Origin of the sequence: Micromonospora sp. CA-248260, assembly GCF_050942205.1 — a bacterium.
Classification (GTDB): Bacteria; Actinomycetota; Actinomycetes; order Mycobacteriales; family Micromonosporaceae; genus Micromonospora; species Micromonospora antibiotica.
Genome location: NZ_CP192021.1, coordinates 1,763,918 through 1,820,328 on the forward strand (window position 1 = coordinate 1,763,918; position 56,411 = coordinate 1,820,328).

The 56,411-nt window shown below is 74.0% G+C and carries 53 protein-coding genes (2 of these 53 running past the window's edge); 29 read left to right on the forward strand and 24 right to left on the reverse strand.

What is annotated here, in order from left to right; translation table 11 throughout:
- From dut to ACQP2H_RS08130, 4 genes are all read left to right on the forward strand, one after another.
- Positions 1-290, forward strand: partial view of a dUTP diphosphatase gene (dut, locus tag ACQP2H_RS08115; RefSeq protein WP_255599141.1) — the 3' portion only. Its footprint begins 283 nt before the window's first position; the window shows 290 of its 573 coding nt (coding positions 284-573); its start codon lies off the left edge, out of view; the stop codon is at positions 288-290.
- 25 nt (positions 291-315) lie between these two features.
- Complete coding sequence (locus ACQP2H_RS08120) at positions 316-951, forward strand: DUF3710 domain-containing protein (RefSeq protein ID WP_208569536.1); 636 nt, start codon at positions 316-318, stop codon at positions 949-951.
- A gap of 286 nt (positions 952-1,237) precedes the next feature.
- Positions 1,238-1,618, forward strand: a complete 381-nt coding sequence (locus ACQP2H_RS08125) for an OB-fold nucleic acid binding domain-containing protein (protein WP_208569535.1) — start codon at positions 1,238-1,240, stop codon at positions 1,616-1,618.
- A complete protein-coding gene (locus tag ACQP2H_RS08130) occupies positions 1,615-2,298 on the forward strand; it encodes a DUF3159 domain-containing protein (protein ID WP_219468678.1) in 684 nt (227 codons plus the stop codon). The genes ACQP2H_RS08125 and ACQP2H_RS08130 overlap by 4 nt, the downstream gene beginning before the upstream one ends.
- A 10-nt stretch (positions 2,299-2,308) precedes the next feature.
- Here ACQP2H_RS08130 and ACQP2H_RS08135 read toward each other — a convergent pair whose 3' ends face one another.
- Positions 2,309-2,998, reverse strand: a complete 690-nt coding sequence (locus ACQP2H_RS08135) for a potassium channel family protein (protein ID WP_208569533.1) — start codon at positions 2,996-2,998, stop codon at positions 2,309-2,311.
- A 3-nt stretch (positions 2,999-3,001) separates the two neighbouring features.
- On the reverse strand, positions 3,002-3,667 hold the full coding sequence (locus ACQP2H_RS08140) for a potassium channel family protein (protein ID WP_208569532.1): 666 nt from the start codon (positions 3,665-3,667) through the stop codon (positions 3,002-3,004).
- 160 nt (positions 3,668-3,827) lie between these two features.
- Here ACQP2H_RS08140 and ACQP2H_RS08145 point away from each other — a divergent pair, with 160 nt between their 5' ends.
- From ACQP2H_RS08145 to dxs, 4 genes are all read left to right on the forward strand, one after another.
- Positions 3,828-5,900: an APC family permease gene (locus tag ACQP2H_RS08145; protein WP_357537755.1), complete on the forward strand. Its 2,073-nt coding sequence runs from the start codon at positions 3,828-3,830 to the stop codon at positions 5,898-5,900.
- 137 nt (positions 5,901-6,037) lie between these two features.
- Positions 6,038-7,390, forward strand: a complete 1,353-nt coding sequence (locus ACQP2H_RS08150; RefSeq protein WP_433231893.1) for a class I SAM-dependent RNA methyltransferase — start codon at positions 6,038-6,040, stop codon at positions 7,388-7,390.
- A 9-nt stretch (positions 7,391-7,399) separates the two neighbouring features.
- Positions 7,400-8,602 carry an anhydro-N-acetylmuramic acid kinase gene (locus ACQP2H_RS08155; protein ID WP_363823256.1) on the forward strand — a complete coding sequence of 401 codons (1,203 nt, stop codon included), beginning with the start codon at positions 7,400-7,402 and terminating at the stop codon, positions 8,600-8,602.
- Positions 8,603-8,672: 70 nt separating this feature from the next.
- Positions 8,673-10,628 (forward strand): 1-deoxy-D-xylulose-5-phosphate synthase, encoded by a 1,956-nt coding sequence (gene dxs, locus ACQP2H_RS08160; RefSeq protein WP_433231896.1) that lies wholly within the window; start codon positions 8,673-8,675, stop codon positions 10,626-10,628.
- Positions 10,629-10,866: 238 nt separating this feature from the next.
- Here the strand turns inward: dxs and ACQP2H_RS08165 are convergent, their stop codons facing one another.
- A complete protein-coding gene (locus ACQP2H_RS08165; protein ID WP_357537749.1) occupies positions 10,867-12,063 on the reverse strand; it encodes a hypothetical protein in 1,197 nt (398 codons plus the stop codon).
- A 249-nt stretch (positions 12,064-12,312) separates the two neighbouring features.
- Between ACQP2H_RS08165 and ACQP2H_RS08170 the strand changes: the two genes are divergently transcribed.
- A complete protein-coding gene (locus ACQP2H_RS08170; RefSeq protein WP_308291062.1) occupies positions 12,313-14,283 on the forward strand; it encodes a hypothetical protein in 1,971 nt (656 codons plus the stop codon).
- A 45-nt stretch (positions 14,284-14,328) separates the two neighbouring features.
- Here the strand turns inward: ACQP2H_RS08170 and ACQP2H_RS08175 are convergent, their stop codons facing one another.
- Positions 14,329-16,200, reverse strand: a complete 1,872-nt coding sequence (locus ACQP2H_RS08175) for a hypothetical protein (RefSeq protein ID WP_433233487.1) — start codon at positions 16,198-16,200, stop codon at positions 14,329-14,331.
- 141 nt (positions 16,201-16,341) lie between these two features.
- Between ACQP2H_RS08175 and ACQP2H_RS08180 the strand changes: the two genes are divergently transcribed.
- From ACQP2H_RS08180 to ACQP2H_RS08200, 5 genes are all read left to right on the forward strand, one after another.
- Positions 16,342-17,616 carry a hypothetical protein gene (locus ACQP2H_RS08180; protein ID WP_433231899.1) on the forward strand — a complete coding sequence of 425 codons (1,275 nt, stop codon included), beginning with the start codon at positions 16,342-16,344 and terminating at the stop codon, positions 17,614-17,616.
- Positions 17,613-18,902 (forward strand): PQQ-binding-like beta-propeller repeat protein, encoded by a 1,290-nt coding sequence (locus tag ACQP2H_RS08185; RefSeq protein WP_219468697.1) that lies wholly within the window; start codon positions 17,613-17,615, stop codon positions 18,900-18,902. The genes ACQP2H_RS08180 and ACQP2H_RS08185 overlap by 4 nt, the downstream gene beginning before the upstream one ends.
- Before the next feature lie 65 nt (positions 18,903-18,967).
- Complete coding sequence (locus ACQP2H_RS08190) at positions 18,968-19,630, forward strand: response regulator transcription factor (protein ID WP_208569525.1); 663 nt, start codon at positions 18,968-18,970, stop codon at positions 19,628-19,630.
- Between the two features lie 100 nt (positions 19,631-19,730).
- A complete protein-coding gene (locus ACQP2H_RS08195) occupies positions 19,731-20,909 on the forward strand; it encodes a sensor histidine kinase (RefSeq protein WP_208569524.1) in 1,179 nt (392 codons plus the stop codon).
- A gap of 188 nt (positions 20,910-21,097) precedes the next feature.
- The gene (locus tag ACQP2H_RS08200) at positions 21,098-21,484 is read left to right on the forward strand and encodes a VOC family protein (RefSeq protein WP_219468699.1); all 387 of its coding nucleotides are present in this window, start codon (positions 21,098-21,100) and stop codon (positions 21,482-21,484) included.
- A gap of 77 nt (positions 21,485-21,561) precedes the next feature.
- Here the strand turns inward: ACQP2H_RS08200 and ACQP2H_RS08205 are convergent, their stop codons facing one another.
- The 6 genes from ACQP2H_RS08205 to ACQP2H_RS08230 form a co-directional block, all read right to left on the reverse strand.
- Positions 21,562-22,275 (reverse strand): hypothetical protein, encoded by a 714-nt coding sequence (locus ACQP2H_RS08205; protein WP_219468702.1) that lies wholly within the window; start codon positions 22,273-22,275, stop codon positions 21,562-21,564.
- A 235-nt stretch (positions 22,276-22,510) separates the two neighbouring features.
- Positions 22,511-23,830 (reverse strand): hypothetical protein, encoded by a 1,320-nt coding sequence (locus tag ACQP2H_RS08210; protein ID WP_433231904.1) that lies wholly within the window; start codon positions 23,828-23,830, stop codon positions 22,511-22,513.
- Positions 23,831-23,997: 167 nt separating this feature from the next.
- Entirely contained in the window at positions 23,998-26,064 is a 2,067-nt protein-coding gene (locus ACQP2H_RS08215; RefSeq protein WP_433231907.1) for a 3-hydroxyacyl-CoA dehydrogenase NAD-binding domain-containing protein, read from the reverse strand.
- On the reverse strand, positions 26,061-27,257 hold the full coding sequence (locus ACQP2H_RS08220) for a thiolase family protein (RefSeq protein WP_219468710.1): 1,197 nt from the start codon (positions 27,255-27,257) through the stop codon (positions 26,061-26,063). The genes ACQP2H_RS08215 and ACQP2H_RS08220 overlap by 4 nt, the downstream gene beginning before the upstream one ends.
- Before the next feature lie 162 nt (positions 27,258-27,419).
- On the reverse strand, positions 27,420-28,730 hold the full coding sequence (locus ACQP2H_RS08225; RefSeq protein WP_219468713.1) for a ribonuclease D: 1,311 nt from the start codon (positions 28,728-28,730) through the stop codon (positions 27,420-27,422).
- A 189-nt stretch (positions 28,731-28,919) separates the two neighbouring features.
- Positions 28,920-29,492, reverse strand: coding sequence for a DUF3000 domain-containing protein (locus tag ACQP2H_RS08230; RefSeq protein ID WP_208569517.1), 573 nt, complete (start codon positions 29,490-29,492; stop codon positions 28,920-28,922).
- A gap of 226 nt (positions 29,493-29,718) precedes the next feature.
- On the opposite strand from ACQP2H_RS08230, the gene hemE reads away from it, so the two are divergent.
- From hemE to hemQ, 3 genes are read left to right on the forward strand one after another with little or no spacing between them, the layout of a single operon-like run.
- Positions 29,719-30,816, forward strand: a complete 1,098-nt coding sequence (hemE, locus tag ACQP2H_RS08235) for a uroporphyrinogen decarboxylase (RefSeq protein ID WP_433231911.1) — start codon at positions 29,719-29,721, stop codon at positions 30,814-30,816.
- 3 nt (positions 30,817-30,819) lie between these two features.
- Positions 30,820-32,232 carry a protoporphyrinogen oxidase gene (hemG, locus tag ACQP2H_RS08240; protein WP_433231914.1) on the forward strand — a complete coding sequence of 471 codons (1,413 nt, stop codon included), beginning with the start codon at positions 30,820-30,822 and terminating at the stop codon, positions 32,230-32,232.
- The gene (hemQ, locus tag ACQP2H_RS08245; protein WP_208569514.1) at positions 32,229-32,942 is read left to right on the forward strand and encodes a hydrogen peroxide-dependent heme synthase; all 714 of its coding nucleotides are present in this window, start codon (positions 32,229-32,231) and stop codon (positions 32,940-32,942) included. The genes hemG and hemQ overlap by 4 nt, the downstream gene beginning before the upstream one ends.
- A gap of 151 nt (positions 32,943-33,093) precedes the next feature.
- Here the strand turns inward: hemQ and ACQP2H_RS08250 are convergent, their stop codons facing one another.
- The 4 genes from ACQP2H_RS08250 to msrB form a co-directional block, all read right to left on the reverse strand.
- Positions 33,094-34,209, reverse strand: coding sequence for a lytic polysaccharide monooxygenase auxiliary activity family 9 protein (locus ACQP2H_RS08250; protein ID WP_357537732.1), 1,116 nt, complete (start codon positions 34,207-34,209; stop codon positions 33,094-33,096).
- A 172-nt stretch (positions 34,210-34,381) separates the two neighbouring features.
- The gene (locus ACQP2H_RS08255; protein ID WP_357537730.1) at positions 34,382-34,828 is read right to left on the reverse strand and encodes a GNAT family N-acetyltransferase; all 447 of its coding nucleotides are present in this window, start codon (positions 34,826-34,828) and stop codon (positions 34,382-34,384) included.
- A gap of 60 nt (positions 34,829-34,888) precedes the next feature.
- Positions 34,889-35,146, reverse strand: coding sequence for a Prokaryotic metallothionein (locus ACQP2H_RS08260; protein ID WP_088645482.1), 258 nt, complete (start codon positions 35,144-35,146; stop codon positions 34,889-34,891).
- A 104-nt stretch (positions 35,147-35,250) separates the two neighbouring features.
- Positions 35,251-35,661 (reverse strand): peptide-methionine (R)-S-oxide reductase MsrB, encoded by a 411-nt coding sequence (gene msrB / locus ACQP2H_RS08265; RefSeq protein WP_219468733.1) that lies wholly within the window; start codon positions 35,659-35,661, stop codon positions 35,251-35,253.
- Positions 35,662-35,708: 47 nt separating this feature from the next.
- Between msrB and ligD the strand changes: the two genes are divergently transcribed.
- Together ligD and ACQP2H_RS08275 are read left to right on the forward strand one after the other, a co-directional pair.
- Positions 35,709-36,743 carry a non-homologous end-joining DNA ligase gene (gene ligD / locus ACQP2H_RS08270; protein WP_433231920.1) on the forward strand — a complete coding sequence of 345 codons (1,035 nt, stop codon included), beginning with the start codon at positions 35,709-35,711 and terminating at the stop codon, positions 36,741-36,743.
- 345 nt (positions 36,744-37,088) lie between these two features.
- Entirely contained in the window at positions 37,089-37,244 is a 156-nt protein-coding gene (locus ACQP2H_RS08275) for a hypothetical protein (protein WP_219468737.1), read from the forward strand.
- Here the strand turns inward: ACQP2H_RS08275 and ACQP2H_RS08280 are convergent.
- On the reverse strand, positions 37,237-37,476 hold the full coding sequence (locus ACQP2H_RS08280) for a hypothetical protein (protein WP_433231923.1): 240 nt from the start codon (positions 37,474-37,476) through the stop codon (positions 37,237-37,239). The genes ACQP2H_RS08275 and ACQP2H_RS08280 overlap by 8 nt on opposite strands.
- A gap of 247 nt (positions 37,477-37,723) precedes the next feature.
- On the opposite strand from ACQP2H_RS08280, the gene ACQP2H_RS08285 reads away from it, so the two are divergent.
- Positions 37,724-37,912 carry a hypothetical protein gene (locus tag ACQP2H_RS08285; protein ID WP_208569508.1) on the forward strand — a complete coding sequence of 63 codons (189 nt, stop codon included), beginning with the start codon at positions 37,724-37,726 and terminating at the stop codon, positions 37,910-37,912.
- A gap of 14 nt (positions 37,913-37,926) precedes the next feature.
- On the forward strand, positions 37,927-38,514 hold the full coding sequence (locus ACQP2H_RS08290; RefSeq protein WP_219468741.1) for a GNAT family N-acetyltransferase: 588 nt from the start codon (positions 37,927-37,929) through the stop codon (positions 38,512-38,514).
- A gap of 42 nt (positions 38,515-38,556) precedes the next feature.
- Here ACQP2H_RS08290 and ACQP2H_RS08295 read toward each other — a convergent pair whose 3' ends face one another.
- Positions 38,557-38,850 (reverse strand): hypothetical protein, encoded by a 294-nt coding sequence (locus ACQP2H_RS08295; RefSeq protein ID WP_433231926.1) that lies wholly within the window; start codon positions 38,848-38,850, stop codon positions 38,557-38,559.
- A gap of 155 nt (positions 38,851-39,005) precedes the next feature.
- On the opposite strand from ACQP2H_RS08295, the gene ACQP2H_RS08300 reads away from it, so the two are divergent.
- The 4 genes from ACQP2H_RS08300 to ACQP2H_RS08315 are packed head-to-tail and all read left to right on the forward strand — an operon-like array spanning position 39,006 to position 46,662.
- Positions 39,006-42,191 carry an FtsX-like permease family protein gene (locus tag ACQP2H_RS08300; RefSeq protein WP_433231929.1) on the forward strand — a complete coding sequence of 1,062 codons (3,186 nt, stop codon included), beginning with the start codon at positions 39,006-39,008 and terminating at the stop codon, positions 42,189-42,191.
- Between the two features lie 43 nt (positions 42,192-42,234).
- Positions 42,235-44,925: an FtsX-like permease family protein gene (locus tag ACQP2H_RS08305; RefSeq protein WP_219468747.1), complete on the forward strand. Its 2,691-nt coding sequence runs from the start codon at positions 42,235-42,237 to the stop codon at positions 44,923-44,925.
- Position 44,926: 1 nt separating this feature from the next.
- Positions 44,927-45,925 (forward strand): ABC transporter ATP-binding protein, encoded by a 999-nt coding sequence (locus ACQP2H_RS08310; protein WP_208569503.1) that lies wholly within the window; start codon positions 44,927-44,929, stop codon positions 45,923-45,925.
- Positions 45,922-46,662 carry an ABC transporter ATP-binding protein gene (locus tag ACQP2H_RS08315; protein WP_357537723.1) on the forward strand — a complete coding sequence of 247 codons (741 nt, stop codon included), beginning with the start codon at positions 45,922-45,924 and terminating at the stop codon, positions 46,660-46,662. The genes ACQP2H_RS08310 and ACQP2H_RS08315 overlap by 4 nt, the downstream gene beginning before the upstream one ends.
- A gap of 52 nt (positions 46,663-46,714) precedes the next feature.
- On the opposite strand, the gene ACQP2H_RS08320 is transcribed toward ACQP2H_RS08315, so the two are convergent.
- Positions 46,715-47,167 (reverse strand): GNAT family N-acetyltransferase, encoded by a 453-nt coding sequence (locus ACQP2H_RS08320; RefSeq protein ID WP_219468750.1) that lies wholly within the window; start codon positions 47,165-47,167, stop codon positions 46,715-46,717.
- A gap of 121 nt (positions 47,168-47,288) precedes the next feature.
- Between ACQP2H_RS08320 and ACQP2H_RS08325 the strand changes: the two genes are divergently transcribed.
- A complete protein-coding gene (locus tag ACQP2H_RS08325) occupies positions 47,289-47,783 on the forward strand; it encodes a potassium channel family protein (RefSeq protein ID WP_219468753.1) in 495 nt (164 codons plus the stop codon).
- 129 nt (positions 47,784-47,912) lie between these two features.
- Here the strand turns inward: ACQP2H_RS08325 and ACQP2H_RS08330 are convergent, their stop codons facing one another.
- A complete protein-coding gene (locus tag ACQP2H_RS08330; RefSeq protein WP_433231934.1) occupies positions 47,913-49,493 on the reverse strand; it encodes an alpha/beta hydrolase in 1,581 nt (526 codons plus the stop codon).
- 32 nt (positions 49,494-49,525) lie between these two features.
- Positions 49,526-50,608 carry an ATP-dependent DNA ligase gene (locus ACQP2H_RS08335; RefSeq protein WP_433233488.1) on the reverse strand — a complete coding sequence of 361 codons (1,083 nt, stop codon included), beginning with the start codon at positions 50,606-50,608 and terminating at the stop codon, positions 49,526-49,528.
- Positions 50,609-50,774: 166 nt separating this feature from the next.
- Between ACQP2H_RS08335 and ACQP2H_RS08340 the strand changes: the two genes are divergently transcribed.
- From ACQP2H_RS08340 to ACQP2H_RS08350, 3 genes are all read left to right on the forward strand, one after another.
- Complete coding sequence (locus tag ACQP2H_RS08340; RefSeq protein ID WP_208569499.1) at positions 50,775-50,984, forward strand: hypothetical protein; 210 nt, start codon at positions 50,775-50,777, stop codon at positions 50,982-50,984.
- 218 nt (positions 50,985-51,202) lie between these two features.
- A complete protein-coding gene (locus ACQP2H_RS08345; protein WP_219468759.1) occupies positions 51,203-51,625 on the forward strand; it encodes an SRPBCC family protein in 423 nt (140 codons plus the stop codon).
- 79 nt (positions 51,626-51,704) lie between these two features.
- Positions 51,705-52,214, forward strand: a complete 510-nt coding sequence (locus ACQP2H_RS08350) for a DUF1990 family protein (protein ID WP_219468761.1) — start codon at positions 51,705-51,707, stop codon at positions 52,212-52,214.
- Between the two features lie 114 nt (positions 52,215-52,328).
- Here ACQP2H_RS08350 and ACQP2H_RS08355 read toward each other — a convergent pair whose 3' ends face one another.
- The 5 genes from ACQP2H_RS08355 to ACQP2H_RS08375 form a co-directional block, all read right to left on the reverse strand.
- Positions 52,329-53,249, reverse strand: a complete 921-nt coding sequence (locus tag ACQP2H_RS08355) for a DNA-3-methyladenine glycosylase family protein (protein ID WP_219468764.1) — start codon at positions 53,247-53,249, stop codon at positions 52,329-52,331.
- A gap of 412 nt (positions 53,250-53,661) precedes the next feature.
- Entirely contained in the window at positions 53,662-54,339 is a 678-nt protein-coding gene (locus ACQP2H_RS08360) for a COG4315 family predicted lipoprotein (RefSeq protein WP_219468766.1), read from the reverse strand.
- A gap of 204 nt (positions 54,340-54,543) precedes the next feature.
- Entirely contained in the window at positions 54,544-55,326 is a 783-nt protein-coding gene (locus ACQP2H_RS08365; protein WP_208570735.1) for an anti-sigma factor family protein, read from the reverse strand.
- Positions 55,323-56,027, reverse strand: a complete 705-nt coding sequence (locus ACQP2H_RS08370; RefSeq protein WP_219468769.1) for a sigma-70 family RNA polymerase sigma factor — start codon at positions 56,025-56,027, stop codon at positions 55,323-55,325. Before ACQP2H_RS08370 ends, ACQP2H_RS08365 begins: the two co-directional genes overlap by 4 nt.
- Positions 56,028-56,109: 82 nt before the next feature.
- A protein-coding gene (locus ACQP2H_RS08375; protein WP_208570737.1) for a spermidine synthase crosses the window boundary here: on the reverse strand, positions 56,110-56,411 show its end. 556 nt of this gene lie beyond the right edge of the window; the window shows 302 of its 858 coding nt (coding positions 557-858); its start codon lies off the right edge, out of view; it ends in the stop codon at positions 56,110-56,112.

The window sequence follows — 56,411 nt, forward strand, 5'->3', positions numbered from 1 at the left end:
CCGGTACGGTCGACGCCGGCTACCGGGGTGAGATCCTGGTCAACCTGATCAACCACGATCGGGACGCACCGGCGAAGATCTCCCGTGGCGATCGCATCGCGCAACTCGTTGTCCAGCGGGTGGAGCGGGCCGATTTCCAGCCGGTGGCGGTGCTGCCCGGGTCCCGACGGGGGACCGGCGGGCACGGGTCGACCGGCGGCCATGCCGGGCTCGTGCCCCCGCCCGGTGGCCCGGCCGGGCCCGAGGGTGCCGACCGGGCGGGCGAACGGACGGAAGAGGTGGCAGGGTGAGTGCGAACAGCGGAGGGTGGGCGCAGTGATCTTCTCCCGAAAGCGGGCCGACGGTGGGCGGCACGCCCGTGACCAGCGGGCCGACGTCCTCGACTCGTACGAGGCGGCGGGCCCGGCCCGTGGCCCGTACGACCTCGCCGAGGCACCGGACGACGTGCAGCGGCTCGACCTGGGCAGCCTGCACATCCCGGCGGTGCCCGGAGTCGAGGTGCGGGTGCAGGCCGACCCGCAGGGCGTCGTCCAGCAGGTCGTGCTGGTGAACGGCGACAACGCCCTCCAGCTCGGTGTCTTCGCCGCGCCCCGCTCCGAGGGCATCTGGGACGAGGTGCGCGAGGAGATCCGGCAGTCGCTGGTCGGCGACGGCGCCACCGTCCAGGAGACCCGGGGCGAGTACGGCGTCGAGTTGCACGCCCGGGTGCGTACCCCGGACGGGCCGACCGACCTGCGTTTCGTCGGCATCGACGGGCCGCGCTGGATGGTCCGGGGTGTCTACCAGGGCGCGGTCGCCACCGACCCGGCCGCGGCCGGCCCGCTCGCCACCTGCCTGGACGGCCTGGTGGTGGACCGGGGGCAGGAGGCGAAGCCGGTCCGTGAGCCGCTGCCGCTTCGGTTGCCCCGGGAGATGGCCGACCAGGCCGCCGAGGCCCCGAGCGAGAGCTGAGCGACCCCGTCCGGGCCGGAGGCCGTCACCCGAGGGTGGCCGCACCCGGCCCGGACCGCTGTCCGGCGTCGGACCGGGCCGTCGTCGACTGGGTGGTCGTCGGTCGGTCGGGTGGGCCTCGGTCGGGTGGTCGTCGGTCGGGTGGGCCCCGGGCTTCGGGCCGGGACCGGCACACCGCACCGACGCCGTCGGGGCCCGATCGGCGTACGCTGGCGGCACGGTCCCGCCCGGGGTCGGGGCAGCGCCGGTGCCGACCGGTCCACCTGGAGAGGGTGACGCGGAGGTCATGTCGACCGACGAGAGCAGGAAGTCACTGCGGGACATCCTGCGCCGGTTCACCGCCAGCGAGGCCGAGATCGAGGCGCAGGAGCTGCGCCGGGAGAGCGCCGAATCCGGTGGCGTGCTGGCCCGGCAGTGCATGCGGGGGCAGGTGGTCTCGGTCGCCGGGCGGCTCCGCACGGTGGTCTACACGCCGCGTACCAACCTGCCCACCCTGGAGGCGGACCTCTACGACGGCAGTGACGTGGTCACCCTGGTCTGGCTGGGTCGGCGGCACATCGCCGGCATCGAGCCGGGCCGGCACCTCACCGCCCGGGGCCGGGTGGCCGTCCGGGACGACCGCAAGGTCATCTACAACCCGTACTACGAGCTGGAGTCGCCGAAGTGACGACAGGACAGCCCCCGGCCACCGAGCCGCAGACCACCCCGACGGACGACGAACGGCTGCCCAGCCTCGCCGAGCAGATGGCCGACCAGTTGGGCGGCTGGCGCGGGCTGGTCGAGTCCAGCATCCCGGTGGTGGTCTTCGTGCTGGCCAACGTGGTCGGGGAGCTGCGGCCGGCGGTGATCGCCTCGGTCGGGGTGGCGCTGCTGATCGCGGTGGTCCGGCTGGTCCAACGCCGTCCGGTCCGGCACGCCGTCAACGGGCTCTTCGGCGTGGGCATCGGGGCGGCCATCGCCTGGCGTACCGGGGACGAACGGGACTTCTACCTCCCGGGCATCCTCTACGGCATCGGCTACGGCATCGCCCTGCTGCTCTCCGCGGTGATCCGGCAACCCCTGGTGGGGTGGATCTGGTCGGTGCTGGTCGCCAAGGGGCGCTCCGAGTGGCGCGACGACCCCCGGCTGGTGCGCACCTTCACCCAGCTCACCGTGCTCTGGGGAGTGGTGTGGCTGGCCAAGGTCGGGGTGCAGGCCGGGCTCTACCTGGCCCACCAGGACACCGCGCTGGGGGTGGCCCGGCTCGCCCTGGGCTACCCGCCGTACGCGCTGCTGCTGCTGATCACGGTCTGGACGGTGCGCCGGGTGACCCGGGAGAACGCCCCGACGCCGCTGCCGGGCGGCTGACTGGCAGCGCTCAGGTCGCGCCCCGGGTCCGTTCCACGCTGTCCGGGCCGAGGATCACCCCGCGCACGTCGTCCTCCACCTGGGCGGTGCACACGAAGATCAGCTCGTCGCCGGCCTCGATCGGGTCGTCGGGGCTGGGCACCAGCACCCGCTTGCCGCGCAGGATCGCCACCAGCGCGGCGTCCCGGGGGAGCGGCACGGCGTGGATCGGCTGGCCGACGTAGGGCGCGGTCGGCGGCAGGGTGATCTCCACCAGGTTCGCCTCGCCCTGCCGGAACGTCATCAACCGGACCAGGTCGCCGACGGTGACCGCCTCCTCGACCAGCGCGGCCATCACCCGGGGCTTGCTGACCGCCACGTCGACGCCCCACTGCTCGGTGAACAACCACTCGTTCTCGGCCCGGTTGACCCGGGCCACCACCCGGGGCACCGCGAACTCGGTCTTGGCCAGCAGGGACACCACCAGGTTGACCTTGTCGTCACCGGTGGCGGCGACCACCACGTCGCAGCCCGCGACGTTCGCCTCCTCCAGGCTGGCCAGCTCGCAGGCGTCAGCCAGCACCCAGTCGGCGGTGGGCACCCGGTCCGGGCGCAGCATCCGCGGCTGCCGTTCGATCAGCATCACCTGGTGGCCGTTGTCGATCAGCTCCTGGGCGATCGACCGGCCCACGTTGCCGGCGCCCGCGATGGCGATCCGCATGGCTCAGTGCCCTCCTTCGGGCGGCGTCGCGGCCACCGCGGTGACCGAGGCGGCGATGTCGTCGGTGACCAGCACGTAGAGCTGGTCACCCTCCTGTACGACGCTGGAGGCGGTGGGCAGCATGCCGATGCCGAACCGGGTCAGGTACGCCACCCTGGTCCCCGCCGTCTGCTCCAGTTGGCTCAGCGGTCGACCGATCCAGTCCTTGTGCACCGGCACCTCGATGATCGACACGGTGCTGGTCGGGTCCCGGAAGATCTCCACGTTGCCCTCGGGGACCAGGTGGCGCAGCATCCGGTCGGCCGTCCAGCGGACGGTGGCGACGGTGGGGATGCCGAGCCGCTCGTAGACCTGGGCCCGGCGCTGGTCGTAGATCCGGGCCGCGACCCGGGAGACGCCGAACGTCTCGCGGGCCAGCCGGGCCGAGATGATGTTGGAGTTGTCGCCGCTGGAGACGGCGGCGAAGGCGTCCGCCCGCTCGATGCCGGCCTGACGCAGCACCTCGCCGTCGAAGCCGGCACCGGTGACGGTGATCCCGGCGAAGTCGGGGCCGAGGCGGCGGAACGCGTCGGCGTCGTGGTCGATCACCGCCACCGAGTGCCCCCGGGACTCCAGGCTCTGGGCCAGCGTCGAGCCGACCCGCCCACAGCCCATGATCACGACGTGCACGGTGTCCCTCCCAAGGTGCGCCTGCGTCCGGCGACTGTCGTCTGCGAGCCTGCCACGTCCACCCCGCCGACGGGGGACCGAACCGTACCGCGCCGGGGCGTGGGAGCGGGATCAGGCACCCCCCGGCGACCACCATCCGGTGGTCGTACCCTTAGCGCTTGTGGCCAGTCCCACCTCGCTGCTGAAGCGACTCCTCGTCGGTCGACCGTTCCGGTCCGACCGGCTCCAGCACACACTCCTGCCCAAGCGCATCGCCCTGCCGGTCTTCGCCTCCGACGCGCTGTCCAGCGTCGCGTACGCCCCCGACGAGATCCTGCTGACCCTCTCCATCGCCGGGGCGTCGGCGTTCCTGTTCTCCCCGTGGATCGCCCTCGCGGTGGTCGTGGTCATGCTGACCGTGGTGGCCAGCTACCGGCAGAACGTGCACGCCTACCCCTCCGGCGGCGGCGACTACGAGGTGGCCACGGTCAACCTGGGTCCCCGGGCCGGGCTGGCGGTGGGCAGCGCGCTGCTTGTCGACTACGTGCTGACCGTCGCCGTGTCGGTCTCCTCCGGGGTGGCCAACCTCGGTTCGGTGGTGCCCTTCGTGGCCACCCACAAGGTGCTGATCGCGGTGACCGCGGTGGTGCTGTTGACCGCGATGAACCTGCGCGGGCTGCGTGAGTCCGGCACCGCGTTCGCCATCCCGACGTACGGCTTCGTGATCGTCATCGGCGGCATGATCCTCACCGGGCTGGTCCGGTACTTCATCCTCGGCGACGACCTGCGCGCCCCCAGCGCCGGGCTGGAGATCCAGGCCGAGCACAGCGTGACCGGCTTCGCGCTGATCTTCCTGCTGCTGCGGACCTTCTCCTCCGGCTGCGCCGCGCTGACCGGGGTCGAGGCGATCTCCAACGGGGTGCCGGCGTTCAAGGCCCCGAAGAGCCGCAACGCGGCCACCACCCTGCTGCTGCTCGGCACGATCTCGGTGTCCATGCTGGTCGGCATCATCTGGCTGGCCCGGCTGACCGGCCTGCAGTTCGTCGAGGACCCGAACACGCAGATCCTCTCCGGCCCCGACGGGTACGTGCAGAAGACCGTCACCACCCAGCTCGGCGAGACCGTCTTCGGCGGCGGGTCGGTGCTGCTCTACGTGGTCGCCGGGATGACCGCGCTGATCCTGTTCCTGGCCGCGAACACCGCGTTCAACGGCTTCCCGGTGCTCGGTTCGATCCTCGCCCAGGACCGCTACCTGCCCCGGCAACTGCACACCCGGGGCGACCGGCTGGCGTTCTCCAACGGCATCGTCTTCCTCGCCGTCTTCGCGATCGTGCTGATCGTCGGTTTCCAGGCCGAGGTGACCCGGCTGATCCAGCTCTACATCGTCGGCGTCTTCGTCTCGTTCACGCTCTCCCAGGCCGGCATGATCCGGCACTGGAACCGGCACCTGCGCACCGAGCGTGACCCGCAGGCCCGCCGCCGGATGTTCCGCTCCCGGGCGATCAACGCGTTCGGCATGGCGATGACCGGCACCGTCCTGGTCATCGTGCTGATCACCAAGTTCCTGCTCGGCGCGTGGATCGCCATCGCCGCGATGGCGGTGATCTACGTGCTGATGCTGGCCATCCGCCGGCACTACGACCGGATCGCCGCCGAGCTGGAGCCGACCGAGGTGCGCGGGGTGCTGCCCGCCCGCAACCACGCCATCGTGCTGGTCAGCAAGCTGCACCAGCCGACCCTGCGGGCCATCGCGTACGCCCGCGCCACCCGGCCGGACACGCTGACCGCGGTCACCGTCAACGTGGACGAGAAGGACACCCGGCAGCTCCAGCAGGAGTGGGAGCGGCGGGAAGTGCCGGTGCCGCTGACCGTGGTCGACTCGCCGTACCGGGAGATCACCAGGCCGATCCTGAACTTCGTGGCGAACACCCGCCGGGAGTCGCCCCGCGACGTGGTCACCGTCTTCATCCCCGAGTACGTCGTGGGCCACTGGTGGGAGAACCTGCTGCACAACCAGAGCGCGCTGCGGCTCAAGGGCCGGCTGCTCTTCGAGCCGGGCGTGATGGTGACCAGTGTGCCCTGGCAGTTGGCGTCCACCGCGACCAAGAACCTCGACCGGCTGGACGAGACGTTGAGCCGTACCCCCGCCCGGGGTCCCCGGGTCGCGCCGCGCAGCACCCTGCCGCCGCCCGCCCCGCCGGTGACCGCCGTCCCGTCGGGCGAGCCCGACCCGTCGACCGGAGACCGCCCGTGACCGCCCGATCCCGCCCCACCCGTTCCGCGACCACCGCCCGTTCCGGCCCGGCCGGATCCGAGGCAGCCGGGTCCGAGGCGGGACGGTCCGAGGCAGCCGGGTCCGAGGCGGGACGGTCCGAGGGGGCCGGGTCCGAGGTGGGACGGTCGGCGGTCGGGGCCGGTGGGTCCGGGGCGGAGCGGCGGCCCGGGCTGGAGGAGGCCGAGCGGGTCGAGTTGACAGTCGACGCGGTCGCCCCCGGTGGGCACTGCGTGGCCCGGGTCGACGGCCAGGTGGTCTTCGTCCGGCACGCGTTGCCCGGTGAGCGGGTGATCGCCGAGGTGACCGAGCTGCACCGGGGCTTCGCCCGGGCCGACGCCGTCGAGATCGTCGCGGCGGCACCGGAGCGGGTCACCCCGCCCTGCCCGTACGCCCGGCCGGGCGGTTGTGGTGGTTGCGACCTGCAACACGTGGCCCCGGCCGCCCAGCTCGGCTGGAAGGCGGCAGTGGTCCGTGAGCAGCTCACCCGGCTGGGCGGGCTCACCGACGCCGAGATCGACGGGCTGCGGGTCACCGTGGAGCCGCTGCCCGGTGGGCAACTGGGCTGGCGCTCCCGGGTCCGCTACGCGGTCGACGCCGCCGGCCGGGCCGGGCTGCTCAAGCACCGCTCGCACGAGGTGGTGCCGATCGACCGCTGCCTGATCGCCCACCCGGCGATCCAGGAACTGCCGCTGCTCGGTCGGCCCTGGCCGACGGCCGAGTCGGTGGAGGTCGTCGCCTCGACCGGCGGCGACGTCGTGGTCACCGCCCTGACCGACGGGGTGCCCACCCTGGTCGACCTGCCCGGCCCGCCGGCTACGACCGTCGACGTCCCGGATGGGCCGGCGGCCGAGGTCGACGGACCGGCGACGGTACTGGAGGTCGACGGGCCGGCGACGGTACGGGAGGTCGCCGCCGGTCGGAACTGGACGCTGCCGGCCGGCGGGTTCTGGCAGGTGCACCCGGCCGCCGCCGACACCCTGGTCGACGCGGTCCTCGACCTGCTCGCCCCGCAGCCCGGCGAGTCCGTCTGGGACCTGTACGGCGGGGCGGGCCTGTTCGCCGGCGCGCTCGCCGCCCGGGTCGGCCCGGACGCCCGGGTCACCGTGGTCGAGTCCGCCGCCGAGGGGGTCGCCGCCGCCCGGCGCAACCTGGCCGACCTGTCCCGGGTCGAGGTGGTCGCCGCCCGGGTGGAGACCGCGTTGGCCCGCCGCCGGATCACCGGCCCGGTCGACCTGGTGGTGCTCGATCCGCCGCGTACCGGTGCGGGTGCGGCGGTGGTCCGGGACATGATCGCCGCCGACCCCCGGGCGATCGCCTACGTGGCCTGCGACCCGGCCGCCTTCGCCCGGGACGTGCGCACCTTCACCCGGGCCGGCTGGCGGCTCGCCGCCCTGCGCGGCTACGACCTGTTCCCGATGACCCAGCACGTCGAACTGGTCGGCCTGTTCCTGCCGCCGCCCGCTGACTAACCTGGCCCGATGAGGATCGTCGGGCTGATGTCGGGCACCTCCTACGACGGGGTGGACGTGGTCGCCGCCGAGTTCACCGCCGTCGGGCAGACCCTGCGGATGCGGGCGTTGGGGCACCGGGAGTTGGGCTACGACGCGGAGTTGCGGGAGCGGATCGGGGCGGTGCTGCCGCCGAACCCGACCACGGTCGAGGCGGTCTGCCGGCTCGACAACGCCCTCGGTGCGGTGTTCGCCGACGCCGCCGCACTCGGCGTCGCGCTGGCCGGCGGGCGGGCCGACGCCGTCGTCTCCCCCGGGCAGACGGTCTTCCACTGGGTCGCCGGCGGCACCGTGCACGGCACCCTCCAGCTCGGTGCGCCGGCCCGGGTCGCCGCCCGGGTGGGCGTACCCGTGCTGTCGGACCTGCGGTCGGCGGACGTCGCCGCCGGTGGCCAGGGCGCCCCGCTGGTCCCCGCCTTCGACGCCCTGCTGCTCGCCCCCGACGACCCGGCCGGGGCGCGCGGTGACCTGGGCGGGCGACCCGGCGGCGGGGTACGGGCGGCGCTCAACCTGGGCGGCATCGCCAACCTCACCGTGGTCGCCCCGGACGCACCCGTGCTCGGGTACGACGTGGGCCCGGCCAACGCCCTGCTCGACGCGGCGGCCCGCCGGTTCCTCGACCGGCCCTGCGACGTCGACGGGGTACGGGCGGCGGCCGGCCGGGTACACCCCGGGTTGCTGGCGCTGCTGCTCGCCGAGCCCTACTACGCGGCACCACCGCCCAAGTCCACCGGCAAGGAGCTGTTCCACCCCGGCTACCTCGACGAACGGCTGGCGGCGCTGGGGGAGCCGGTCGTCCCGGACGACGTGTTCGCCACGCTGACCGAGTTGACCGCCCGGACGGTCGCCGCCGCCTGCGCGCGGCACCGGGTGACCGAGGTGGTGGGGGCCGGTGGTGGGGTACGCAATCCGACCCTGTGGGGTCGGCTGGCCGCCCTCGGTATCGGCCGCTGGGCGCTGCGGACCACCGACGAGCTGGGGGTGCCCGCCCAGGCCCGGGAGGCGTACGCGTTCGCTCTGCTGGGCTGGCTGTCCTGGCACGGCCTGCCGGGGGCGCTGCCCTCGGTGACCGGGGCCCGCCGGGCGGCCGTGCTGGGGTCCTGGACCCCGTCCGGGCCGCCGGCCGGGGTGACCGGGACGCTCCCGCCGCGTCGACTGGTCGTGCTGCGCTGATCGGGGCCCCCACCAGCGATGATCCACGGCCGCACTGCGGAGTGTGCGGCGGCCGATAGACTCTCTCGTCATGAGTGTTGACGAGGACACGGCCCACCACGGCCGGCTGCTGGGCACCGTGCGTGGTCCGCAGGACGTGAAGCGGATGACCGGCGAACAGCTGGACATCCTCGCCGCCGAGATCCGTGACTTCCTGATCGCCAAGGTCTCCCGCACGGGTGGGCACGTCGGCCCCAACCTGGGGGTGGTGGAGCTGACCCTGGCCATGCACCGGGTCTTCGACTCCCCGCGCGACCGGCTCCTGTTCGACACCGGCCACCAGTCGTACGTGCACAAGATCCTCACCGGCCGGCAGGACGGCTTCGACAAGCTCCGCCAGCGCGGTGGCCTGTCCGGCTACCCCAGCCAGGCCGAGAGCGAGCACGACCTGATCGAGAATTCGCACGCCTCCACCGCCCTGTCCTACGCCGACGGGCTGGCCAAGGCGTACGCCCTGCGTGGCGAGCAGCGCAGCGTGGTGGCCGTGGTCGGCGACGGCGCGCTCACCGGCGGCATGTGCTGGGAGGCGCTGAACAACATCGCCACCTCCGGCAACCGGCTGGTGATCGTGGTCAACGACAACGGCCGGTCCTACTCGCCGACCATCGGCGGCCTCGCCGACCACCTGTCGTCGCTGCGGCTCAACCCCGGCTACGAGAAGGTCCTCGACACGGTCAAGGACGCGCTGGGCAACACCCCGTTCGTCGGCAAACCGATGTACGAGGTGCTGCACGCGGTCAAGAAGGGCATCAAGGACGCGGTCGCCCCGCAGGCGATGTTCGAGGACCTCGGCATCAAGTACGTCGGCCCGGTCGACGGGCACGACATCACCGCCGTCGAGGGTGCGCTGCGGGCGGCGAAGAACTTCGGCGGCCCGGTGATCGTGCACGCGGTGACCCGCAAGGGCTACGGCTACCGCCCGGCCGAGGAGGACGAGGCGGACTGCCTGCACGGTCCGGGCGCGTTCGACGCCGAGACCGGCAAGCTGCTCGCCGCCCCGTCGGTGAAGTGGACCCAGGTCTTCGCCGACGAGCTGGTCGCCATCGCCGACGAACGGCCCGACGTGGTGGGCATCACCGCCGCGATGGCCGAGCCCACCGGCATCGCCACCCTGGCCCGCAAGCACCCCCACCGGGTGTACGACGTGGGCATCGCCGAGCAGCACGCGGCCACCTCCGCCGCCGGCCTGGCGATGGGCGGCCTGCACCCGGTGGTGGCGGTCTACGCGACCTTCCTCAACCGCGCCTTCGACCAGGTCCTGCTGGACGTGGCGATGCACAAGCTGCCGGTGACGTTCGTGCTGGACCGCGCCGGCATCACCGGGCCGGACGGACCGAGCCACTACGGCATCTGGGACATGTCGGTCTTCGGGGTGGTGCCGGGCCTGCGGATCGCCGCCCCCCGCGACTCCGCCAGCCTCCGCGAGGAGCTGCGCGAGGCGATCGCCGTCGACGACGGTCCCACCATCGTCCGGTTCCCCACCGGCACCGTCGCCGCCGACCTGCCGGCCGTCCGCCGGGTCGGCCCGGTCGACGTGCTGGCCGAGTCGGCCCGTACCGACGTGCTGCTGGTGGCGGTCGGCTCGTTCGGGCTGCTCGGGATGGAGGTGGCGTCCCGGCTGGCCGAGCAGGGCTACGGCGTCACCGTGGTCGACCCGCGCTGGGTGCGTCCGGTGCCGGCCGAGCTGGTCGAGCTGGCCGCCGGACACCGCCTCGTGGTCAGTGTCGAGGACGGCGTACGCATCGGTGGTGTCGGTGACGCGCTGGGCCAGGCGCTGCGCGACGCCGACGTCCGGGTGCCGCTGCGCGACCTCGGCGTACCGGCCGACTGGCACCCGCACGGCACCCGCGCGCAGATCCTGGCCGACCTGCGGCTGACCGCGCAGGACGTGGCCCGCGACGTCACCGGCTGGATCTCCGGCCTGGACGGCGACGCCCCCACTGTGGAAACCGTCCGCCTCCCCGCCCGCGACACCACCCCCAACTGACCCACCGGCGACCCCGCAGGGGCGGTCACGGCACTGCCGTGACCGCCCCTACCCCGTCTCCCGTCTCCCGCCCCGCCGTCCGTCGCCCGTCGCCGCCGTCGCTGACCCCGGTGATCAAGAAGTTTGCGTCAATCCCTCCCGTGATCAAGAGGTTTGCGTCAATCCAGTGATCAACTTTGACGCAAACCTCTTGATCACCGGGGCGGGGACGGGGGCGAGCCGGGGCGGGGAGGGGGGGTCAGCGGCCGCCGGCGGAGCGGTAGTAGGTTTTTTCGGCGGTGGCCAGGCTGAAGGTCTGGCGGGCGGCGGGCAGCGGGACGACCACCAGGCCGGGGCGGTCCACCAGGCGGGGGGTGCCGGGCGGCACCGACAGGGACGCGTCCCGGTTGCCCCGCCAGGTCAGCACCACCAGCGGCTGCCCCGGCACCGGCAGGACGTACGTCTGGAGCGGGTTGGACCGGTCGGCGGGGGAGACCACCGGCGTGCCGTCGCCGGCCGGGCGGTAGACCACCGCGGTCATCGTCCCCGCGTCGGTCTCCCAGGTCAGCTGCTCCAGGTCACCGGGGTCGGCTCCGCCGCCCAGCATCATCTCGCCGATCGCCCGGACGGCAACCTTCTCCATCGGCCACGACTCCGGCACCGAGCGGGGGGCGTCCCGGTCGCCGATGCGGCGCGGGATGCTCCCGAACGGCCCCTGCTCGTCGGCGAGCATGCAGGTGTCCAACCCGTCGAGGGCCCGCCGGCCGGAGCCGGTGTCGTCGCGGACCAGGGGGTACCTCGGGTCGGCGGTGGCGACGCCCAGGTCGAGCAGGCGGTCGGCGGCCCGCCCCCGGGGCAGCGACTCGGTGGCCCGCAGGGTGGCCGTCACCGGCACCGCCCGGCACTCGGGCACCTTGACCGCGCCGGTCAGCCCGTCGGTCAGCAGCAGCGCCCGACCGTCCGGGCCGAGCAGGCGTTCCACCCGGCCGGAGGTCAGGTAACGCCGGCCGTCGGGCAGGTGCAGCGGGAGCACGTCGGCGTAGACCAGGTAACCCGGGTCGGTGTACTCGCTGGCCCGGGTCACCTCGTACCGGCCGTCGCGACCGGTGAGCTGAAGCAGCCAGGAGGCGCTCTCCCCGGGCACGTCGGCGGCGACCAGGGCCAGCGGGACGCCGTCGACCGCACCCGACCACAGGATGCCCGACGACGGCAGGTGGGCGCGGTCGTCGATCGGGGATCGCCAGGCACGGACCGCCTCGGTCACCGCCGACGTCGCCGTGGCGTCCCCGGCGAGCGACCCGCGGGGCGGCCACACCGCGCGGGTGCCGTCCAGGCTGTCGTAGCCGACCCGCAGCTCGCGGGCCTGACGCCCGGCGACCGGGCCGCACGCCGGGACGGTCAGCAGCAGACCGAGCAACACGGCGACAGTCGTGCCACGACGGCGAACCGAAGCCATCCCTACGCCCCCGATCGCGTCGCCGTCGTTGTCGGAAGCCCACATGGTACGCAACGCCCGGTGACGCCCCGCAGCCGTGTCCCCGATGACCACAAGGGACACCAGAGTGAATTTCGGGCTTTTTCCCGGCTCCGGTAGACTCCGCCGACTGTGACGTCTGCCGAGCCCCGTGGCGCCTCCGCACCGGCCCCCGACGACTCCGAGGGCCCTGCCCGCGGCACGACGGCCACCGCGACAGCGCCCCCACCCGTGACCCGTACCACCCCCGCCGACCTGCGTATCACCGGAGTTCCGGCACCCGTGGACCGGACCGTCGAGGCGACGCCGGTCGACGCGCCACCGGTGGAGGCCGCGCCCGTCGGGGCAGCCGACGGGTCGGAAGTCGACGGCGACGGCACGGCGGCGGTGGGCGTACCGGAGCGGGGGGCGGCGGACACGGACGGTGACGGCGCGACGCCGGCCGCGTGGTGGCGGCGCTGGCGCTGGACCGCCCGCCGCAAGGACCTGGTGGTGTACGGCATCTTCCTGCTCGTCGCCCTCTGGGTGACCAGCCGGATCTGGGCCGACCCGGCCGGCCGGGTGGCCTCGCTCTACAGCAGCGACCCGGCGCAGGTGCAGTTCTTCCTGGCCCACTCGGTGCGGGTGGTGCTGCACGGGGAGTTCCCGTTCTACACCGACCAGTTCAACTTCCCCGACGGCGTCAACCTGATGGCCAACACGGCGGTGCTGGCGCTGGGCATCCCGATGGTGCCGGTCACCCTGCTGTTCGGGCCGGCGGTGTCCTTCGTGGTGCTGGTCACCCTCGGCCTCGCCGGCACCGCCGCCGCCTGGTACCACGTGTTGTCCCGGCACCTGGTGCGGCGGCGGCTCGCCGCGGCGGTCGGCGGCTGGTTCTGCGGGTTCTCCCCGGCGATGCTCTCGCACGCCAACTGGCACCCCAACATCATCAGCCAGTTCCTGCTGCCGTTCATCGTGTGGCGGGTGATGGTGCTGACCCGTTCCACCCGGCCGCTGCGCGACGGCCTGCTGCTCGCCGTGCTGGTCACCGGGCAGGCGTTCATCAACGAGGAGATCCTGCTCTTCACCGCCCTGGCCTGCGGCATCTTCCTGATCGCCATGGTGGCCCAGCGGCCGGCGCTCTGGTCGGCGGCGTGGCGGCCCCTGGCCAAGGGGGTGGCCGCCTGCGCGGTGCTGGCCGGGGCGCTGCTGGCGTACCCGCTCTACATCCAGTTCGCCGGGCCGATGGCCTACCACGGGCTCAGCGACGCGGTGCAGGACTACGGCAACGACATCGCCGCCTTCTTCGCCCCCGGCTCGCCGACCTTCGGCGGCAACGAACGGGCCAACGTCAACCTGGCCCCGAACTACTCCGAGGAGAACGCCTTCTTCGGCTGGAGCCTGTCGCTGATCGCCGTCGGCATCGTGCTCTGGCTGCGCCGCGAACGCCTCGTCCGGGCGCTCGCCGTCACCGGCGCGTTCTTCGCGCTGCTCTCCCTCGGCGAGCGGATCTCCTGGTGGGGGCGGGACCTGGTCACCGGGCCGTGGGAGCTGCTGGTGCGGCTGCCGCTGCTGGACGCGGTGGTGCCCACCCGGTTCGCGCTGATCACCTCCGTGGTGATCGGCATGCTGCTGGCGCTGGCGGTGCAGCGGGCCTGGACGTTGCGCGGCGCACAGTGGCGGCACGCCAAGACCGTCACGGTGGCCGCCCTGGTGCTGGCCCTGCTGCCGATCGTGCCGATGCCGCTGAAGGTGACCTCCCGCCCGCCGGTGCCGGACTTCATCACCGCCGACCGTTGGCGGGAGTACGTCGGCCCCGGGCAGACCCTGGTGCCGGTGCCCGTGCCCAGCATGGGCAACACCCACGGGATGCGCTGGGCGGCGGCCACCAACCTGGACTTCAAGATCCCCGGTGGCTACTTCCTCGCCCCGCGCAACGGCAACACCGGTGACCCGGGGCGGTTCGGCGGGCGGCCCAGCGGCATCGGGCAGCTCCTCGACGAGGTCGCCACCACCGGGCGTACCACCAAACTGGACGACCGGCAGCGCCGCCGCAGCCTGGACGAGCTGCGGCACTGGAACGCCGCCGTGCTGGTGCTGCCGTTGCGCCAGCACAACGCGGAGCCGCTGCGCCGGACCGTCGAGCAGTTGGTCGGCCCCGCCCGCCGGGAACTCGACGTGTGGGTGTGGGACGTCCGGCCGCTGTCCGCCCGCACCGCCTGACTGTTCCGGTCCAGCCGGGCTGGACTGCGCGACGGGCCGGGCGGGTCAGCCGACCAGCGGGCGGACGTCCCAGAGCCAGACGTCGTCGACCCGCTGCGCCGGGCCGAGCAGGCCGGTCATCAGGTCCCGCAGCACCGCCTCGCGCGGATGGGCGCCCAGCACCACCACCGACGCCCGCCAGAACCGCAGGTCCGCCACCGCCTGCCGACGGTTCTCCTCAGTCAGGGCGGGCACCGTGCCGGCGTCCATGGTGGCGTAGACCAGGGTGCTGGTCGGCCGGTTCGGGGCACCGAAGACACCCTGACCCAGCTCGTTGGGACCGATGAAGTAACCGCCGGGCACCGGGAACTCGTGCCCGGTCAGCGCGCTCCACCGCAGCGTGGGCAGGCCGTGCACGTTGCTCGGGATCGGCACCGGGACCAGGGTGCGCCCGTCCGGGACGTACGGCCGCCAGCCGCCCGCGGTGATGAAGTGCGGTGGCAGGTCGATGTGCTGCGCGGGCAGCGGACGGGGGAACAGCGGCAGCACCGCCAGCGCGATCGCCGCGTACCCGACCGGGCGGACCCAGCGGCGGCGGGCCGGTGGCCCCGACGGGTCGGTCGCGGCGGTGTCCCCGGCGACGGTGTCGTCGGCGGCGGCGCGCGGCGCGGGCACCCGGGGCCGGCCTCGGCCGCCCACCGCGTCCCAGGCCAGCGCGAGCAGGACGCCGACCGCGCCGGTCACCACCAGGGTCAGCCGGGTCGGCATCATCATCTCGACCAACGGCAGATCGTCGGAGATGTACGCCCACGGGCCGTCGATGGTGGTCTCCACCCCGTTGAACCGCACCTTGGGGCCGATCGCCGCGACGGTGAAGACCACCACCAGCACACCGGCGATCCGGGCGGCCAGCGACCGCCGCCAGAGCAGCACCAGGGCGGCCACCGCGACCAGCACCAGCGGCCAGCCGAACCAGGTGTTCTGCTCGGTCAGGCCGATGGTCTTCTCGACCGCCTCGTCCCCGGCCACCGTGTCCCGGGCGAAGGTGACGAAGGCCATCAGGTCCTCGCCCCAGTTGTGGAACACCCCGCCCTGCAACCCCCGGTAGGACTGCGGCCCGTTGAACTGGTACCAGATCGGGTACGCGGTGAGCAGCAGCGCCAGCCCGCCGCCGACCCCGAGCGCGGCCAGGAAGCCACCGGCCCGGGCGCGGGCCTCGCGGGGCCGCTGCACCACGTACGCCACCACCGCCACCAGGCAGGCCAGCGCGGTCAGCAGCAGCATCTCCTCGTTGATGAAGACCTGGTACGCCACCAGCAGCCCCAGCACCAGCCCGTCGCGGCGCCACCGGCCGGGCCGGCCCAGCAGCAGCACCCGGGTCACGATCACCGGCAGCAGGAAGTTGGAGACGAAGTTGGGCTGCCCGTTGGCGTGGTGCACGATGCCCGGGGCGAAACCGAGGAACGCGCCGCCGACGAACGCGCCGGCCCGCGAGCGCACCAGGTGCCGGGAGAGCATCCAGTACGAGGTGGCCGCCGTCGCGGCGAGCGCCCCGCCCAGATAGAGCGCGTAGGTCACCTGCGGGCCGAACAGCAGCGTGACCGGGGCCAGCGGGATGGTCATCCCCAGCAGCGAGGTGTTCGCCATCATGTTCACCCCGTCCGGGGCGTTCTGCCGGGCGCTGAACAGCGGGTTCTCCAGGTGCCGCACCGAGTACGCGCCGTGGGTGAACAGCCACTCGAACCAGCTGTGGTCGGTCGGCAGGTGGGACGACACCCGGTGCTGCACGTCCACCCAGTAGTTCAGGCACACCAGAACGCCGATCAGCACATAGGCTCCGATGGCGAGCACGTCGGCCCGGCCCGGCCGACGGCGGGGCCGCCGGTGCGGGTCTGTCGCGTCCGGCTCGACGGCGTCGGGCACGGACGTCGGGTTCAACGAGGGATCTACCACCGGCACGGCCACGACGGGCCATCGTACAGGCGACGGTCGGCCGGTCCGGTGACCCGGTGCACGGCGGTCCCCGTCCACCAGCGGGCGGTGCGGTCGACGGGGTGCGACGGTCGAAAGAGGGTGCGCGTGACGGTCATCGATCTGGGTGAACTCCGCGACGCCGGGTCACCGCCGCCCGGTCCCGTGCCCCGGCCCGTCGGCCGACCGCTGCGGCTGGCTGTGGTGCTGGTGTTCGCCCTGCTGGCGTTGGCCGCCGCCACACCGGTGGCGAAGCGGGCGACGTTCGTGGTGCCCGCCCCGCTCGGCGCGGTGGCGCTGCTGCACGACGGGGACGTCTTCCTGCTCGAGCCGGGTGACGCCTCGATCGCTTCCGGCCGGTTGAGCGCGTGGCGCATCCCCGACTCCCCGAGGGCGCGGCCGGTGCGGCGCTGGCAGGTGCCGGTGCCGGTGGTCAGCGGTTCCGCCGAGCTGCGCTGGCACGCCGACCTGGTGCTGGTCACCGGCTCCTCCGGCCGACCGGACGGGGCGTACCGGACGTTCGCCCACGCGCGGGACACCGGTCGGGTGCGGTGGCAGCGGTCCGGGGAGGGCCTGGCCGCCGGCCCCGACCTGCTCTTCGAAGACGGTGGGGACGGCCCACCGACGGTTCACTCGGTCGACCCGGTGACGGGAAAGGACCGCTGGTCGGCGTCGATGCTGTCGGCGGTCACCCTGTACCGCAACCGGGCCGACGGCGTGGACCGGATCGTGACGGTACGCCCCGACGGCCCGGCCGAGGTCTGGGACGCCCGCCGTGGGGTACGCCTGCACACCGCACCGCTGGTGGCCTCGCCGTCGGGCACCTACGGTGTCGTCGGCGATCTGCTGCTCGCCGTCGAGCCGAACGCCGACCGGCTGACCGGGTACGACGTCGACGGGCTGACGCGCCGGTGGGACGTACCGTGGCGGGTCCCGTCGTTCTTCGTCCCGTGCGGGTCGTTGATCTGCGCGCAGGGTGAGGCCGGTGGGGTGCGGGCGTTGGATCCGGCGACCGGCCGGACGGTGTGGCGCGACAACCGGTGGGAGCTGGCCGGCGCCGAACGCGGCGGCCGGATGCTGGCGAGCAGCCTGGGGCGGGGCGTCTGGCACCCTCTGGTGGTGCTGGACGTCGCCTCCGGGCAGGTCGCCGCCGAGCTGGACGTCTGGAACCTCGCCCCCTCGGACACGCCGGACGGGCCGGTGTTCGGGGTGCGTCCGGCCGGCGGGGACCGGATGCTGGTCGCCGAGTTGGATGTCGCCGCCGCGCGGGTCCACGCGCGCGACGTGCTGCCCGCCGTGTCCGGTGACTGCCGGGCCGACGCTCAGCTCCTGCTGTGCCGGCTGATGGACGGCAGGTACGGGGTGTGGCGGGTGTCCCGGTGACGGTGATCGATCTGGGTGAGGTCGGTCACCACGACGAGCCGACGCCGCCGCCGGCACGCCGGCCCCGGGCGCGGCGGTCGGCCGGCCACCCGGTGTTCGTCGCCCTGACCGTCCTGCTCCTGCTGCTCACCATGGCCGGCGCGGCACCCGGGCCGCCCCGGTTGATCCCGGTGCCCCTGCCGGACGTGCCGGAGCCCAGTCACCTGATCGTCGGGGACCTGCTGGTGCTCGCCTACCCGTCGGCGCTGTCACCGGCCGGCAGCCGGCAGCTCACCGCGATCGACCTGACCGACGGGCGGGTGCGCTGGGAGACGTCGCTGTCGCCCCGGCACCAGCTGGTGGTGCTGGAGGGGGTCGACGACGACGTGGTGGTCACCACCGATCCCGGCGGCGAACCCGTCTCCATGGTGCTCGACCACGTCGACGGGCGGACCCGGTGGCGGCAGCCCGGGGCGGCGGTGGTGACCGGCGACGGCGGGTTGCTGCTGGAGGATCTCCACGTCGACCGGGTGGCGGTGCGCGGCGTCGACCCGGCGACCGGCGCGGTCCGCTGGACGGCCACGGCCGGACCGGCCACCGTCGGGTACCGGACGGGCCCCCGGGGCATCGAGGACCTCGTCCTGGTCACCAGCGCCGGTCAGGCCGAGGTGTACGACGTCGGCACCGGCGCGCGTCGGTCCACCTTCCCGGTGCCGCCCGCCCGGGGCGACCACCACCACCTGGCCCAGCCGGTCGGTGGCCTGCTGCTCGTCAGCGAGGACCCGGGCCGGGTCGCCGCGTACGACCTGGGGTCCGGTCGGCGTCGCTGGGACACGACGGATCCGGTCCCCGGCGGCGGGAGCGCCTACGCCTGCGGCGATGCCGTCTGTCTCGGTGGCTCCTCCACCGCCCGGGTGCTCGATCCGGTGACCGGCCGGGAGCGCTGGTCCAGCGACCGGTGGGCCCCGGTCGAGGCGGTCGGCAACCGGATGCTCGGCGTCAGTTTCGGCGACGGGCCGCAGCGGCTGGCCCTGCTCGACTCGGCGACCGGCCGACTGGAGGCCGAGCTGGGCGAATGGAGGACGGTCTACCAGCGGCCGTTCACCGCGCCGATCCTCGCCCTCCGACCGGCGGCGGGCGGCCGGCAGTTGCTGGCCGAACTGGACCCCACCGACGGCACCGCCCGGGTACGCGACGTGCTGTCCGGGCGGTGGGACGTCTGCTGGCACAGTCAGGGTGTGTTGGTCTGCTGGCGGCAGAGCAACAGTCTCGGGGTGTGGCGGATGCCGGCTGACCGTGCCGGGTGACCTGCCTGCGGCGGTCGTTTGGCCGGCGGCGCTAGGTTGTCGGACAGGTCGGCGAGGAGGTCGGGATGCGGGTGCTGGTGGTCGAGGACGAACGGAACCTCGCCGACGCGATCGTGCGTGGGCTACGTAAGCGGGGGATGGCGGTCGACGTGGCGTACGACGGGGACGCCGGCCACGAGGCCGCCTTCGTCACCCGGTACGACGTGGTGGTCCTCGACCGGGACCTGCCCGGGATGCACGGCGACCAGATCTGCGCCGAGCTGGCCGCCTCCGGCACCCTCACCCGGGTGCTGATGCTGACCGCCAGCGACAGCGTGGCCGACCGGGTGGCGGGGTTGGGGCTCGGCGCGGACGACTACCTGCCCAAGCCGTTCGCCTTCGACGAGTTGGTGGCCCGGGTGCAGGCGCTGGCCCGTCGGGCCACCCCGGCCGCCCCGCCGGTGCTCCAGGTGGGCGACGTGGTGCTCGACCCGGCCCGCCGGGTGGTGACCCGGGCGGGTGCCCCGGTCGACCTGACGAACAAGGAGTTCGGTGTGCTCAGCGAGCTGGTCAAGGCGCGCGGCGCGGTGGTCTCCAGCGAGGAGCTGCTGGAACGGGTCTGGGACGCGAACACCGACCCGTTCACCACCATCGTCCGGGTCACCGTGCGGACCCTGCGCAAGAAGCTCGGCGACCCCCCGTTGATCGAGACGGTGGTCGGTGCCGGCTACCGGACGGTCAGCCCGTGAGCGCGAGGAGTGAGTGGGGTGTGCGAGCCCCGCAGTCGCGAGCTGAGGTCGCTTCGGTGAGCGCGAGGAGCGGGCGGGTCGTGCGGGTCGGGGTGGGTTCGTGACCCGGCGGTTGCGGCCCACCCTGCGGCTGCGGCTGACGCTGCTCAACGGGGTACTGCTGGTCGGGGCCGGGGCGATCCTGGTGACGCTGGCCTGGCTGCTGGTGCGCGACGCGCTGCGGCCCACCGACGAGCTGCGGCCGGGCACCACCGTGCTGCTGGCCGACGGGCGGTCGCTGGACGCGGCGGTGTGGCAGCGGCAACTGGTCGACGCCGCCTCCGACGAGTTGCTGGTCAAGGGCCTGCTGGCGCTGCTGGCGATCAGCGTGGTCGGGGTGGCCGGGGCGTACTGGGTGGCTGGCCGGACACTGCGCCCGCTGCACCAGGTCACCGCGACCGCGCGTCGGCTCGGCGAGACCACGCTCGACCAGCGGATCGGCTGGTCGGGGCCGGACGACGAGGTGGCGGAGCTGGCCCGGACGTTCGACGCGATGCTGGACCGGATCACCGCCGCCTTCGAGGCGCAGAAGCGGTTCGTCGCCAACGCCTCGCACGAGCTACGGACCCCGCTGGCGGTGATGCGTACCGAAATCGACGTGACCCTCAGCGACGACGAGGCGGACGCCGCCGAGTACCGCCGGATGGCCACCGTGGTCCGGGACGCCTCGGAACGCGCCAACGGTCTGGTGGACGCGTTGCTGGTGCTGGCCCGCAGCGAGGCTCAGACCGGCCGCCGGTTGGCCCGGCGGACGGAGTGTGACCTGGCGACCGGGACCGCCAACGCGTTGTCGGCGATGTCCCGGGAGGTGGAGCGGATCGGGCTGCGGGTGCAGTCCTCGCTGCGGCCGGCCCCGGTGACCGGCGACCCGGGCCTGCTGGACCGGCTGGCCGGGAACCTGATCGAGAACGCGGTGCGTTACAACCACCTGCACGGTCGACTCTGGGTGCGTACCGGCACCGACGGGCGCTCCTCGTGGCTGGTGGTGCGCAACACCGGCTTCGAGGTGGACCAGGCCGACGTGCCGGGGCTGTTCGAACCCTTCCGTCGGGGTGGGCGGGAACGGACCGGGGCCCGGGGGTCCGGGCTGGGCCTGTCCATCGTCCGGGCGGTCTGCGACGCCCACGGGGGGACCGTCCAGGTCACCGCACAGAAGGGCGGCGGGCTGGAGGTGACCGTCACGTTGCCGTCGGTCGACCAGGTGCCGACCGGCTCCGGTCGGGTCGAGCCGCACCGGTAGCACCCGGTCCACCGGGCGGATCAAACGGATTGCCGGCCGGCCGGGCCGCCTGCGAGGATCATGCGGTCGGCCCGAGCCGGAGAGAGGGGGTGCGGTTGATGTCCACCATGACCTGTCCCGCGCCCCACCCCGCCCACCGCTGACATCGCACGTCGCGGGGCGCGTACCACTGCTTCGGAGGCAGACCCGTGAGCGCACGAATCCACAACCTGAGCATCGACTGTCATGACACCTACGCCCTGTCCGGCTTCTGGGCGCAGGTCTTCGAGTGCCCCCGCCAGCCCGACGACCTCCCCGGCGACCCGGAGGCGATGCTCCTGCCTGAGGGTGGGCCGGAGGTGCTCTTCCTGGCCGTGCCGGAGGGTAAGTCGGTGAAGAACCGCCTGCACCTCGACCTGGAGCCGGTCGACCGGACCCGGGACGAGGAGGTCGAGCGGCTGCTGGCTGTCGGCGCCGTCCATGTCGACGACAAGCGTCGGCCGGACGGCACGGGCTGGGTGGTGCTGGCCGATCCGGAGGGCAACGAGTTCTGCGTCCTGCGCAGCGCCGCCGAGCGGGCCGCCACCGCCGGCTGACGTTCGCGTCCCGTCGTCGACGGCGACAGGCCCCGCCCACCCTGAGGTGGACGGGGCCTGTCGGGCCGACCGGTGGGTCAGCCCTTCTTCTCGATCTGCCCGCGCATCGTGACGAACTCGGACTTCAGGTCGGCGGCCGACTTGTAGTACTGCACGATCAGACCGACGCTGCCCCGGTCGGCCCAGATGCAGACGCCCAGCGGGACACCCTCGCTCTTGCCGTCGCCGCACTTGGCGTCGCCGCCGAGCGGGCCGGCGTCGACAGCCGCCATGTTGGTGACGTTCAGCTGGGTGGCGATGCCGGTGACGGCGTCGTTCAGCTCCTTCTTCGGGTCGGCCATCACGCCGGACGCGGCGGCGATCATCAGCAGGTCCCGCTTGGCCGGGTCACCGTAGAAGGCACCTGCGGTGCTCGTCTCGTTTTGCACGGACTTCTTCATCTCGGTGACCAGCCCGTCGGCGACCGCCTTCAGCGCCGGCTCGGTGACCTGCGGGCGGCCGGCCAGGGTGGCCGGGGCGGTGACCGTCGTGTTGACGGCGTCCACGGCCTCCTTGACGTCGTCCTTGAGGGCGAAGGCGGCGATGGCGGCACCACCGAGGCAGAGCACCAGCAGTACGGCCAGCACGATCAGGACGATCTTGACAGGGGACCGCTTCTTGGCCGGTGGCGCGGGCGGCCCGGCGTACGGCGGCGTGCCGACGGTGTCCGGCTGCGGCGGTGGCGGGTAGCCGCCCTGGGGCGTACCGCCGTCCGGCTGGGAGGCGTGCGGACCGGTCGGGGGCTGGGACATGAGGTGGACTCCAGAACGTCGTGGGTAAGGCCGGATGATCTTAGCCAGAGGGTCGGACAACCCTGGCCCCGCTCCACCGGCCCGTTCCGACCCGGCCCGTCGGGCGGTCGGCGGTTTCGGGACAGGTCGATGCGGGCGGAGGGGTACGGTCGCCGGGCGGCACGCGGGGTGGACCCGGGCGCGCGGAGTCACCGGTCCCACGTGGGACCGGTGACCGTGACCGTCGTCGCGCGGATCAGTCCCGCTTCTCGATCTGCCCCCGGATGGAGACGAACTCGGACTTCGCCTTGCTCGCCGAGGAGAAGTACATGACGATCATGCCGACGCTGCCGTGGTCGGCCCAGACGCAGACGCCGAGCGCGATGCCGGACGCCTTGCCGTCCCCGCACTTCGCGACCCCACCCAGCGGACCCGGTTCGATGGTCGACATCTTGGTGACCGCAAGCGAGCTGCCCAGGCCCTTGACCGCGTCGTCCAGCTCCTGCTCGGGGAGGATGACCGGGCCCGACGCGCCGGCCATCATCACCATGTTCCTGCTGGCCGCGCTGCCGTAGAACGCGCTCACCGCCCCGGTCTCGTTGCGGACCTCGGACTTCATGTCGCGGACCATCTGGTCGGCGATCCGGCGCAGCTCCGGGTCGGTGCTCTTGGACCGGCCACCGAGGGTCGTCGGGGTCACCAGCCGGATCGGGCCCGGGTCGTCGGCGCTCTCGGTGGGGGTCGGCTCGGGAGTCGGGCTGTCGGTCTCGACGGGGGTGGGGCTCGGGGTGGGCGACGTGACCGCGGTGGGCGTCGGCGACGGGGTCGGCGTCTTCGGGTCGTCGTCGCTGAGGGCGACCCAGGTGAGACCGCCGCCGCCGAGGCAGAGCACCAGTAGGCCGGCGAGCCCGAGCGTGAGCAGCAGCGGCAGCTTCGACCGCTGCGGCGCGGGTCCGTGCGGCAACCCCGGCGGAGCGCTGTACGGCGCACCGCCGAAGCCGGCGTACTGCGGCGCGGCGGGCTCCGGGTAGCCGCCGGGCCGGGGCGCACCCGGGTACCCCGACTGCGGGCCGGGGTACCCGGGCTGCGGGGTGCCCTGGTAGCCGGGCTGCGGGGCCGCCGGGTAGCCGGACTGCGGCGCACCGGGATAGCCGGCGGGCGGGCCGGACTGCGGCATGCCGGGGTAGCCGGCGGGCGGGCCGGACTGCGGCATGCCGGGGTAGCCGGCGGGCGGGCCGGACTGCGGGGTGGCGGGGTAGCCGGACGAGGGGGTGCCGGGCGGGCCGGACTGTGGGGGCGTGGGGTAGCCGCCCTGCGCCGGGTCGGGCTGCGACCAGCCGCCGTACTGCGGACCGGGATAGGAGTCGGCCGGGGGAGCTGACTGCGGGTCGGGCCAGCCGCCGGACTGCGGGGTCGCTGCTCCCGGGTACGGCGTGGTGGGCCAGCCGCCACCCGGTGGCGGGGTGTGCGGACCCTCGGGCGGGGCGGGCGGGCCGTCGGACGCAGGCGGGTAGTGACCGGTGGGCGAGCCGTGCTCCGGCTGTCCGGACCAGGGATCGACCGGCGGTGTGGTCATCAGATCAGCTCCAGGCGAGGGTGAGAACGCGTGATCGTAGCCAGACGGAGCCCGGCCCCGCAGCCCCCCGAGTCTGACGAGGGTACGCAAATGACGATCGCGGTGGCCACGATAGCCCGGGGGGAGGACATCGTCGGCCACCGCGATCGCGGGGGAGCGGGGATGGTTCAGGCGCGCAGGCTGGCGACTCCGCGCGGCAGGAAACGCTGCCCGGTGACCCGCTCGGAGGTGCCGGTCCGGTCCAGGTACGGGGTGACCCCGCCCAGGTGGAACGGCCAGCCCGCACCGAGGATCATGCACAGGTCGATGTCCTGCGCCTCGGCGACGACGCCCTCGTCGAGCATCAGCCGGATCTCCTGCGCCAGCGCGTCGAGCGCGTTCTGCCGGACCTGCTCGCCGCTGAGCGGCTGGTCGCCGACGACGAGCAGCTTGGCCACCTCGTCGTTGATCCGGTCCTCGACGACGATCGGCTGACCCGACTCGGCGATCCGGCGGAGGTTCTCGCTGACGTCGAACCGGTCCGGGTACGCCGCGTGCAGGGTGCCGCCCACGTGGTACGCCACGGCCGGCCCGACCAGCTGGAGCAGGGCGAGCGGACGCATGGGCAGCCCCAGCGGGTCCAGGGCGCTGTCCGCCACGTCGAGCGGGGTGCCCGCGTCGACGGCGGCGAACACGGTGCCCAGGAAACGGGTGAGCAGCCGGTTGACCACGAACGCCGGGGCGTCGGAGACCAGCACCGACGACTTCTTCAACTGCTTGCCCACGGCGAAGGCGGTGGCCAGGGTGGCGTCGTCGGTCCGTTCACCCCGGACGATCTCCAGCAGCGGCAGCACCGCGACCGGGTTGAAGAAGTGGAAGCCGACCACCCGCTGCGGGTGCTCCAGCTCGGCCGCCATCGCGGTGATCGACAGCGACGAGGTGTTGGTGGCGAGCACCGCCTCCGGAGAGACGATCTTCTCCAGCTCGGCCCAGACCTGCTTCTTGACGTCCAGGTCCTCGAAGACGGCCTCGATGACGAAGTCGGCGTCGGCGAAGACGGACTTGTCGACCGAGCCGGAGACCAGGCCGTACAGCTTGGCGGCGGTGCCCTTGTCCATCCGGCCCTTGCTGACGGCCTTCTCGATCTGGGTGTGCACGTAGCCGACGCCCTTGTCGACCCGCGACTGGTCCAGGTCGGTCAGCACGACCGGCACCTGGAGGCGGCGGGCGAACAGCAGCGCGAGCTGGCTGGCCATCAGGCCGGCGCCGACGATGCCGACCTTGGTGACCGGCCGGGCAAGGGCCTTGTCCGGTGCGCCGGCCGGCCGCTTGGCCCGCCGCTGCACCAGGTCGAAGGCGTACAGACCGCTGCGCAGTTCCTCGGAGAAGATCAGGTCGGCCAGTGCCTCGTCCTCGGCGGCGGTGCCGGTGGCGAAGTCGGCGTCCTTGGCCGTCTCCAGCAGGTCCAGCGCCTTGTACGCGGCCGGGACCGCGCCGTGCAACCGCTGGTCGAGGGTTTGCCGGGCGAAGTACAGCACACCCGCCCACATGTCCTTGTCGACCTCGGGTCGGGTGACGGTGACCGCGCCCCGGACCACCCCGACGGCCCATTCCAGCGACCGTTCGAGGAAGTCGGCCGGCTCCAGCAGCACGTCCGCGATGCCCATCTCGGCGGCCTGCTTCGGCTTGAGCATCTTGTTCTGCATCAGCGGGTTCTGCAGGATCACCTGGGTGGCGGCGGGGATGCCGATCAGGTTGGGTAGCAGTTGGGTGCCGCCCCAACCGGGGATCAGGCCGAGGGAGACCTCGGGCAGGGCCAACGCCGCCGCGCCGCCGGACAGCGTCCGGTAGTGGCAGTGCAGGGCCAGTTCCAGGCCGCCGCCCATCGCCGCGCCGTTGACGAAGGCGAAGGTCGGCACCGCGCTGTCCTTGAGCCGGGCGAAGACCCGGTGGCCGAGCCGGCCGATCTCCAGCGCCTGCTCCCGGTCCGCCAAGGCCGGCAGGCTGGTGATGTCCGCGCCGACGCAGAAGATGTACGGCTTGCCGGTGACCGCGATGAACGCCGGGTCGGCGGCCAGCGCGGCGCTGATCGCCTCGTCGAGGCTGGCCAGTCCGGCCGGGCCGAAGGTGTTCGGCTTGGTGTGGTCGAGACCGTTGTCCAGGGTGATCAGGGCGGCCGGCCGGTCCAGCCCCGGCACGGTCACCTGACGCAGCAGCGCCCGGGTGACGACCTCGTTCGGTGCGTTGAGGCTCATTTGTCTGCACCCTCCCAGTTCGGGTTCTCCCAGATGACCGTGCCGCCCATGCCGATGCCGATGCACATCGCGGTGACGCCGTAGCGAACCTCGGGGTGCTCGGCGAACTGCCGGGCGAGCTGCGTCATCAGCCGTACGCCGGAGGAGGCGAGCGGGTGGCCGATGGCGATCGCGCCGCCCCACGGGTTGACCCGGGGGTCGTCGTCGGCGATGCCGAAGTGGTCGAGGAAGGCGAGCACCTGCACGGCGAACGCCTCGTTCAGTTCGAACAGGCCGATGTCGTCGATGGTCAGGCCGGCGATGCGCAGCGCCTTCTCGGTCGACGGGATCGGGCCGACGCCCATCACCTCGGGCTCGACGCCGACGTAGCCGTACGACACCAGCCGCATGGCGACCGGCAGGCCCAGCTCACGGGCGGTGGCCTCGTCGGCGAGCAGGCTGGCGGTGGCGCCGTCGTTGAGGCCGGCCGCGTTGCCGGCGGTGACCTTGCCGTGCGGGCGGAACGGGGTCTTCAGGGTGGCCAGTTTCGCAAGCGAGGTCTCCCGGGGCGCCTCGTCGGCGGTGGCCAGGCCCCAGCCGCCGTCGGCGTCGCGGATCGCGACCGGCACCAGGTCGTCGGAGAGCTTGCCGTCGGCGTACGCCTTGGCGGTCTTGAGCTGCGAGGCGAGCGCGAACGTGTCGGTGCGCTCCTTGGTGATGTGCGGGACCCGGTCGTGCAGGTTCTCGGCGGTGGCCCCCATCACCAGGGCGGACGGGTCGACCAGCTTCTCGGCGATGATCCGCGGGTTGGGGTCGACGCCCTCGCCCATCGGGTGCCGGCCCATGTGCTCGACGCCACCGGCGATGGCGATGTCGTAGGCGCCCATCGCGATGCCACCGGCTACGGCGGTCACGGCGGTCATCGCGCCGGCGCACATCCGGTCGACGGAGAAGCCGGGGACGGTCTTGGGTAGGCCGGACAGCAGGGCGGCGGTGCGGCCGATGGTGAGGCCCTGGTCACCGATCTGGGTGGTGGCGGCGACGGCCACCTCCTCGACCCGCTCCGGGGGCAGCTGCGGGTTGCGGCGCAGCAGTTCGCGGATGCAGCGGATCACCAGGTCGTCGGCGCGGGTGTTGGCGTACATGCCACCCGCCTTGCCGAACGGGGTGCGGACACCGTCGACAAAGACGACATCCCGAACTTCTCGGGGCACTTGGAGCCTCCTCTTCGACCACGATCCGGCGTCGTGCCGCCGGACGGCGGCACGCGCCGAACGAGGGTCGGCCGGCACTGGCGTTTGCCCCGAATGCTACTAGCCAGTAACCATGGGCGTCACCACCCCGGGTGTGGCCCACCCCACACCCCGACCGGTCGGTCAGGGGGTGGGCAGGAGGGCCTCGGCGAGCGCGGGGAGCAGGAGGTCGAGCTGCCACTGCCGGGCACCGTAACCACGCAGGGTCTCCGTGACGGTGTCCACCGTGATCTCGCCGGGCGGCTGCCAGGCCAGCCGGCGGACCGAGTCGGGGGTGATCAGGTTCTCCGGCGGGAGCCGGTGCTCACCGGCGACCCGTACCACCAGCTCCCGGCACCGGGCCAGCCGGCCGGCGGCCACCGGGTCCCGCTCCGCCCACCGGTGCGGCGGGGGTGGCCCCTCCACCGTCGGGGTGACCGGCAGCGCGTCCTCCGCCAGCTGACGGGCCTCGTCGAGGGCGACCAGCCAGGTGCGGGCCAGCCGGCGTACCGACCGGCCCCCGAAGCCGGGCAGGGTCAGCAGGGTCTTCTCGTCCTTCGGGTCCAGCTCGGCGGCGGCGATGATCGCCGAGTCGGGCAGCACCCGACCGGGCGCGGCGTCGCGTCGGACGGCGATCTGGTCCCGGGCGTACCACAGGGCCCGGACCCGGGCCTGCGCCCGCGACCCGCGCACCCGGTGGATGCCGGAGGTCCGCCGCCACGGCTCCGCCCGCACCCGGGGCGGCCGGGTGGCCCAGGTGATCAGCGCGGCGAACTCCTCCGCCGCCCACGGCGACTTGCCCTGCGCGTGCAGCTCGGCGTCCAGCGCGTCGCGCAGGTCGACGAGCATCTCGACGTCCAGCGCGGCGTACGTCAGCCACGACTCGGGCAGCGGCCGGGTGGACCAGTCCGCCGCCGAGTGGTGCTTCTCCAGCGTGTAGCCGAGCAGCTGCTCGGTCAGCGCGGCCAGGCCGACCCGTTCGAAACCGGCCAGCCGGGCGGCCAGTTCGGTGTCGAACAGCCGGCGCGGACGCAACCCCACCTCGGCCAGGCAGGCGAGGTCCTGGCTGGCGGCGTGCAGCACCCACTCGGTGTCACCGATGGCCTCGTCGAGGGTGGACAGGTCGGGCAGCGGCAGCGGGTCGATCAGCGTGGTGCCGGCACCCTCGCGGCGCAGCTGCACCAGGTAGGCCCGCTGGCTGTAGCGGTAGCCGGAGGCGCGTTCGGCGTCCAGGGCCACCGGGCCGGTGCCCGCCGCGAAGCGGGCCACGACCTCGTCCAGCTCAGCCGGGGTCGCCACCGGTTGGGGGGTGCCGTCGCGGGGTGCGGTCAGCGGAACGGGCCCGCCGGTGGGCTGCTCGGTGCCCGGGTCCGCCGGCTCCGCGACGGCCGGGGGCGGAACGTCTGCCGTGCGGCTTTCGGCGGCCCGACGGCGCAGGGGTGGTTCGTCGGTCACCTGACAACCCTAGTGCGCCCGGCGATGTGGTGTGCGCAGCCGGTCCGGTGTGTGTCGTCCCGGTGTCCGGCAGAGGTCCGGACGGTACGGACACCGACCTCGCGCCGGGGACGTTCCCGGCCGCCCGGGACGTCCCTGTCGTGTCCAGGACATCTACTTGCGGCTCGGGCGTGTCGCGCGGTCCTACGGTCAGGCCGCGCCGGCCGGCCGGCGCTCGGAGAGCGCGGTGACCCCGGGCGGCGGCAACCCCGCGGTGGAGGCGAGCAGGGCGCACCAGGCCGACAGATGCGCGGCGAGGTCCTCACCCAGCGGCGTCCAGGACGCCCGGATCTCGACGTCCCCGGCGGCGGGCGGGCCGGCCAGCTCGCCGAACCGGGTCGAGACGGTCTGGGTGACCGTGCCGCCGGCCGCCCGGTGCCGCGCCTCGTGCGCCTCCAGGGCGTCGGTGAGCCAGGTCCAGCCCACCCCCGGCAGCAGCGGATCGGCCGCCAGGTCCACCTCCAGCTCGGCGGTCACGTAGGTGACCAGCCGCAGGGTGCCCTGCCAGGCGTCGTGCCCGGCCGGGTCGTGCAGCAGGATCAACCGGCCGTCGGCCACCTCGTCGTCGTCGCGCAGCACGGTGGCGGAGAGGGCGAACGCGTACGGCGCGAGCCGCTGCGGCGCACCGACCTCCTCCAGGACGATCTCCGCCCGGGGCGTGACCGACCGCAGGCCGGCGACCGCGCGGGCGAACGTCTCCGGGAGCGCGATCGGGGGGGCCATGACCGGAGCTTATGCCGACGCGCCGCCGCCCGCTGGGACGGCACGCCGAAGCAGCCACCGACGGCGGTGTCCCGTCGCCGACCGGGGCGTCCGGGGGTCAGCCGGCACCGTCGGCCGGGGGCGGGCCGGGCCCCGGATCACCGCCGCCGGGCCCGACCGGGGGCGCGGGTCACAAAAGGCGGCGCTGCCCGCCGCGTCCCCACGGGTGCGTGGCACGATTGCCCCGATGACCACCGACACCACGGGCACCGCCGCCCGAGACGGAGAATCCCGCCGCAGCGGGCCGGCCGACTCGCCCTTCGTCCGGGCCTGCCGCCGGGAGCCCGTCGGGCACACCCCGGTCTGGTTCATGCGCCAGGCCGGCCGGTCCCTGCCGGAATACCGGAAGATCCGGGCCAACGTGGGGATGCTCGACTCCTGCCGCCGGCCGGACCTGGTCGCCGAGATCACCCTCCAGCCGGTCCGCCGGCACGGCGTCGACGCGGCCATCCTGTTCAGCGACATCGTCGTCCCGGTCGCCGCGGCCGGCGTGGACCTGGACATCGTCGCCGGCACCGGGCCGGTGGTGGCCGAGCCGGTCCGCACCGCCGCCGACGTCGAGCGGGTCCGCCGCATCGACCGGGCCGACGTGTCCTACGTGGACGAAGCCGTCCGGCTGCTCGTCGCCGAGCTGGGCGACACCCCGCTGATCGGCTTCGCGGGCGCCCCGTTCACCCTGGCCAGCTACCTGGTCGAGGGCGGGCCGTCGCGTACCCACGCCAAAACCAAGGCGATGATGTACGGCCAGCCCGAGCTGTGGCACGCGCTCTGCGCCCGGCTCGCCGAGGTCACCCTGGCGTTCCTGCGGGTGCAGGTCGACGCCGGGGTCTCCGCCGTGCAGCTCTTCGACTCCTGGGCCGGCGCGCTGTCGGAGGTCGACTACCGCCGCTTCGTCCTGCCGCACTCCACCACCGTGCTGTCCGGCCTGGCCGACGCGGGGGTCCCCCGGATCCACTTCGGGGTGGGCACCGCCGAACTGCTCGGCGCGATGGGGGAGGCCGGGGCCGACGTGGTCGGCGTCGACTGGCGTACCCCGCTGGACGTGGCGACCCACCGGATCGGTCCGGAGCGCGCCGTGCAGGGCAACCTCGACCCGACCGTGCTGTTCGCCCCCTGGCCGGTGATCGAGGCCGAGGTGCGGCGGATCGTCGAGCAGGGCCGGGCCGCCCCCGGCCACGTGTTCAACCTCGGTCACGGCGTGTTGCCGGAGACCGACCCCGAGGTGCTGACCCGGGTGGTCGCGCTGGTGCACGAGGTGTCCGCGCGCCGGGCCGAGCAGGGCTGACCCGTGGGCGCGCGACCGTGGCGGGTGGCGGTGGTCGGTGGCGGCATCACCGGCCTGGCCGCCGCGCTGCGGCTGCGCGACCGCGCCCCCGCCGACACCGAGATCACCGTGTACGAGCAGTCCGGCGCGCTCGGTGGCAAGCTGCGCACCGGTGAGCTGGCCGGCCGCCCGGTGGAGTTCGGCGCGGAGTCGTTCCTGATGCGGGACCCGGCCGGGGGCGAGTCCGCAGCGGTGGCCCTGGCCCGCCGGCTCGGCCTGGCCGGGCGGATCGTGCACCCCACCGTCGGGCAGGCGGCGCTCGTCGTCGACGGCGGGCTGCGCCCGATCCCGGGCGGCACGCTGGTCGGCGTACCCGGGGATCTGGCGGCGGTGGTGGCGGTCGCCGAGCCCACGGCGGACGCCGACCGCGACGGCGGCCGGCCGCTGCTCGACGCGGACCAGGACGTCTCGGTCGGCGCGCTGGTCCGGGCCCGGTTCGGTGCGCAGGTGGTGCAGCGGCTGGTCGACCCGATGCTCGGCGGCGTCTACGCCGGCCGGGCCGACGACCTGTCCCTGGTCACCACCATGCCGGCGCTGGCCCGCGCGGCGCGGGTGGAACACACCCTGGTCGGGGCGGTCCGGGCCGCGCAGGCCGCCGCGCCCCGCGCGCCCGGTGCGCCGGTCTTCGGCACCCTGCACGGCGGGCTGAGCACCCTGGTCGAGGCGGCGGCCACGGCCAGCGGGGCGACGATCCGCCGGCACGCTGCGGTCCGTGAGCTGACCCCGGTCGGCGACGGCTGGCGGCTCACCGTCGGCCCGACCCGCGACCCGGAACTGGTCGAGGCGGACGCGGTGCTGCTCACCGTCCCGGCCCGGCCGGCCGCCCGGCTGCTCGCCGGGTTCGCCGAGGCGCAGGCGGCGACCGTCGGCGGGCTGAACTACGCCAGCGTCGCGCTGGTCACCCTGGCCCTGCCCCGGCCGGCGCTGCCCCCGCTCTCCGGCTTCCTGGTGCCGGCCACCGAAGGGCTGTTGATCAAGGCGTCGACGTTCTTCACCACCAAGTGGGGGCACCTGGCCGCGCCGGACGGGTTGGCCCTGGTCCGCGCCTCCGTCGGCCGGTACGGCGAGGAGACCTCCCTCCAGCTCACCGACGACGACCTGCTCGCCACCGTGCACCGGGAGCTGACCCGGGTGCTCGGGGTGGCGTTGCCCGCGCCGGTCGCCGGTCACGTGCAGCGCTGGGGTGGCGCGCTGCCCCAGTACCCGCCCGGCCACACCGGGCGGGTGGCCGCCGTCCGGGCGGCGCTGCGCGCGACGCACCCCACCCTGGCGGTGGCCGGGGCGGGTTTCGACGGGGTCGGCATCCCGGTCTGCGTGCGCTCCGGCGAGGACGCGGCCGGGGAGATCATCGAAGCACTGGAAGGATCGGGGCCATGACCGAGCAGACGACCGAGCAGACCAACGCGGCCCGACTCAAGGAACTCAACGCCACCGTCCGTTACACCATGTGGTCGGTCTACCGGGCCACCGGCACGCTGCCGGCGCTGCGGGAGAACGTCACCGGTGAGGTGGAGTCCCTCTTCGAGGAGCTGGCCGGCAAGGACGTGGTGGTCCGGGGCATGTACGACGTGGCCGGGCTGCGCGCCGACGCGGACGTGATGATCTGGTGGCACTCGTCGTCCAGCGACGCCCTCCAGGACGCCTACCTGCGGCTGCGTCGGACCACCCTGGGGCGGGCGTTGACCCCGGTGTGGTCGCAGTTGGCGCTGCACCGGCCGGCGGAGTTCAACAAGAGCCACATCCCGGCGTTCCTCGCCGACGAGGCGCCCCGCCCCTACCTGTGCGTCTACCCGTTCGTCCGGTCCTACGAGTGGTACCTGCTGCCGGACGCCGAGCGGCGGGAGTTGCTGGCCGAGCACGGCAAGATGGCGCGCGGCTACCCGGACGTACGGGCCAACACGGTGGCGTCGTTCGCCCTCGGTGACTACGAGTGGATGCTCGCCTTCGAGGCCGACGAGCTGCACCGGATCGTCGACCTGATGCGCGACCTGCGGGCCTCCGGGGCCCGTCGGCACGTCCGCGAGGAGGTCCCGTTCTACACCGGCCGCCGTCGCTCCGTCGCCGACATCGTCAACTGCCTGGTCTGACACCCGCCCCGCCCCGCCTTGCCCTGCCCGGGGGTCGGGCCGCGGTGCCCCGGCGGTCATGATCGTGCCCGATCATGGAAATAGTGGCCTCCCGCCCGCGCGGGAGGCCACTATTTCCTTGTTGTTGCGTGTGCTGTGCTGTGCCGACCGGTCAGACGGTCGCGGTGCAGACCGGGGTGGGGCTGGCGCCGCTGCCGGAGGCGAGGAAGCCGAAGGTGGTCTTCCCCCCGGCGGCCAACGCGCCGTTGTAGTTGACGTTGCGGGCCGTCACCGTCGAACCGCTGCTGGCCAACGTGGCGTTCCACGCCTGGCTGACCTGCTGGCCCCCGGAGTACGTCCAGTTCACCGTCCAACCCTTGATCGCCGAGGACCCGGCGGTCACGTCCACCTCACCCTGGAACCCGCCGTTCCAGGTGGAGGTCACCCGGTAGGTGGCGGTGCAGCCACCGGTCGCCGGCGGCGGGGTGGTCGGCGGGGCCGTGGTGGGCGGCGGCGTGGTCGGCGGGGCCGTGGTGGGCGGCGGGGTGGTCGGCGGCGCGGTGGTGGGCGGCGGGGTGGTCGGGTTGTTGCCGCCACCGAAGTCGACGTCACTGCACAGGTAGTACGACTGGTCCAGGTGGCTGGCCTGCCACACGGTGTAGACGATGTGCCGGCCGGTACGGCCGGCCGCGTTCACCGGGATCTGGATCGACACGCCACCGGTGTCCTTGTCCCACTGGGAGGCCGGCGTGTTGCCGATCTGCCCGGCCAGCTCCAGGTTGCTCCAGCCCAGTGGCGTGGTCAACGCGTTGAAGCCCTGCTTGGTCACGTAGACCCGGATGTAGTCGGCCCCGTGGCTGGCCTGGTCGAAGAACTTCAGCCGGAAGCTGTTCGCGACCGACGTGGTCTTCCAGGCGCCGACGGTGTCCAGGGCGTTGTAGCGGCCGTTCTGGGTGCGTCCGCCGCTGCACAGCTGGCCGTTCGGGATGGCACCCTGGTGGTTGCCGGCGACACCCTCCCGGAACAGGCCGTTCCAGTTCCACATGGCCTGCGGGTCGGCCTGCCAGGCCTGCCAGCACATCGGGTCCTCGGTGGCCATTCTCGGGTTCTGGAACTCGGCGCCCCAGCGCTCCCAGCAGCTGTAGGAGCGGAACCCGGGGTTCACCACCGCGCCGTGCGCGGAAGCCGAGTTGGCCAGGGCGGTGGTGAGCAGCAGCGCGATGATCGCGCCGATGGTGAGCAGCGACCCCGCGAGCGCGGTGGGTCGTCTGCGTAGGACGGTGGACATGGAGCCTCCGAGGTGAAGGGGTCGGTCGAACGACGCCCGGACGGCCGGGAGTTGCCCCTCCCATGCCTGCTGTGCGGCTCCCACGACGGCTCTATCCCGCAGGCTTGCACAGGAAAGCGGAATCCGTCAATGTTTCGGACGGCTCGACCAGGCGGCACCCCGGGTGGGCCGGTCAGCTCTCCCGGCGCATCGGCAGGTGCGGGATGCCGTCCTCGACATACTGCGGTCCGGTCACCGTGAAGCCGTGCCCGGCGTAGAACCCCGCCAGGTGGGCCTGCGCCTCCAGCACGCACGGCCGGTCACCGACCAGCCGCAGGGCCTCGGTCATCAGCCGGCCGGCGAGCCCGCCGCCCCGGGCCGCCGGGTCCACCACCACCCGACCGATCCGCGTCACGTCACCCGGGTCGACCAGCATCCGCAGATACGCCAGGGCGACGCCGTCGTGGGCCAGCCAGAGGTGCCGGGTGCCGGGTTCGACGTCGCGACCGTCCAGCTCCGGGTACGGGCAGCGCTGCTCCACCACGAACACGTCGATGCGCAGCCGCAGCAGGTCGTGGAAGGTGCGCGCGTCCAACTCGGCGAACGTGGCGACGTGGACGTCGACGGTCTGAGGGGCCATTCCGCGATGCTAGGCGACCCCGCCCGCCGGCCCGGCACGCCCCGTGACGTCGGGGCCGGGTCAGGCCGGGCGGGCACCGACCGCGTCGCGGATCTCGGCGCCCAGGGCCTCCACCGCGCGGGCGCAGTGCGCGCAGCAGAAGAACCGGCCGCCGACCTCCACGCCGTGCCCGATGATCTTCACCTGGCAGTGCTCGCAGATCGGCGCGAGCTTGTGTGCCGCGCACTCGAAGCTGTCGAAGGTGTGCACGTCACCGCTGACCGTACGCACCTCGAACGCCATCCAGTAGTCGTTGCCGCAGACCTCGCAGGTAGCCATCTGTCGTACCCCCCGAATCGGACATCTGCCCCAAGCGTGCCTCGCGGAAACGCCTAAAGGAGGCAAATGCCCTGAATTCGGTCGGGTTGGACGGCGTGTCGGGGTCAGCTCTGCGTCGGCTCCAGCCGGATCGAGACCGAGTTCACGCAGTGCCGGGTGTCCTTCGGGGTGAAACCCTCGCCGTGGAAGACGTGCCCCAGGTGGCTGTCGCAGCGGGCACAGCGGATCTCGGTGCGGACCATGCCGAGGCTGCGGTCCTGGATCTCCTTGACCCGGCCCGGGATGGCGTCGTCGAAGCTCGGCCAGCCGCAGTGCGAATCGAACTTGGTGTCACTGGAGAACAACTCCAGCCCGCAGGCCCGGCAGTGGTAGACGCCTGCGGTCTTGGTGTCGACGTACTCGCCCGTGAAGGGGCGCTCGGTGCCGGCCTCGCGCAACACCCGGAACTCCTCCGGGGTCAACCGGACCCGCCACTCGTCCTCGGTGCGGGGCAGCTCTTTCTCGTCAGGACTCACCGGTCAACCGTACGTCGGATGTCGGGGGCATCGCATATGGTCGCGCCATGGCGGGCAGCGCGAAGGCGACCGAGGTCGAGGTGGCCGGGCACACCGTCCGGCTGAGCAGTCCGGATCGGGTGATCTTCCCGGGGCGTGGGTTCACCAAGGCCGACGTCTTCCACTACTACGTCGCGGTGGGCGACGGCATCATGCGCGCCCTGCGGGACCGGCCGACCACCCTGCAACGCTTCCCCGACGGGGTCGAGGGGGAGGCGTTCTACTCCAAGCGGGTGCCCACCCGGGGGGTGCCGCCGTGGGTGCAGACCGTCGGGATCACCTTTCCCAGCGGGCGCGGGGCCGACGAGTTGCGCCCCACCGACCTCGCCCACGTCGCCTGGGCCGCGCAGATGGGCACCGTGGTGTTCCACCCCTGGCCGGTCCGGGCCGCCGCCGTCGACCACCCCGACGAGCTGCGGGTGGATCTCGACCCGCAGCCCGGCACCGACTTCGCCGACGCGGCCACTGCCGCCGCCGAGCTGCGCGGCATTCTCGGCGAGTTGGGCATCACCGGCTGGCCGAAGACCTCCGGCGGTCGAGGGCTGCACGTCTACCTGCGCATCGCCCCGCGTTGGACGTTCACCGAGGTCCGCCGGGCCACCATCGCGCTGGCCCGGGAGCTGGAACGGCGTCGTCCCGACCTCGTCACCACCGCCTGGTGGAAGGAGGAGCGCGGGCAGCGGGTCTTCGTCGACTACAACCAGATGGCCCGGGACCGCACCATCGCCTGCGCGTACTCGCTGCGGGCCAACGCGCGGGCCACCGTCTCGACCCCGGTCACCTGGGACGAGTTGCCCGACGTCGACCCGGACGACTTCGACCTGAAAACGGTGCCGGTCCGGTTGGCCGAGCGGGGCGACCCGCACGCGGGCATCGACGACGACCCGGTCGACATCACGCCCCTGCTCGACTGGGCCGAGCGGGACGCCGGGCACGGACTGGGCGACCTGCCCTACCCGCCCGACCATCCGAAGATGCCGGGCGAACCGAAACGGGTGCAGCCGAGCCGGGCGAAGCGCCCGGCCGACGACACCGCCGAGTGAAAGCCGCCGACCCCCGCCGACGGAAATCGGAATGCCGGCGGCGACGGTGGGTACGGGCTGTCCGCCGGTAATCCGAAATCAGTTGCGCGGCATGCCACTCCCACGCGTGAAAATGGCATTCCTCCGCACTCTTTCCGGTACTGATGATTGCGCTCGGCTGGTCGTCGCGCCTACGGTCGAATATGAAAGGTAGGATGCGCGGAAGTCGGCTGCACTCGTGTGAACAGGGATTATGCCCTCGCTGTGGAGTGTCCGGTCGGCTGCTGCCCGGCGGCGACAGTCGATTCGCCGGTCAGCGGCTCCGATTCATCCGACCGGACGCGGGCACCGGACAGGGGAATCACCATGGCGGCCACGACGAGAAGAACGCAGCGGATCGGTGGGACGCCGCACCGGCATTCCGTGATCCTGGAATACCTCAAGATCTTGCCGGCCGTGCTCACCGGGGTGGCGGCGGTCCTCGTCGCCCTCACCGGACTACTGACCCTGCTCGTCAGATAGTTTCCGGCAGGCGGTCGGCCGGGCGGTCCGTAGCCGGTTCCGGGGTCGCGGCCCCGGGTCGACGCCCGTCGCCCGGCCGGGACGTGTTCGCGGCCCGGGTGGACGGTCGGGCCGTCCAGGCGAGGAAACGGTCGAACAGTTCCGCCGGGGACGGGGCCGGGTGCGGATTGAGTCGCACCAGATCGGCGGTGGCCTCGAACAACTGGCTGGCCATGTAGATCGACAGTGCCACCCGGTCCCGCCGGTACTCCCTGGTCAGGAGCAGGCGGGCGGGTTGGCACGGCCAGGGTGCGGCGCACGTGCGGCACCGCCACAGCGGGCGCATCGGCGGATGCCCGCCCACGGGCCGCCGCTGCCGATCATGAACAGGCGAAACGTTCGACTCGGTCACGCCACTATCGTGGCCCTGTCCGTTGTCTCCGTCAATAGCCTCCGTAGTTGTCGGCGTCGAGATCGGTGGGTGCTGTCATTGTCAACCCGTGGACCTCGTCGGCGTGTCGGAGATCAGGACGATGCTCGGGAACGTCTCCCGGCAGCGCGCGTCCGTGATCGCCAACCAGAGGAACTTCCCGGAACCCGTGGCGGTGCTGGCGATGGGCAAGGTGTGGCGGAAGGTCGACGTCGAGGCGTGGATCCGCGAGCACCGGCCGGAGCTGACCAAGGACTGACTAGGCTCGGGCCGATGACCAGCCACATCCGCCGGGCCACCGCCCTCGACCTGCCCCGCGCCGCACGTACGCTCGCCGCCGCCTTCCACGACTACCCGTGGACGCGATGGTCGATCCCGGCCGACGACCACCCGCGTCGACTCGAAGAGCTACAGGCCCTCTACCTGGGGCACGCCCTCGCGCACGGCCTGGTCCTCGTCACTGACGACGCTCAGGCGGTCGCCGCGTTCCTGCCGGGCGACGCGCCCGCGCCGGGGGAGGGCCTCCAGGCGCGGATCGCGGAGCTGCACGGTGACCGGCTGGCGGCGCTCATGGCCGTCGAGCTGCCGGCGCGGCCACCCGGCGCGTGGGAATTCGCGACGTTGGGCGTCCACCCGGAGCGGCGCGGCATCGGTCTCGGCTCCGCCGTCGCCGCCGCGGGGGTGACCCTCATCGACGAGTCCGGCGACCCGAACGGCATCGCGCTGGAAACCTCCGACGAGCGCAACGTCCGCCGCTACGAACGTCTCGGCTTCACGGTCACGGCGCGCACCACGATCGAGGGCGGCCCCCTGGTCTGCTCCATGTACCGACCGGCCCGGCGGACGCCGGTCCAGGGCTGACCCTGGCCGGGTCGGGAGGCGTCCCGGCCGGGCCCAGTCGGTTCAGCGTCCGGCGGCGATCGCCTCGACCGCCTCCTTGGCGGTGCGCAGGTCCGTCCCGGTCGCCTCCCGGTAAGCCTTGATCGCCTTGATCTTCTCGCCCCGGGCCAGGTGCTCCCGCACCCCGGGCAGAGCCGGGCCCCGGTCCACGATGCCCAGATGCTCCATGATCAGCCGCTGGCGACGCTCGATCTCCACCAGTCGAAACGAGCCGTCGCCCCGGGCGTCCCGGCGGGGGAGCTGCAACAGCAGCGCCAGCACGAGGGCGGTGCTCGACAGGATGAGGGCGATTTCCATGCCGCCGATCCCACCAGATCGACGCCGAACGGCCAACCCCGGCCCGGCCGCACGGTGACCGGAGTAACGATCAAGTAACGGGTGCGAACCTTTACCGCCGGGTCGCCACTCTTGCTCTCCGTCGGCCCGACCCCGGGCCCCCGGGGAGGCAACGGATGAAGCTGGTGTGGAGGCGGGCCCGCGAGGCGCGGGGGCTGCTGCTCGCGGCGGTGGCCGCCGCACTGGTCGCGATCGCACTGGTCACCGGGCTGGCCGACTACAACCGGCGGGCCGTCGACGCCGGTCAACGCGCGCTGATCGCCGCCGCCCCCGTCGAGGAACGCAGCCTGCTGGTCAGCGGCTCCGGCGGGCGCGACCACACCGAGTTCACCAGCCGGGACCGGGCCGTGCGGGACGGCTTCCGGACCGCCCTCGGGGACGTCCCGGTGCGGGTCGCCGCCGCCCGCTACGGCACGGGGCGGGAACTCACCGGCGACCTCGGGCCGGGCACCCGTACCGGCAAGGAACCGGTCTTCGCCAGCCTGGCCACCCTGGACGACCTGGTCGACCACGCCGACCTCGTCGACGGCGGCTGGCCCACCCCCGGGGCCGGCCCGCTCCAGGCCACCCTGCCGGAGAAGGTCGCCGGTGCGCTGGGACTGCGGACCGGCGACCGGGTGCCGATGCGCGACCGCAGCGCCGACCGGCGTACCGAGGTGGTGCTCTCCGGGACCTGGCGACCGCGCGACCCGGCCGACCCGTACTGGCGGCTCGCCCCCGGGCTCGGCGTCGACCCGGACGCCGACGCCACGCACGGGCCGTTCGTGCTCGACCCGGCCGACTTCGCCGCCACCTTCCCGGGCTCGGTCTCCGCATCCTGGGTGGTCGCGCCCGACCTGGCCGCCGTCGGGGCGGACCGGTTGCCGGCGCTGCGTCGGGCCGTCGCCACCGCCGCGACGGAGGTGCCCGAGGCGGCCGGGCTCGGCTCGTCGGCACAGGCGGTCACCACCCTCGACCGGCTGATCGACCGGATCAGCCGGGCCGACCTGGCCGGTCGCTCCGCGCTGGCCACCCCCCTGCTGCTGATCGTGGTCCTCGGCGGGTACGCGCTGGTGCTGATCGCCGCCCTGCTGAACGAGGACCGCCGGGCGCAGACCGCCCTGCTACGGGCCCGGGGCGCGGCCCGCCGGCAGCTCGCCGGCCTGGCCGCCCGGGAGGCGACCCTGGTGGTCGTCCCGGCGGCCCTGCTCGGGCCGCTGCTCGCCGGTGGGGTGCTGCGCCGGGTCGCCGCCGACGGCCCGGTCGACCTGGGCGGCGCCGTCGGCGGCGGCCGGTGGGTGTGGGTGGCGGCCGTCGCCACCGCCGTCGGTTGTCTCGTCGCCATGGTCGCCCCCACCCTGCGGGGCGCGGGCACCTACGTGGCCGACCTGGCCGCCCGGTCCCGCCCCGACCGGGTCGCCACGGTCAGCCGGGCCGGGCTCGACCTGGCCCTGGTGGCCTTCGCCGTGCTGGCCTGGGTGCAGCTGCGCCGCTACTCCTCACCCCTGGCCGGCGCGGGCAACGACCTCGGGGTCGACCCGCTGCTGGTGGCCGCGCCGACCCTGGGGGTGCTGGCCGGTGCGGTGGTGGCGTTGCGGCTGCTCCCCCCGGCCACCCGGTTCGCCGAACGGTTCGTCGACCGGCGGCTGTGGACCGCGACCATCTTCGGCATGTGGCAGGCCGGCCGGCGTCCGCACGCCGGACCGGTGCTGCTGCTCGCCCTCGCCGTCGGCGGCAGCACCCTGGCCTGGTCGCTGGTCGCCACCGGGGAACGGTCCCAGGTCGACCAGGCCGACCACACCGTCGGCGCGGACCTGCGGCTGGTCGAGCGGAGCGGGGTCGCGCCCGTCGACCGGGTCGCGACGCTCGCCGCCCTGCCCGGGGTCGACCGGGCGTTGCCGGTCTGGCGGGACGACATCCGGGTCGGCCGCGACGACCGGCAGGCCACCGTGCTGGGCCTGGACACCACACACGCCGCCGAGGTGGGCAAGTTCAGCGACCGACTCGCCGACCGGCCCGCGCGGGAGCTGTTCGCACCGCTGACCGCCGCCCGGGGACCGGCCCTCGGGGTGCCGCTGCCGGCCGACGCCCGCAGCCTCACCGGCACCGTCCAGACCCCCGTCGACCAAGCCGTCGTTCCGCACCGGATCGCCGTGTCGGTGCTGCTCACCCGGGCCGACGGGGTGGCGTACCGGCTGCCCGTGGCGCGCACCGGCAGCGACGGGCAGGCCGTCGGGTTCCGCGTCACCCTGCCGGCCGTGGACGGGCTACGACTGGCCGGATTCGAGGCCGACGGCGGGGACGTGGCCGGCACCGAATACGCGCTCCAGGTGCGTGACCTGCGTACCGTCGGCCCGGACGCCCGGTCGACCGCCGTCGCCCTCACCGGCCGGTGGCGGGTGGCCGCCGCAGAGCCCACCGGGCAGAGCAGCGCCAGGGTCGTCGACGCCGGGCTGACCGCCACCCACCCCGTCGGGTTCCTCGACGGCGGCCGGTACGCCTACCAGCCGTCGTCCCGCTTCACGGTGGTGCCGGACGGCCCGGACACCCCCGCACCGGCGCTGATGACCCCCGCCGTGCGGGCCGCGCTCAACGTCCGGCCCGGGGAGACGGTCGTGCTGACACTGTCCGGGGTCTCCCTGCCGGTGCGCCTGGTCGGGGAGGTGACCGCGCTGCCCGCCACCGCCGGTGACGGGGTGCTGCTCGACCTGCCGGCGGCCACCGACTGGCTGATCCGCAACTCCGGGACCGTCCGGACGGTGCCCGAGTGGTGGTTACGGGTCGACCCCGCCGCGCACGCCGAGGCGACCCGGGCCGCCGCCGCCCTGCCCGGGACGACGCTGCTGGACCGCCGGCAGGCCGCCGCCGTGGCCGCCGACGACCCGTACTGGCAGGGTGCCCGGACGGGGTTGCTGGCCGCCGCCCTCGGTTCGGTGCTGCTCGCCCTCGTCGGTCTGGTGGTGGACGTCTGGGCCACCGCCCGACACCGGACCGGTGAGTTCGCGGTGCTGCACACCCTCGGCGCGTCGCCCCGGCTGCTGGCCCAGGCGCTGCTCGCCGAGCAGACCTTCCTGGCCGGGATCGGCGTCGGTGTCGGGCTGCTGCTCGGCGCGGTGGTCGGGGCCACCATGGCGCCGCTGGTGGTGCTCACCCCGGCCGCCGGGCGTCCGGTGCCCGCACCGGTGTTCGCCCTGGCCTGGACCCCGATCGGGTGGACCGTGGCGGGGTTGCTGCTGGCCGCGCTGGCCGGCAGCGCGGCGATGGCCGCCGGGCTGCGGCGGCGGGTCGCCATCGCCCGGCTGCACACCGGGGGAGACCGGTGAGGGCGTCGACGACCGGACCGTCGCACCAGGGGGAGGACCAGCGATGAACATCGGTGCCGTGATCCGTCGGGTGCGCGCCCACAGCGGGCAGTTCCTGCTGCTGGCCGCGCTGACCCTGGTGATCGCCCTGCTCGTCGGCGGGGTGCCCCGGGTGGTCAACCGGCTGGCCGACCAGGGCCTGCGGGAACACCTCGCCGCTGAGCCCGCCGCCCGCCGCGACCTGACGTACGCCACCCGCCCCGGCGTCGACGCCCCGTCGGTGAGCAGCCAGGCGGTCGAGCTGGACACGCTCCAGCAGCGGATGCCCGCCGACGTACGGGCCGCCGTGGCGCAGCGGTGGTATGCCGCGCAGACCCCCGAGGACCGGGTCACCGGCCCCGACCTGGCCCGGGGCAACTACCTGGTGCACCTCGGCCTGCGGGCCATGCCCGGGGTCGAGACGGCGGGCACCCTGGTCGAGGGACGCTGGCCGGACGGGACGGCCGCCGCCGACGCCCCGGTGCAGGTGGCCCTGGCCGCCGACATCGCCGGCCGGTTCGGGCTACGGGTCGGCAGCCGGCTCACCCTCGCCCCGCCCGACGAGGAACACCCGCCGACCCCGCTGACCGTGGTCGGGTTGTTCCGGCCCGTCGACCCCGCCGACGGCAACTGGGACACCCTGCCCTCGGTGCTGGAGGTGGCCGAGCCGGAGGGGGACGGCCAACCGTTCATCCTGGTCGGGCTGGTCTCCGTCGCCGCGCTGGACCGGCTGGCCGTCGAGGACCATCCGGTGTCGTTCACCTGGCGGTACCGGCTCGGCGCCGACGGCATGGACGTCCGGCGCATCGACCACCTCGTCGACGGGGTGCAGCGGCTGGTGCGGGCCAGCACCGGCACCGGCAAGGAGCTGACCCAGGGGGTCGACGTCCCGCTGCGCGAGTTCGGGCGGGCGGTCACCTCGGCCCGTACCCTGCTCGCCGTCATCGCCGCCGGGGTGTTGGCGACACTCGCCGGGCTGGTGGTGCTGGCCGCCGCGTCGACCGTGCGCCGACGCCGCACCGAGTTCGCGCTGATCCGGGCCCGGGGTGGCGGGGTCACCACCGGCGTGCGGCGCAGCCTCGCCGAGTCGCTGCTGGTCGTACCGCCGGCCGCCGGATTGGGCTGGCTGCTCGGCGGCCTGCTGCCCGGTGCGCCCGGCGACACCGGCCCGCTCGCCGTCGGCGCGACCGCCCTGGTCACCCTGGCCCTGCCGGTGGCGACGCTGGCCGTACCGTCCGGGGTGGTCGGGCGGCGGGACCTGGGCCGGCTACGGCCGTCCGCGCGGCGGGCCACCACCGAGGCCGCCCTGGTGCTGCTGGCCGGGGTGGCGGTGGTGCTGCTGCGGCGGCGCGGGCTCACCCCCGGCACGGTGGACCCGCTGCTGGTGTCGGTGCCGGCGCTGGTCGCGGTCGCCGCGTCGGTGCTGGCGCTGCGGCTCTACCCGTGGCCGGTGCGGCTGGCCGGGCGGCTCGCCGCGCGTACCCGGGGAAGTGTCGCCTTCCTGGGCACGGCCCGCGCCGGCCGGGCGGCGGCGGCCACCCCGCTGGTCGTGGTGGTGCTCGCGGTCGCCACCGCCGCCTTCTGCGCGGTGATCGCCACCGGCATCGAGGACACCCGCGACGACGTCGCCACCCGGGCGGTGCCGGCGGACGCGCTGATCCGAGGCGACCGGCTCGCCCCGGACACCGGCCCGGCACTGGAACGCCTGGCCGGGGTGCGGGCCGCCACCGCGCTGGCCGACGAGTCGGCGCAACGCCTGGCGACCGACGCCGACGGCACCGACGCCCGGCTGCGCGACACCAGCGTGCTGCTGGTCGACGGCCCCGGGCTGGCTCGCACGGCACGGGCCGCCGGCCGGGACGTCCGGGTGCCCGGCCCGCTGCGCGACGCCCGGCCGGGCGGCGGACCGCTGCCGGCGGTGGTCTCCCCGGCGGTCGCCGCCGACCTGGCCGACGCCGGGCTGCGGTCCGCCTTCATCACCGTGCAGGGCCAGCGGTACGAGTTCACGCCCGTCGACACCGTCGTCGACTTCCCGCTGGCCCGACCCAACACCAGCCGGTACGTGGTGCTGCCCTGGCAGGCGCTGCCCCCGCGGGACAGCCCGCCCGTTCCCACCGCGTTCCTGGTCGCCGGTGACCGGCTCGACGCCGGGGTGCTGCGGCAGGTCGGGGACGAGGGACAGCAGCGCTACCAGACCGGCGGCGCGGTGACCGGCCGGGAACGACCCCGGGGCGTGGTGGTGCAGACCTGGTCGCAGACCCGGCTGCGGCTGGGCGGCGGTGGCGCGAACGGGCTGCTGGCGTTCGGGTTCGTCGCCGGGGCGGTGGCCGGTGGGGTGCTGGCCCTGCTCGCCGTCGCCTTCACCGTCCTCGCCGGGGCCCGCGCCCGGGGTGAGGTGCTGTCCCGGCTGCGCACCCTGGGGCTGTCCCGCCGGCAGTGGCGGGGGCTGCTGCTGGTGGAGCTGGCCCCGCTGGTGGGGGTGGCGGTGCTGACCGGAGCGCTGGTCGGGGTGCTGCTGCCGGTGCTGCTCACCCCGCTGCTCGGGCTCGCCGCGTTCACCAACGGCACACCGGTACGGGTGGGTTTCGCGCCCGGTCTGGTCGCCGCCACGGTCGGGCTCGGCGCGGTCGCGCTGGGCTTCGCCATGGCGGTGGAGGCTTTGAACAACCGTCGGATGCGCCTCGGCGAGGTGCTCCGGCTCGGAGAGGAGAGCTGAGATGACCACGACCGCCCAGAACCCCGTCGTACCCGACCTGGCGGACCTGCAACGCCGGGCGGCGCAGCGGGCGGCCGAACGGGCCGGCGGGCAGGACCGGCTGCGCGGGCACATCGTCTGCGACGGCCTGGTCCGGATCTTCAAGACCGAAGGGGTCGAGGTGGTCGCCCTCCAGGGGCTCGACCTGGTGATCGACCGGGGTGAGCTGGTGGCGATCGTCGGGGCCTCCGGCTCGGGCAAGTCGACCCTGCTCAACATCCTCTCCGGGCTGGACACGCCGACGGCGGGGATCGCCCGGGTGGCCGACTACGACCTGCTGGCGCTGTCGGCCCGCCGCCGGTTGCGCTACCGGCGGCACACCGTCGGGTTCGTCTGGCAGCAGACCGGCCGCAACCTGCTGCCGTACCTGACCGCCCGGGAGAACGTGGAGCTGCCGATGCGGCTGGCCCGGCGCGGTGGTGGCGGCCGGGCCCGCCGACGACGGGCCGACGAGCTGCTGGACCTGGTCGGGGTGGGCTACTGCGCGGACCGGCGTCCCGGGCAGCTCAGCGGCGGCGAGCAGCAGCGCTGCGCGGTCGCGGTGGCGGTCGCCAACGACCCGGAGGTGCTCTTCGCCGACGAACCGACCGGCGAGCTGGACGAGGCGACCGGCGCGGAGGTCTTCGCGGCGCTGCGCACCATCAACGCCGAACTGGGGGTGACCGTGGTGGTGGTCACCCACGACCACGCCGTCGCCGACCAGGTCCGCCGCACCGTCGCGATCCGCGACGGCCGGACCGCCTCCGAGGTACGCCGGACCGCGCGGATCGGCGCCGACGGCAGCACCGAACTGGTCAGCGAGGAGTACGCGGTGCTGGACCGGACCGGCCGGATGCAGCTCCCGGCGCCCTTCGTGGCGGCCCTGGCGTTGCGGGACCGGGTCCGCCTCGATCTCGCCCCCGACCACGTGCAGGTCCGCCCCGGCGACCAGACGCCGGACCAGAACGGGAGTGACGCATGAGCGAGCAGGTTCCCGCCGTCCGGGCCGACACGACGGTCGTCCGGGCCGCCGACGCGGTCACCGACGAGGTGGTCCGGGTCGAGGGGGTGAGCCGGACGTTCGGCCGGGGACGGCACGCCGTGCACGCCGTCCGTGAGGTCTCCTTCACCGCCGCCCGGGGTGAGCTGGTGGCGGTGCGGGGCCGCTCCGGCGCCGGCAAGACCACCCTGCTGAACCTGGTCGGCGGGCTGGACCGACCGGACACCGGCCGGGTCCGGGTGGCCGGGCACGACGTCACCGGTGCCGGCGAGGCCGAGCTGCTGCGGCTGCGCCGGGGCACGGTCGGGTTCGTGTTCCAGACCTTCGGGCTGGTGCCGATCCTGTCGGCGGCGGAGAACGTCGGGGTGCCGCTGCGGCTGGCCCGGGTCCCGGCGGCGGAGCGTGAGCAGCGGGTGGCGGTGCTGCTGGAACTGGTCGGCCTGGGTGGCCACGCCGGTCAGCGCCCGTACGAGCTGTCCGGTGGGCAGCAGCAGCGGGTCGCCGTGGCCCGCGCCCTGGCCAACGAACCCGACCTGCTGATCGCCGACGAGCCGACCGGTCAGCTCGACTCCGAGACCGGCCGGGCGATCATGGACCTGCTCCGCGCGGTGGTGCACGCGCGGGGGATGACCGCCCTGGTCGCCACCCACGACCCGGCTCTGATCGAGGTGGCCGACCGGGCGCTGACCCTGCGCGACGGCCGCCTGGTCGACGACTGACCGGCAGAGGGTGGGTCAGGCCGCCGGGTGACCCGCTCCCACATCCTCACGGTCAGAGGGGGAGTTTCATGCCCTCGTGGCTGGCGACGAAGCCGAGGCGCTGATAGAAGCGGTGCGCGTCGGTGCGGGACTTGTCGGTGGTGAGCTGCACCAACCCGCAGCCCCGCCGTCGAGCCTCGTCGATCGCCCAGGTCATCATCGCCTGGCCCACCCCGTGCCCGCGCAGGTCGGAGCGGACCCGGACCGCCTCCACGAGCGCCCGTTCCGCGCCGTGCCGGCCCAGCCCCGGAATGTAGGTGAGCTGGAAGCAGCCGACGACCTCCCCGGCGCGTTCGGCCACCAGCTGCTGGTTGCGTGGGTCGGCGGTGATGGCGGCGAACGCCCGCTCGTACGCCTCGTCCACCCCGGTGTGCTCGCGTGTCCGGCCGAGCACGTCGTCGGCGAGCAGGGCCAGGATGGCGGGCAGGTCGTCCCGGACCGCCTCGCGGAGGATCACGTCGGTCATGACCGGCAGCCTGTCACAGCACCCCGCCCGGTCGCCGGGCACAGGTGGGTGTCCCGGCCTGCGGTCGGTCGTCGGACGCCCGGCGGGCGGCGGTGGCGTCCGGGAGGCAGCATGGTGCGGCATGAAGCTGTTGTTGCCGTTCCGGTGGGTCTACCGAGGCCTGGTGTACTTCGCCAACTCGCCCCGGACGCTGATCACGTCGTACCTGCTGATGATCGTGGTGGCCGGGGTGATCTACGGCCAGGTGGAGCACCGCAGCGCCGCCGACGCCGTGTGGTGGGCGGTGGTCACCGCCTCCACCGTCGGCTACGGCGACATCTCCCCGACCAGCTGGCAGGGACGCGTCCTGGCCGCGCTGCTGATCTCCACCATGGTGCTGCTGGTCATTCCCCTGATCACCGCGCACTTCGCCAGCCGGCTCATCGTCGACGACGACGCCTTCGAGCACGTCGAGCAGGAGGAGCTGAAGAACGACGTGCGCCGGATGCGGGCGCTGCTGGAGGAGTTGGCCGCCCGGCAGGGCATCGAGCTGCCGGAGCTGCCACCGCCGCCGGCCCCACCGGACCACGCGACCCTGGTCAGGCAGCGGCTGCGCGGACGCCGCAACCGCCGCTGACCACCGGCAGCGACCCCGAAACCCGGTCGGAGCAGCGACCGTGACGTGGTGGGTCGGTGACCGTCTCGCCCGGCGGGAGCGTCGATCGCCCGGCGGGAGTGTCCGTCGCCCGGTGGCGGCGTCGCCGGGTCAGCGGGCGGGGCAGCGCAACCCCTCCCGGGGGACGGTGAGCGAGATCAGGTAGGCGTCCACCGCCTCGGTGATGCAGGCGGTCTGCGGGTAGGCGGTGTGCCCCTCGCCCTCCCAGGTGAGCACCCGGCCGACCCCCAGCATCGCGGCCAGCCGGGCCGTCTGCTCGTACGGCGTGGCCGGGTCACCGGTGGTGCCCACCACCACGATCGGTGGCGCCCCGTCGGCCGGGCCGGTCGGGTACGGGTCCCGCCCGCCCGGCCACTCGACGCAACCGAACATCCCCACCGCCAGGGCCGGCCCGAACAGCGGGTACTGCTGCCGCCACTGCGACTGCAACTGGCGGATCTGCGCCACGCTGGGCTTCTCGGTCTCGTCGGCGCAGTTGACCGCGAGGTTGGCGTCGAAGAGGTTGGAGTAGTGCCCGTCCTCGCCCCGCCCGGCGTACGCGTCGGCGAGCTTGAACACGTCGGTCGGGTCGCCCTCGTCGAGCCGGTCGATCGCGCGGGCCAACTCCTCCCAACCCGACTCGGTGTAGAGCGAGGAGATCACCGCGTAGAAGACCCACCCGGAGGTGGCCTCCCGCCCGTCGGCACCGCGTACCGGGGAGACCTTCGCCTTGTCGATCGCCGAGGTCACCGCAGCCCGGGCGTCCGGGGCGATCGGGCAGCGGCCGGCATTCGCCGCGCACCACCGGTCGAAGTTGTCGAATGCCCGCTCGAAGCCCCGGGCCTGGCTCTCCGACCCGGCCACCAACTGCTGTCGGGGGTCGACCGCACCGTCGAGCACCAGCGCCCGGACCCGCTGCGGGTAGAGCTGGGCGTAGGTCGCGCCGAGCAGGGTGCCGTAGGAGTAGCCGAGGTAGGTGAGCTTGTCGTCGCCGACGGCGGCCCGCACCGCGTCCATGTCCCGGGCGGCCTGCTCGGTGCCGTAGAGGGGGAGCTGGTCGCCGTACCGGTTGCCGCAGCCCTGGCCGATCCGCCGGTTGAGCGCCTGGTAGGCGTCGAACGACTGTTGGCTGCGTGGGTCGGGGTCGTAGCCGAAGCTGGCGTCCAGGTCGGCGTCGGAGATGCACTTGACCGGGCTGGACCGGGACACCCCGCGCGGGTCGAAGCCGACGATGTCGAACCGGTCGGTGACCGCGGCGGGCAGCCCCCCGAAGGACGGCCCGAAGGACAGGTAGACGGCGGTGTCCACGCCGGAACCGCCCGGCCCACCCGGGTTGATCACCAGGGAACCGATCCGGTCCCGTTGTTTCGAGGACCGGGCCCGCAGCAGCGCGATCTCGAAGGTCTCGCCGCTGCCCGGTCCGGTGGTCGCTCCCGTCCCGGCACCCCAGTTGCGGGGCACCGCGATCCGGGCGCACTCGTAGCGCATGCCCGGGGCACCCCGGCCCACCAGCTCGTCGGCCACCTCCGGGCAGGCCCGCCAGGCGGGCGTGTCGCCCGGTGCCGCCGCCGACGAGTCCTCCGTCCGCGGGGCGAACGCCGGCAGGGTGCACCCGGTGACGAGCAACGCGCCCGCGACGAACCCGGCCAGGGCGAGCCGGAACCGGCGGTTGCGGCGGGCGGTGCTGGTCACCGGCGAACCTCCATGATCGGGTAGCAGTCAGGCTACGCCCGGGTGCCGGCGTCCGGCGGCACGGTCGCCGCCGGATCGCCCCGGAGCACCTGGTCGACGTCGAAGCGCACCGGGCGGTCGAGCTGGTCGTAGCGGCAGGACCGGGGATCGCGGTCGGGCCGCCAGCGGACGAACCGGGCGGTGTGCCGGAACCGGTCGCCCTCCATCGCGTCGTAGCCGACCTCCATCACCAGCGCGGGGCGCAGCGGCACCCAGTCGAGGTTCTTGCCGCCCGTCCAGCGGCTGACCCCGCCGGGGATCCGCTGGCCGCGCTCGTGGTCGCCGTGCACCCACGGGTGCTCCGCGTCGCCCTCCCGGTAGGGGGCCAGCTCGTCGAGCAGCTCCTGCCGGCGGGCCATGGTGAACGAGGCGCTCACCCCGACGTGGTGCAGCACCCCGGCGTCGTCGTAGAGGCCCAGCAGCAACGAGCCGACCACCGGCCCGGACTTGTGCCAGCGGAACCCGGCGACCACCACGTCGGCCGTCCGGGCATGTTTGACCTTGGCCATCAGCCGCTTGCCCGGCTGGTAGGTCAGGTCGGCCGGCTTGACGATCAACCCGTCCAGCCCGGCACCCTCGAACACCTCGAACCAGCGCCGGGCGGTCTCCGGATCGGTGGTGACCTGGGTGACGTGCACCGGCGGCCGGACCCCGGCCAGCGCCCGCACCAGACGCTCCCGCCGGGTCGGGTAGGGCTGGTCGACCAGCAGCTCGTCGTCGAGGGCGAGCAGGTCGAAGGCGACGAAGTCGGCCGGGGTCGTCTCGGCGAGCAGGGCGACCCGGGAGGCGGCCGGGTGGATCCGCTGGGCGAGCTGCTCGAAGTCGAGCCGGGGCTGGCCGCCCGGACCGTCGCGCCGGATCACGATCAGCTCGCCGTCGACCGCGCACCGCTCGGGCAGCTGCGCCAGCACCTGCGCGACCACCTCGGGGAAGTAGCGGGTCATCGACTTGCCGCCCCGGCTGGCCAGCTCGACCTCGTCGCCGTCGCGGAACACGATGCAGCGGAAGCCGTCCCACTTGGGCTCGTAGGTCAGGCCGGGATCGGTGGGCAGGCGGGCCACGCTCTTGGCCAGCATCGGCTCGACCGGCGGGTTGATCGGCAGGTCCACGGCGACAGTCAACCAGACGCCACCGACAGTGGTGAGGCAGATCACCGTCGGTCCCGGTCCGGCGTGTCCCCGTGGGTACCGGCCGTCCCTCGGGGGCGGATTCGTCTGCGCAGCTCGGAGCTACCGTCGCGGGGTGGAGTGGCGGTGTGGTTGCTGTGGGCGCTGGCAGGTCAGCGTCGAGCTGGTGCGGGGCCGGCACCGCTACCGCCTGGTGCACCGCTATCCGGCCCGCTTCGGCGGCGGCAGGAACGTGCTCGGCGAGGCGGGCACCGTCGCCGAACTGACCGAGCTGCTCCACCGGCACACCCCGCTGGACCTGGCCGACCTGCGCGAGGCCGGCTGACCCGCGCACCGGTCGAGGCCCGACCCGGCCGAGGCCCCGTCCGGTCGAGGCTACGTCCGATCCCCGCGTCCGGCCGGGCCGCGTCCCGGCGGGCGCACGGTCGGGAGGTCGCACGGTCGGGAGGGCGACCGGAGGGTGGCCCGGTCACGATCGCTGCGGCAGGCTCGTCGGGGAACCGGGCGGCACGCGGGTGCCGCCGGTGGAGCCACGGAGGCGGCATGCGGTTCGAGACGGCGACCGAGATCGACGCGGACATCGACACGGTCTGGGCGGTGCAGAGCGACATCGACCGCTGGCCCGAGTGGACCGAATCGGTGCGGACCGCCCGCCGGGGTGAGGCCGGACCGTTGGTCCTCGGGGCCACCGCCCGGCTGGAGCAGCCCTGGCTCCGTCCGACGTCCTGGCGGGTCACCGAGATCGACCCGCCCCGCTGCTTCGTCTGGGAGTCCAGCACCCCGGGGGTGCACAGCCGGGGCGAGCACCGGATCGTGCCGCTGCCCGACGGTCGGGTCCGGGTGGAGCTGGCCCTGGTGCTCACCGGACCCCTCGCCGGACCCACCGGCCGGCTCGGCGGCCGGCTGGTGCGCCGTTACCTGCGGTTGGAGGCCGACGGGCTCCGGCGACGCTGCGAGGCCGGCTGAGCCGGGTGGGCGGCACCGCCGGTCGGGTCGCCGGTCGACGACATCGGCCATAGGCTGGGGATGACCCTGGGGAGGCACGGTGTCCGAGTTGACGTACCCCGAGGTGGGTGCGACCCGACGGGGGCCGCTACCGGCGGGCTACCACCACCTGCGGCACACCGCCCCGATGCCGCCCGGCAGTTTCCTGGTCGCCGCCGAGGCGGTGCTGAGCTGGCGGCTGCACCGGGCGGCCGGGGTGCGGATGCGCACCGACGCGCCCCGGGCCGCGCCCGGGGCGCGGGTCACCCCGGGGCTCGGGCTGGGACCACTGCGGGTGTGGGGGCCGTGCGAGGTGGTCTGGGTGGCCGAGGGCGACCGGGAGGCCGGCTTCGGCTACGGCACCCTGCCCGGCCATCCGGAACGCGGGGAGGAAGCGTTCCTGGTCCGCTGCGACGCTGAAGGCAGGGTCAGCTTCGAGGTCACCGCGTTCAGCCGGCCGGACCGCTGGTTCATGACCGCCGCCGGGCCCGCCGGTCGCGCCGTCCAGCACGGGTACGCCCGTTGGCTGGCCCACACCCTGCGCCGGCTCTCCCACCAGCCGACGTCATGAGCGACCCGGGGTCGCCTCGGTAACGGCAGCCACCCGCCCCGGTAGCCCCCTGCATCGGCGACACGGCGCACCGGGTCCCCGCCCGGCGGGGCGACGGTGGCTGGTGGGGAGGGGTCAGAAGCGGGCGAAGGAGCGGATCGGCATCCGGGGACCGAACCGGGGCGCCTGGATGCCGGCGACGGCCAGCAGCAGGCAGACCCGACCCCGGTGACCCCGGAACGGGGCGAGCAGGTCGAGCATCCGGGCGTCGTCACCGCGCGCCTCACCGGCGAGCGCCCAGGCCACCGTGTTCGGCACGTGGTAGTCGCCGACGCTTACCGCGTCCGGGTCGCCGTACCCGATCCGGACCACCTCGGCGGCGGTCCACGGGCCGATGCCGGGGATCGCGGTGAGCCGTCGGGTCGCCTCGGCGCTGTCGACGCAGCGTTCCAGCCGGTCGGCCAGGGCGGCGGCCCGCCGTAGCGTGTCGGCCCGGCGCTGCTCCACGCCGAATGGGTGGAACACCCAGTACGGCGTCGCCGCCACGGTGGCCGCGTCGGGTGGCAGCAGCAGCGGCTGGAACGGGCCGGGCGCGGGCTCGGCGAAGTGCCGTACGGTCGCCGCGTACGCCCGGTACGCCTCCGTGCCGGTGACCTTCTGTTCGAAGACGGCGCGCAGCACCCGGGGGAAGAGTTGGCCGGTGGCGGGCATCCGCAGCCCCCGGTGCCGGGCGGCCAGTTCGGCCACCACCGGATGGGCGGCGGCCAGCTCGGCGAAGCCGGTCAGGTCGTCGCGCAGGCCGGCGACCGCGTCGGCCCGCTCGACCACCCAGTCGGCACCCGGCCCGTGGCCCTCGGCGACCAGTTCCCCCTGCCCGGGGCGCAGGGCGAGGGTGGCCGGACCGGCCGGGGTGCGGGTGGCCCACCAGAAGGTGCCGGCGGCGATCCGCGCACACGGGTCGTACGGGCTGAAGGTGAGGGGCCGGACGGAGGCGGTGAACCGGTAGTCGGCCGGCGGTCGCAGCACCCGGCGTGCTGCCGGCTCGTCCCAGGTCACCCCGTCACTGTGCCATGCCCGGGCGGCCGGGTCACCCGGCCCCGCCCCGGCGTCCGGCCCCGCCCCGGCGAGGGGCCGGGGCCGGAAATGGACGACACCGCCGACGCCCTGCGCGTCGGCGGTGTCTCCATCCCGGAGTGGACCGGCCGCCCGAGCGGCCGTGGGTGCGGGGTTGGGGGGACCTTCGATGGCGCGCGCCCGCTGGCGTGTGGCGCGTCCACCGCCCTCGTCCGCTCCGGGGGTTCGTGGGGGGGGAGGGTCCGGCGGGTGGTACCGCGACGCCGGCCCGGTGAGGGCCGGCGTCGCGGCCGGGACCGTGCGACGCTGCCGGTACGTCGAGGCCCTGGTGTGCCGGTGGCCGGCCGCGCCCTCCCCGGCTGCGACCGGCCACCGTGTCCCGGCTGATGCTGGATCAGTAGGTGTAGTCGCCGCCGCTGCTGGAGCCGCCCGAGTCGCCGGCCGCCGGCGGGGCGACCGCCTTCGGGGTGCCGGTGGGCAGGCAGGTCAGGTTCTTCTTGCCGTTCGGGTCGACCACGAACCAGGTGCCGCCGACGCCCTGGCCCTTCCATTGGCCGGCCTTCTTGTCGCCGATGTAGCGGTAGACCGGCCAACCACCGATGGTGATCTGGCGGGTGCCGTCCTGGCGGGTGACGGTGCCGACCTTGTCGTCGGAGACGCCCTGGAGCTGCGGGTTGCCGTCGGTCAGCGCGGGCGGCCAGACCTGGGCGCACTTGTCGACGCAGTTCGACGACGGCGGATCGTCGGAGTCCTTGTCGAAGCGGTAGAGGATGAAGCCTTCCTGGTCCACCACGACCTTGCCCATCCGGGCGATCTTCTTACCGACGAGCTGGTCGGTGAGCTGAACGTTGGCCGGGGGCGGCGCCTGGTCGGCGGCGGGGGCGCCCGAGGCGCCGGGCGCACCGGGGGAGGCCGAGGTATCCGGCTCGACCGACGCGGTGGGCTCGGCCGCGGCGACGGCGACCGGCTCGGCTGCGCTGGAGTTCGCTCCGTTGTAACCTGCGGGTGCGCAGGCCGTGAGTGCGACCACCGCGCTCGCGACGATGACGGTCGTCCGCTTGATCTTTGCCACGTGCCCTCCTCATTCTTGGCGGTTCACCGAGTAGTACGGAGCGTCCACTGTCAAGGTTGAACGATCTACAGTGGGCCATTTCACATCTGATTCGTTGAACCGTTCCGGCCGGCCGTACGTGTGCGCCAGCAGAGGCACCCTCCGGGCCCGGAAAGCCGAAACGGCGTCGACCCGGACCGGGTCGACGCCGTTTCGACGGTTGGTTCAGGGAACCAGGGTCACCAGCGGACTCGCCACCCCGTTGGCGTCCACCGACTGCACCTGCAACTTCGCGATCTCACCGCGCGGCGCCGAGGTGGACGCCTCCAACTGGAGATTCTGCGGGTTGGCGGTGGTGCCGTAACCCGTTCCCGGCACCGCCCAGGTGGAGATCACCTCGGTGGTGTCGTTCTTGCGGATGACCACCAGCCGGCAGGTGCGCGGGCCGGGCAGCCGGGTCAGGTTGAACCCGATCCAGGTGCCGTACTCCTTGCTGGCGAGCCACATGGTGGTCTTCACCCCGGTGCTGCCGTCGGTCGCGTCGAACTGGTCGCCCTCGATCTCGGTGCCACCCACCGACGGCCCCGACCGGGTCGGCTGCGGGCTCGCCGGCCCGTCCACCGGCGCGGACCGGCTCGGCTCGGCGATCACCGGGCCGGAACCGCCACCCGGGTTGCCGAAGGTGGCCACACCGACGCCGCTGAGCGCGCCGACCGCCACCACCGCGGCGGCCATCGACAGCACCTGCCGGAACCGGGCCTTGCGCCGGTGGGTACGGACCGCGACCAGGGTACGGTCCAACAGCCGCGGGTCCGTCGCGGTCTGCTCCATCGCCATCATCGTCTCGCCGTCGATGTCGGAGAGCAGCCCCACCACCGGGACCATGGTCTCCAACTCGGCGGCACACGCCCAGCAGGTCGCGAGGTGTTCCTCGAACCGTTCGGTGTCCTGCACGTCCAGGACGCCGAGCGCGTAGGCGGCTACGTCCATATGGTCTGCCCGGCTCATTCCGTCACCCCCCTCTCCTGTAGGGCCGTGCGCAGCGCGCGCAGCGCGTAGTAGACCCGCGACTTCGCGGTGCCCAGCGGCAGGCCCAACTCCTCGGCCGCCTCCGGCACCGTCCGGCCACGGAAGTACGTCGCCACCAGGATCTCCCGGTGCGACTGGCTCAACGTACGCAGCGCGTCCGCCACCGTCATGGTGCGCAGCACCCGGTCGGTGCTGTCCGCCTCGGCGAACGCCGTCAGATCCCGGTCGTACGTCTCCGGCGGGCGGGCCTGCTCGCTGCGGTGCTCGTCGATGGCGATCCGCCGGGCCACCGTGACCAGCCAGGGCCGCAGCGAACCCTGCCCCTGCACGCCCAGCCGGTGCGCGTTGCGCCAGGCCCGCAGCAGCGTCTCCTGGACGATGTCCTCGGCGCGCTGCCGGTCACCACCGGTCAACCGCATCACGAACATCAGCAGCGGGCCGGCGTGCTCGGCGTAGAGCAGCCGGACCAACTGGTCGGAGTGGCTCGCCTCCGGGGTCGTCGCCGGGGCCTGGTGCCGCCCGGGCGCCGACCGCGGAGTCACCGGGCCATTCTGGCGATCGGTGGGGCCGGCGTCGACCCCCCGGCTTGACCTCGACGCACGCGACTGCGGCTGGGCCCGGGCGAACATCCACCCTGGCCTGGCCAATTCGCCGTGCAAGCCGGCCGCGACCGCACTCATCCAGACCTCCTGCTGTCCACCGACATCAGCGGGCCCACGGGGAGGGCGCCGACCCTTGATACGGAACGCCCATCCCGGCGGATCAACGGCGGACCGAAAAAATTCCTGGCGGCGGCGGAACGGAGCCCGTGGCGTCCGCGTCGGTGACCACCGCCGCGCCGGCCACGAACCGGTCCAACTGGTCGCCGGCCAGCACCCGACCGGGGAACCAGTCCCCGGCCGCGCGGCGGGTCAACTCCGGCACCGGCGGCTCGACCCGCCCCGCCACCAGCACCAGGTTGCCGTGCCGCCGCCCCCGCAGCACGGCCGCGTCACCGACCAGGGCGGCCCGGGGCAGCACCGAACGCACCGTCGCCACCTGGGCGCGGGCGTGCCGCAACGGTG

Excerpts from the sequence above, each read along its gene's own strand:
- ACQP2H_RS08125 (WP_208569535.1), top strand. The coding sequence starts at position 1,238 with ATGTCGACCGACGAGAGCAGGAAGTCACTGCGGGACATCCTGCGCCGG.
- ACQP2H_RS08135 (WP_208569533.1), bottom strand. The coding sequence starts at position 2,998 with ATGCGGATCGCCATCGCGGGCGCCGGCAACGTGGGCCGGTCGATCGCC.
- ACQP2H_RS08155 (WP_363823256.1), top strand. The coding sequence starts at position 7,400 with ATGAGGATCGTCGGGCTGATGTCGGGCACCTCCTACGACGGGGTGGAC.
- dxs (WP_433231896.1), top strand. The coding sequence starts at position 8,673 with ATGAGTGTTGACGAGGACACGGCCCACCACGGCCGGCTGCTGGGCACC.
- ACQP2H_RS08165 (WP_357537749.1), bottom strand. The coding sequence starts at position 12,063 with ATGGCTTCGGTTCGCCGTCGTGGCACGACTGTCGCCGTGTTGCTCGGT.
- ACQP2H_RS08190 (WP_208569525.1), top strand. The coding sequence starts at position 18,968 with ATGCGGGTGCTGGTGGTCGAGGACGAACGGAACCTCGCCGACGCGATC.
- ACQP2H_RS08205 (WP_219468702.1), bottom strand. The coding sequence starts at position 22,275 with ATGTCCCAGCCCCCGACCGGTCCGCACGCCTCCCAGCCGGACGGCGGT.
- ACQP2H_RS08210 (WP_433231904.1), bottom strand. The coding sequence starts at position 23,830 with ATGACCACACCGCCGGTCGATCCCTGGTCCGGACAGCCGGAGCACGGC.
- ACQP2H_RS08215 (WP_433231907.1), bottom strand. The coding sequence starts at position 26,064 with ATGAGCCTCAACGCACCGAACGAGGTCGTCACCCGGGCGCTGCTGCGT.
- ACQP2H_RS08230 (WP_208569517.1), bottom strand. The coding sequence starts at position 29,492 with ATGGCCCCCCCGATCGCGCTCCCGGAGACGTTCGCCCGCGCGGTCGCC.
- hemE (WP_433231911.1), top strand. The coding sequence starts at position 29,719 with ATGACCACCGACACCACGGGCACCGCCGCCCGAGACGGAGAATCCCGC.
- hemQ (WP_208569514.1), top strand. The coding sequence starts at position 32,229 with ATGACCGAGCAGACGACCGAGCAGACCAACGCGGCCCGACTCAAGGAA.
- ACQP2H_RS08250 (WP_357537732.1), bottom strand. The coding sequence starts at position 34,209 with ATGTCCACCGTCCTACGCAGACGACCCACCGCGCTCGCGGGGTCGCTG.
- ACQP2H_RS08255 (WP_357537730.1), bottom strand. The coding sequence starts at position 34,828 with ATGGCCCCTCAGACCGTCGACGTCCACGTCGCCACGTTCGCCGAGTTG.
- ACQP2H_RS08260 (WP_088645482.1), bottom strand. The coding sequence starts at position 35,146 with ATGGCTACCTGCGAGGTCTGCGGCAACGACTACTGGATGGCGTTCGAG.
- ligD (WP_433231920.1), top strand. The coding sequence starts at position 35,709 with ATGGCGGGCAGCGCGAAGGCGACCGAGGTCGAGGTGGCCGGGCACACC.
- ACQP2H_RS08275 (WP_219468737.1), top strand. The coding sequence starts at position 37,089 with ATGGCGGCCACGACGAGAAGAACGCAGCGGATCGGTGGGACGCCGCAC.
- ACQP2H_RS08290 (WP_219468741.1), top strand. The coding sequence starts at position 37,927 with ATGACCAGCCACATCCGCCGGGCCACCGCCCTCGACCTGCCCCGCGCC.
- ACQP2H_RS08295 (WP_433231926.1), bottom strand. The coding sequence starts at position 38,850 with ATGGAAATCGCCCTCATCCTGTCGAGCACCGCCCTCGTGCTGGCGCTG.
- ACQP2H_RS08300 (WP_433231929.1), top strand. The coding sequence starts at position 39,006 with ATGAAGCTGGTGTGGAGGCGGGCCCGCGAGGCGCGGGGGCTGCTGCTC.
- ACQP2H_RS08305 (WP_219468747.1), top strand. The coding sequence starts at position 42,235 with ATGAACATCGGTGCCGTGATCCGTCGGGTGCGCGCCCACAGCGGGCAG.
- ACQP2H_RS08310 (WP_208569503.1), top strand. The coding sequence starts at position 44,927 with ATGACCACGACCGCCCAGAACCCCGTCGTACCCGACCTGGCGGACCTG.
- ACQP2H_RS08315 (WP_357537723.1), top strand. The coding sequence starts at position 45,922 with ATGAGCGAGCAGGTTCCCGCCGTCCGGGCCGACACGACGGTCGTCCGG.
- ACQP2H_RS08320 (WP_219468750.1), bottom strand. The coding sequence starts at position 47,167 with ATGACCGACGTGATCCTCCGCGAGGCGGTCCGGGACGACCTGCCCGCC.
- ACQP2H_RS08325 (WP_219468753.1), top strand. The coding sequence starts at position 47,289 with ATGAAGCTGTTGTTGCCGTTCCGGTGGGTCTACCGAGGCCTGGTGTAC.
- ACQP2H_RS08335 (WP_433233488.1), bottom strand. The coding sequence starts at position 50,608 with ATGCTGGCCAAGAGCGTGGCCCGCCTGCCCACCGATCCCGGCCTGACC.
- ACQP2H_RS08345 (WP_219468759.1), top strand. The coding sequence starts at position 51,203 with ATGCGGTTCGAGACGGCGACCGAGATCGACGCGGACATCGACACGGTC.
- ACQP2H_RS08365 (WP_208570735.1), bottom strand. The coding sequence starts at position 55,326 with ATGAGCCGGGCAGACCATATGGACGTAGCCGCCTACGCGCTCGGCGTC.
- ACQP2H_RS08370 (WP_219468769.1), bottom strand. The coding sequence starts at position 56,027 with ATGAGTGCGGTCGCGGCCGGCTTGCACGGCGAATTGGCCAGGCCAGGG.